The sequence below is a fragment of the Lysobacter sp. 5GHs7-4 genome (genome assembly GCF_021284765.1).
Lineage (GTDB): Bacteria > Pseudomonadota > Gammaproteobacteria > Xanthomonadales > Xanthomonadaceae > Lysobacter.
In genome coordinates this window covers 170,994-227,876 of sequence record NZ_CP089924.1, presented here as the reverse complement: position 1 = coordinate 227,876, position 56,883 = coordinate 170,994, and the positions used below count along the sequence as shown (strand labels likewise).

Sequence of the window (56,883 nt, the reverse complement as noted above, 5' to 3'; positions counted from 1 at the left end):
GCGGCGCGCGCCGGCCCGACGCGGTCTGCGCCGATGCGCGCGCGCTGCCGCTGCGCGATGCCAGCGTCGATGTGCTGTATTCCAACCTGTGCCTGCAATGGGTCGAGGATTTGCCGGCGGTGTTCGCCGGTTTCCGCCGCGTGCTGAAACCCGGCGGCCTGCTGCTGGTGTCGACCTTCGGCCCCGATACCTTGTTCGAACTGCGCGGCGCCTTCGCCGAAGCCGACAATACGCCGCACGTCAGCCTGTTTCCCTCGATCGCGCAATTCGGCGATGCGCTGATCGCGGCCGGCTTCAAGGATCCGGTGCTGGACCGCGACGAATTCACGCTGATGCACGAGGACCTGGGCAGCCTGATGCGCGAGCTGCGCACGCTGGGCGCGACCAATGCGATGAACGAGCGCCGCCGCAGCCTCACCGGCCGCGCCCGCTTCGCGCGCGCGGCGCAGGCGTACGAGGCCCTGCGCCATGCCGACGGCCGCCTGCCCGCGACCTGGGAAGTGGTGTATGCGCACGCCTGGGGCCCGCAGCCCGGCACGCCGATCCGCGTCGGCGGCGTCGACGAGGTGCAGGTACCCGTGTCCGGAATTCCGATCCGGAGACGCGACTGAGCATGCGTACGCTGCGCGCCGGTTGGCTGTCCCTGCTCAAGGAGATTCGTTTGGGCGACAAGCCCGAAGGCGGGCGCAAGACCGGTTTCATCGCGGTCGATCTGCACCCGTTCGCCCCCAACCTGACCGTTACCTGGTGGCGCACGCCGCGCGGCGAACGCAACGCCAAGCTGCTGGCGACCCACTATCTGGAACGCGCCGAACGCGGCCATCACGAACTGACGCATGTCGTAGAGCTGATCCACCGCACCCTGCAGGAGCGTTGCCTGGATCCGAACGTGTTCGACGGCGTGCCCGCCGCGCGCGAGGGCTCCCTGTTCGATCGCCTGGCCGTCGCCGAGACCGACGCCGTCGACCGGCTGCATGCGGCGATGGAAGCGCAGCTGCTGCGCGACAGCGGCCGCTGGATCGCCATCCATCCGCTGTACCGCATCGTCGGCGCGAGCGTCGACCTCGGCTTTCCCAACCTGCGTATCGTTCGGCCCGACGACGAGGCGTATTGGCGCGCCCTGGACGGCGGCCGCCTGCTTGCGGAATGGAATCCCCTGAGCGGCCACCTCACCGGCAGCACGATCGGCTTTCGTAGCGGACGGTTCCATGCCTGGCTGGTCGGCGACTACCAGGGCAGCAAGGAAGGCGTGCGTCAGCGCTACAAACGCGATGCGCAGCAGGCCATGGCTGCGGTGTACGCGTTCTGGAGCGAGGATCGTCGCCGCCATCGCGTCGCCCAGGAGGCGCAAGAGCACTGCCTGCTGCTGCAACACGGTCCGCTGCGCAGCGGCTACGAGCTGTCCGGACTGGGCCTGATCTATCCCTGCTACGGCGACGAGAACGAGGTCGCGTTGTTGGCGCCGCGCCTGCGCGCCTGGAACCTCGCGCGCGCGTCCTTGCCGGCGGACGCCGCGCAACGGCTGGGCAATGCGCTGTGCTTCGTCAATCTGGCCATGGGCTCGGACGACATCGCCTATTACCTGCATTACTTCATCGCCCTGGACGCGCTGTTCGGCGTGCGCGGCAAGGTCGAGGAGAGCATCGTCGACGGCGTGCGCCGGGTGTCCGCGCTAGCCAAGGCGGCCGACAAGGCGGCCTGGCTGTTCGAGCTGCGCAACGAGCTCGTGCACGGCGGTTCGCGCAACGTGCACGAATGGCCGCGCTATCCCGACTATCTGCGTCATTTCGATTCCGAACCCGAGCGCGACATCGAAGCGATCGCCCTCGACTGCCTGCGTCGCTACCCCGACGCGCACGCGCCTGGAGCGCTGCCATGACCCCACGCCGTCTCGCCCTGGCCGCGGTCGCGATCGCGCTCGCCTCGGCGTTCTTTTTCACCTGCACCTACGTGCTCAACCGTGCGGCCGCGGTCGGCGGCGGGCATTGGGCGTGGACGGCGTCGCTGCGCTATCTGATCACCTTGCCGCTGCTGTTGCTGGTGATGCCGGTGCAGGGCGGCGCGCGGCCGGTGTGGCGCGCGATCCGCGCGCACCCCTGGCCCTGGCTGCTGTGGAGCGGCATCGGCTTCGTGCTGTTCTACGTCTGCCTGAGCTGGGCGGCCGCGAGCGGACCGTCGTGGCTGGTCGCGGGCACGTTCCAGCTGACCGTGATCGCCGGCATGCTGTGCGCGCCGTTCCTGTACCGCGATCAGCGCGCGCGCATTCCGTTGCCGGCGCTGCTGGCCGGCGCGGTGGTGGTGGCCGGCGTGCTGCTGCTGCAGCTCGGCCACGGCGGCGGGCGTCTGGATCGCGAGGGCTGGATCGCGCTGGTCTGCGTGGCGGTGTCGGCGTTCGCCTATCCGCTGGGCAATCGCGGCCTGCTGCTGCATCTGGAGCGCAGCGGCATCGAATTGAACGCGACGCAGCGCGTGTTCGGCATGACCCTGGCCAGCCAGCCGCTGTGGCTGGCGGTGGCGGTATACGCCTTCGCCGAAGCCGGCGTGCCGTCCAGCGGGCAGGTGTGGCTGGCCGCGGGCGTGGCCCTGGGCGCGGGCGTGATCGCGACGGTGCTGTTCTTCCAGGCCACCGGCATGGTGCGCAACGATCCCACCGCGCTGGCTGCGGCCGAAGCGATGCAGGCCGCGGAAATCCTGTTCGCCACGCTGATCGGCGCGCTGTGGCTGGGCGAGGCCTGGCCGCAGGGGCGCAGCCTGTTGGGTGCGGCGATCGTGGTGGTCGGCATCGTCGCCTTCAGCCTGGTCGCCGCGCGCGCGGCGGCCGGCAACGAGCGGCGCACCCAGGAGCTGCGCAGCGACCGCGGCGGCTGAGTCAGCGCGCCGGCGGCTGCGCCAGCCGCCGTGCGAACTCGACGCGGAAGATCACCCGCCGTTCGTAAGGCGCGCCCAGCGCGATCGCGTGGTGGCCCAGCGCGGCGATGCGCGCCTGCAGCTGCGGCCACATCGCCTGCTTGCAGATCCAGATCGCGTCCGGCTCGTGTTCGGCCAGTTCCTGCGCCAGCGATTCGTCGAACTCGGGATTGAACGGCGGCGGATCGCGCGTCGGATCCAGCGAGATCTTTTCGATCTCCGCGTCCAGGTGCAGATGCAGGCCGTAACGCGCCATGTCCTCGACGAACACCACCTCCTGCACCGGCCCGGGCGCGCGGGCACGGATCGCATCGGCCCAGGCGGCGGCGTCCTTGTGCGTGGGCCAGTACACCGTGGCCAGCTTCAGCGCCATCAACAGCGCGGCGATCGCGGCCAGCGCCGGCCAGCGCGGCAGGACGCGCCCTTCGCGCTGCCGCTGCATCGCCGCGATCACCGCCAGCGGCAGGAACAGCGGCAGCAGGTACAAGGGCATGCGCGAGCGCGCCAGGCAGAACGCGAGCAGCGGCAGCAGCAGCCAGATCGCCACCAGCAAGGCCGGCGCTTCGTTCGCACGCTGCCCGCGCTCGCGCCAACCGCGCAGCGCCGCCGGTAAGGCGCGCAGCCAGCGCCACAAGGCCGGCGTCCACGGCAGCGTGCCCAATACCAGCGTCGGTACGTAGATCTCCAGCCAGCCGTACCACTCGCCGTGGCGGCCGAACTCGTTGGTGGTGACGCGGTTCACCACCTCGTCGCCGATGAAGTAACGCAGCAGCCCCGGATGGTTGGCGATCACCGCCGCGTACCAGGGCAGCGCCAGCAGCACGAACAGCGCCAGCCCAGACCACTGCAGCACGCGATAGCCGCCGCCCGGCGCGAGCAGATTGAAGGCCAGGACAGGCAGCAACAACAGCAGCGCCGGCGGGCCCTTGGCGAGGAAGCCCAGCGCGAAGCCGGCCCACATCACCGCGATCCACGCGCGTGCGCGCAGGCGTTCGCGTGCGGGCGCGGCCTGCGCGGGACCGAAGCGCGCTTCCACGTAGGCCCACATCGCCACACCGGTGCAGGCCGCGAGAACGTAGTCGGTGGTGACCAGTTGCGAGGCGCCGACGGTGAAGGCCATGGTGGCGTAGATCGCCGCCGCCTGATCCTGCGCGCCTGGCGCCAGACGCCGCGCGATGCGCCACGCCAGCCACACGCTGAGCAGGTAGGCCAGCGCCGCCGGAAGGCGCGCGGCCCAGGCGTGATGGCCGAACACGGCCACCGACGAGGCGATCGCCCAGTAGGTCAGCGGTGGCTTGGTCCAGTGCCCGACCTCGTGGCTGCGGCGCGGGTTGAGCCAATCGCCGGTGTCGAGCATGTTGAGGGCGACGTTGGTGTAGCGGCCCTCGTCGGGATCCCAGATACCGCGACTGCCGAGGAAGCACAGCGCCAGGACCAGCGCCAGCGCGGCGATCCAGAAGGCGGGCGTGCGGGCAAGTCGGAGCATGCGGGGCGGGCTTGGGCGGACGCCGTTACAGGCTAGCGGAGCGGGGTTACGGGCGCGCTCATGTCGCTGGGCGGTGCTTACGCGCAGGGTGCGCTTTCGGCGTCGCTCCCACGGCCGCGCATGTTGCGCTCTCGCCATCGCTCACACCGACGCACACGTTGCCCTCGCCGCCGCGCCCACCGCCTCGTCATTCCGGTGAAAGCCGGAACCGTTGTTGCGGTCGCTCATGATCCGATGCGTCATCGTTCCCGAAGCCCAAATCAAAATGGGTTCCGGCTTTCGCCGGAATGACGGGTTGGGAACAACGGGTTGGGAACGGGTCGGGATTGGCGGCCAGGCGTGACGGTTCGCGAGTCCTGGCTAAGCCCGACAGGACCCGCGCGCGAACTTGCGTCGCGCCGGTGCTGCTACCCTCCGCCTCAACTCACCTGCGCGATCCAATCCTGCAGGTTGTAGTAATTGGTCACGCGCTGGATGCGGCCGTCGCGCAGTTCGAAGAAGGCACCGCCGGGCAGCACATACTTCTGTCCGCGCGCCTCCGGCAGGCCGGCGTCGCTGGCCAGGTACTGGCCGTGCACCACGTACTCGGCGGCCGCGCGGCTGCCGTCGGGCGAAACCAGCACCACGATGTCGTGCAGCTGCTCGCGGTAGCTGGCCTGCATGCGCTGCAGGAACTGCGCGAACGCCGCGCGGCCGGTTTCGCGCGCGCCCTGGTTGAGGTCGTGGGCGACGTCGTCGGAGAGCAGGACCAGCATGCCCTCCCAGTCGCCGCGGTTGAAGGCGGCGTAGTAGGCCAGCACCACCTCGGTGGCGCGGTCGTGGCTGCGGGTACCGTCTATCTTCATCGGAGGCCTGGCTGCATCGGGGCGCGGGACGCGGCGATGATACCGGCGTGGCGCGCAGGCTGCGTGAGCGCGGTCGAAGAATGCGCACGGGCGCGGCGTCCGCGCGTCCGCGCCGCCGGCCCCAATAGCGAAGGGCCCGCGCAGGCGGGCCCTTCGGACGGACGCTGCGATCGCGTCGCGGTCAGATCTGCACCATCGCGCGCTGGCGCTGGCGCAGCATGCTCAGGATCAGCACCGTGGCCAGCAGCGCGGTGGTCACGGCGAAGATGCCCATGCCCAGGTTGGCGCCGCTGATGCCGCCGGCCAGCGCGGCCGCGCCGGCCTGGTTGGGCGTGAAACTGGCCGCGAGCATGCCGGTGTAGTGCATGCCGCACACCGCCACGCCCATCACCAGCGCGCTGCCCAGCATCTGCAGCCAGCCGCGCAGGTTGAAGGCCAGCCACAGGGCCACGATCGAGGCCACGATCGCGATCGCGCCCGACGCCAGTACCAGGGTGGTGTCGTAGTGGATGTCGGCCGGCATGCGCATCGCCGCCATGCCGCTGTAATGCATGCCGGTCACGCCCAGGCCCATGAAGATGCCCGCCACGATCAGCTTGCTCCAGCCGAACACGCCGGCGCTGGCGATGGCCAGGCCGGCCATGCACGAGACGATCGCGATCACCGCCGAGGCGATGGTGATGCTCAGGTCGTAGGTCACCGGAATCTGCATCTGGCAGGCCAGCATGGCGATGAAATGCATCGCCCAGATCGCGCCGCCGCCCATCGCCGCGCCCGCGGCGAAGATCGCGCGCCAGCGCTGCGCGCCGCGCGCGGCCGGGATCGCGATCGCCAGCTGCAGGGCGGTGAACGAGCCCAGCACCGAAACCAGATAAGAGAGCATGACCAGCAACGGGTCATGTATGCATTGAATGGCGTGATCGTGCGGCATGGTATGTCCCCCGTGGTGGTTGGCGTACTCAGGCGTGGAACTCGAAACAGCAAGTCTCCGCGCCGGTGTTGCGACAATGGCTTTCGACGACACGCATTCCTTCGGTGCCGTGGGGGCCGCCCAACAGGCCGCCGAGCATGCCGCGCAGGAAATGGCAGGACGCGCCATGTTCGCCGCGGTGGCAGAAGGGGCTGTTCTTGACCCTCAGGGTGTCTTCGTGGAGTTCGGCCTGGACCAGTTGGCGCATCGCCGGCAAGGCGATGTGGCGCACCGCGTCGGCCAGCGCGAGGTGGCCGCCGAGGGCGTAGTCGCGCTTGTAGACCCAGGTGCCCACGCGTTGGCCGACGTAGCGCAGGGTCGCCTCGCGTTGCGGCGGCGGCAGGTCGTGTTCCAGCGCGAGCAGCTGGATGAAGATGTTGGGATAGTCGCGCGCGAGCTGCGGCAACAGCGACTCGACCCGGCGCGTGTCCATCGCGGTGGCGGCGTCGTCGACGGACTTGGCCGGGCCGCCGTTGCCGGCCGCGCCGTTGGAGGCGACGGCGGGGCTTTTCGGCGCGGGCGCCGCCGGCGCGCTGACCGTGGCGGCCACGCTGGCATCGACCGGCGAGGCTTCGAAACTGTTGACCAGATGATGCGTGCCCAGCCGCTCCTCGAGCATGAGCAGCCCGTTCTCGGGGCCGCGCACGACCATGGTCAGGACCACGCCTTCCTCGCTGTTCACCATGCGCTGGCGCAGCAGAGTGAACCCCGCCGCGATCACGGTCTGGCCCAGGGCCAGCAACAGCCCGTCGCGGCGGTCAGAGACCACCCGAAACTCGACATCCACCATCAGCCACCCCTTCGGCTAAACGTTGTTCGTGCTTGAACGAAATGGTTGGATTTCGTCGCGCACCCGGTTTGCTATTCCACGCCGTGGGGTGCGCTTCGTACTTCAGCGTGACAGCCGCATACACAAAAAAATGATAGTGCTGTCACAAATAAAACACAGGACAAGGGGCGTGTCCCTGTCGTCGCGACGGCCGTACTGTTCAGTGCGCTAACAGCGTCGCGAGTGCATTGGGATCTACGTTGCCGCCGGACAGGATCACGCCGACTTTTTGTCCGGAAAAACGCGAACGGTTCGCGAATACCGCGGCCAGTGCGACCGCAGCGGAGGGCTCCAGCACTTGTTTTGCGCGCTGCAGGAACAAGCGCATCGCGGCCGCGGTATCGGCGTCGTCGACCACCAGGGCCTCGACAGCATAGCGCTGCAGCAACGCGAAATTCGGCGCGCCCAACGTGCCGCGCAAGCCGTCGCAAATCGTGTCCGGTACGAACGCCGTAATGCGTTTACCGGCCTGCAGCGAGGCGTGCGTCTCGGCGGCGCCGGACGGTTCGGCCACGTACAACCGCGTCGACGGCGATACCGCCGCGCTCGCGATCGCGGTGCCGCTGGCCAGGCCGCCGCCGCCGACCGGCGCGATCAGCGCATCCAGCGCGGGCGTCGCCGCCAGCAATTCCAATGCGGCCGTGCCCTGGCCGGCGATCACGCGCGCGTCGGTGTAGGGATGCACCAGCTCGGCGCCGGTGTCGGACTGCACCTGCGCGCACTCGGCTTCGCGCGCGTCGATGCCCGCCGCGCTGTAGTGCAGGGTGGCGCCGTAGGCGTCGATCGCGGCCAGCTTCGCCGCCACGGCGCCTTCGGGCACCACCACGTGGCAGGCGATGCCGCGCGTGCGCGCGGCCAGCGCCAGCGCGGCGCCGTGGTTGCCGGAGGAATGGGTGACCACGCCGCGCGCGGCCTCAGTGTCGGACAGCGACCACACCGCGTTGCAGGCGCCGCGAAACTTGAAGGCGCCGATGCGCTGCAGGTGTTCGGCCTTGAAGTACAGCTCGCAGCCGGCCAGCGCGTCGATCGAGCGCGAGCGCAGCACCGGCGTGGTGTGGGCGTGGGGCGCGATGCGCGCGGCCGCGGCCAGCACGTCGCGGAAGTCGGGTAGGAGCAGCTCGGATGGAGTAGGTGCGTTCATCCGCACGAGACTAGCGCACCCGCGCGACCGCGCCGCGGGTCGCGGCGCGATCGTTTCATGTACCGCCAGAATCCGCACGCCCGCTCGCCGCCGGCGGCGCGTCGGCACGCCGTCCCAGCAGGCTGACCGCGGCCGAACCGGCCACCACCAGCCCCGCGCCCACCCAGCCCAGCGTCGAGATCCGTTCCGGCGCCAGCATCTGCGGCCAGATCGCATGCACCACGGTGACCGCGACGATGCACAGCAAGGGCGTGGTGGCCAGGATCGCCGACACCCGCGAGGCCTCCCAATGCGCGAGCGCCTCGGCGAACGCGCCGTAGGCGCCGACGGTGTTGAGCGCGCAATAGGCCAGCATCGCCCAGTGGAAGCCGTCCAGTTGCAGCAGGGTCGCGGGCTGCGCGAACGGCAGCAGCACCAGGGTCGCGGCGGCGTAGATGAACAACAGGATCTGCATCGAGCCCAGCTTCATCAGCAACTGCTTCTGCAGCAGCGCGTACACCGCCCACACCACCGCGCCGGCGATCACGAACGCCGAGCCCAGCACGTAGCCGCCGCTGCGCGCGGCGCTCGCGGCGGCCGCCTCGCCGGCCCAGGCGTGCAGCAACTGATCGCGGAAGAACAGGCCCAGGCCAGCCAGCAGCAAGGCCAGGCCCAGCCATTGGGCGAGGCGGAAGCGCTCGCCGAACACCCAGATCCCGCCCAGCGTCATCAGCAGCGGCGCCAACTGGATCAGCAGCTGGGCATTGGCCGGCGAGGTGTACTGCACGCCCAGCAGGTACAGCACGTAGTTGCCGACCAGCATCAGCGCGGCGAACGCCAGCAGGGTCCAGCCGCGCCGTCCCAGGCCGCGGTAACCGCCCAGGCGGCCGCGCGCGGCCAGCCAGGCGCCGGTCAGCAGCGCGGCGATGAGGAAGCGGAACCAGGTCAGGGTCAGCGGGTCCAGGCGTTCCAGCACGATCTTGAGCGCGATCGGCAGGGTCGCCCAGCAGGCCGCGGTGATCAGGGTCAGCAGCAGGCCCAGCCGCCAGTGGCCGGAGGTGCGGTGCAAGGTCATGAGCGTGGGGCGCGGCGGGGGAGGACGGGCGGCGGCGCGCCCGCGGACCGGCATGCTGGCACCGACGCGCGCGCCCGGCAATGACGCGGACGGTCTGTTCCGCGGGGACACTGGTGGCGTGGAGCTGAACCGGTCAGGATGGGCCGTCCCGCAATCCGCCGAGTTAAGCCCGAGTTCAATGCCTCGGGACGAAGCTGGCGGCACACCCTGGGGGGTTCCAGCCATGATGCGTAAATTGATCCTGCCTGTCGTAGCCGCCGTCCTGCTGGCCGGTTGCTATCCCGACTACGTCTACCGCGACGGCGGTGCGCGCGGCGACTATTACTACGGTCAGCCGACCACCGAATACCGCTATTACGGTTCCTACGGCGGCTACTACCCGTACGGCGAGGCCTACCGCTTCGGTTACGGCTACGGCGGTTACCCGTACGGCTATGGCTACGGTTATCCGTCGCGCTACGGCTACGGTTACGGCTATCCGGGCTACTACCCGGGCTACGGCTATCCGGGCTATCACCGCCCGCATCGTCCGCGGCCGCCGGTGGTGGTCAATCCGGGCAACCCGAACAATCCGCCGCCGCCGGGCCGTCCGGACAACGACCGTTCGCCTTGGCGCAACCTGGACGGCATCCGCCGCCAGCACGCCGACGGCGGCCGTCCGCCGACCCACGTGCCCTCGCAGCCGATGCCGCGCATCAACAGCGCGCCGCCGCCGCGCCGCGACAGTGGCTCGCCCATTCAGCAGACCTTCCGCCGCGCAGTGGAGAGCCGGGGCAACCGCCCCGCCACGCACGAGCAGTGATCGCGATCGCAGGACCCGCTTTCACAAGCGGGCCTGCGGTCACAACCCGGGGTCTTGCATCGGGACCGGACTGACCGCAATCTACGGGTATTGACCGGCTACGTCGCATTTGGACGTAGTCGGTAATACAGCTCTCTATGTCGGCGCCCGGCGAGGAATCACGGATCCCCCCTGTTCCGTCCCCGTCGGGCGTCGGCGCCCAATTCGGGACCGGCGCGCAGGACTCGGCGCCCAGCGCGCAAAGCGCGCCAGATCAGCCTTCAGGCCTTGTCGTCCGGATAAGTCGCGCGAATCGCGCGCAAGAATCGCGAAAAAAATAAGGGGCCGAATGTCCCCCGACATTCGGCCCCCTGCTTCCCCCGCGAGCGCTTGGCCAGCCCCTGTTCCAATTCCGACCGGCGTCTAGCGCCTGCCCCGCTGGGTGCATGAGTTATGACGCAGGAACCGTGCCAAGTTTCCGTGCCCGGGCGCCGTGCGCCGGCATGGCCTAAAATTCGCCCGCCGCCCCGCGGCGCCGGACCCTGCGATGACCGATTCTTTCTACCAATACGATGTGATCGTGGTCGGCGGCGGCCACGCCGGCACCGAGGCCGCGCTGGCCTCGGCGCGCGCCGGTGCGCGCACCCTGCTGCTGACCCATTCGGTCGAGACGGTCGGCGCGATGAGCTGCAACCCGGCCATCGGCGGTATCGGCAAGGGCCACCTGGTCAAGGAGATCGACGCGCTGGGCGGGATCATGGCGCGCGCCGCCGACGCGGCCGGCATCCAGTGGCGCCGGCTCAACGCCAGCAAGGGACCGGCCGTGCGCGCCACGCGTTGTCAGGCCGACCGGTCGCTGTATCGCGGCTACATCCGCCGCGCGGTCGAAGCGCAGCCCAACCTGACCCTGTTCCAGTCGGCGGTCGACGACATCGAGTTCGACGACGGCCGCGTCAGCGGCGTGCTGACCCAGACCGGCCTGCGCTTCCGGGCGCGCGCGGTGGTGCTGACCGCCGGCACCTTCCTGGCCGGCAAGGTCCACGTCGGCCAGACCACCTACGCCGCCGGCCGCGCCGGCGATCCGCCCGCGACCGCCCTGGCCGCGCGCCTGCGCGAAGGCCCGTTCGTGGTCGACCGGCTCAAGACCGGCACGCCGCCGCGCATCGACGGGCGCACGCTGGACTATTCGGTGATGGAAGAGCAGCCCGGCGACGATCCGCGCCCGGTGATGTCCTTCCTCGGCCGCCGCGCCGACCATCCGCGCCAGGTTTCGTGCTGGATCACTCACACTTCCGAACAAACCCACGAGCTGATCCGCGGCGCGCTCGACCGTTCGCCGCTGTACACCGGACAGATCGAAGGCACCGGCCCGCGCTACTGCCCCTCGATCGAGGACAAGGTGGTGCGGTTCGCAGAGAAGGCCAGCCATCAGATCTTCGTCGAGCCCGAAGGCCTGGACGTGGCCGAGATCTATCCCAACGGCATCTCGACCTCGTTGCCGTTCGACGTGCAGCTGGCGCTGGTGCGGTCGATCCGCGGTTTCGAGCGCGCCCACATCACCCGCGCCGGCTACGCGATCGAGTACGACTATTTCGACCCGCGCGGCCTCAAGACCACGCTGGAAACCAAGGCCGTCGCCGGCCTGTACTTCGCCGGCCAGATCAACGGCACCACCGGCTACGAAGAAGCCGCCGCGCAGGGCCTGCTGGCCGGCGTCAACGCCGCCCGCCACGTGCGCGGCCTGGACGGCTGGAGCCCGCGCCGCGATCAGGCCTACCTGGGCGTGCTGGTCGACGACCTGATCACCCACGGCACCAGCGAGCCCTACCGCATGTTCACCTCGCGCGCCGAGTACCGGCTGCAACTGCGCGAGGACAACGCCGACCTGCGCCTGACCGAAACCGGCCGCGAGCTGGGCCTGGTCGACGACGCGCGCTGGGACGCGTTCGCGCGCAAGCGCGAGGCGATCGAGCGCGAAAGCGCGCGCCTGGCCGCGGTCTGGGCCGCGCCCAACAACGCGCTGGGCCGCGAAGTGGCGCAGACGCTGGGCATCGAGCTCACCCGCGAGACCAGCGCGCTGGATCTGATCAAGCGTCCCGAGCTGGACTACGCGCAAATCACCGCCGTGCCCTCGCTGGGACCGGCGGTGGACGATGCCGCGGTGGCCGAGCAGGTCGAGATCGGGGTGAAGTACGCCGGCTACCTGGAGCGTCAGCGCGAGGAGATCGCGCGCCAGCAGCGCAACGAGGGCACGCCGATTCCGGACGGCTTCGACTACGCCGGCGTGCACGGCCTGTCGGCGGAAGTGCAGCAGAAGCTCGAACGCGTGCGTCCGCAAACCGTTGGCCAGGCCCAGCGCATCCCCGGCATGACCCCGGCGGCGATCTCGCTGCTGCTGGTGCACCTGACCCGCGCGCGCCGCAGCCGCGTGGCTTGAACCCGTAGGATGCGGTGAGCCGAAGGCGAACCGCATCGTGCGCTGATTCCGCCGCTGATTCCGCGCCCGCGTCCTCGCCGATTTCGACCGCCGCCTGCGCACCGCCACCGGTCTGCATTACCCTGCCGGCATGAAACCCGCCGGCCCAAAACCGATCCCGATCGTGGGCCTCGTGCTCGCTCTGAGCATGGCCGCCTGCGAGCGCGCCGAGCCAACCAGCGCCGATGCGCCCGCCGTCGCGATCGCCGCGGCGGCGCCGCGCTTGAGCGCCAGCGCCTGGACCCTGCCGGCCCCGGACGCGGCCGCGCAGCCCGATCTGGTCGCAACCTCGGACGGACGCCTGCTGCTGTTATGGATCGAACCGCAAGGCGACGGGCACCGCCTGCTGCTGGCGCAATCGCGCGACGCCGCGCATGCGGACTGGTCGGCGCCGACGCAGGTCGCGGCGGGCGACGACTGGTTCGTCAACTGGGCCGATACGCCGCACGTGATGGCCACCGACGACGGCGCGTTATGGGCGCATTGGCTGCGCAAGTCGGCCAGCGCGCCTTACGCCTACGACGTCGCCCTGGCGCGCTCGGGCGACGACGGTGCGACCTGGTCGGCGCCGGTGCTGGTCAACGACGACGGCACCGCGACCGAACACGGCTTCGTGTCGTTGTGGCCGGCCGCGCGCGACCGCCTCGGCATCGCCTGGCTGGACGGTCGCCACAATGCCGCCGCGCCCGCCGCCGACGCGCATGCCGGCCACGACGCGCACGGCGGCGCGATGACCCTGCGCAGCGCCATCGTCGATGCCGCGCTGCGGCGCAGCGACGAGGTCGAACTGGACCGCATGACCTGCGACTGCTGCCAGACCGACGTCGCGCTCACCGAGCGCGGCGCGCTGCTGGTCTATCGCGACCGCAGCGCCGAGGAGATCCGCGACATCGCGGCGCTGCGGCGCGGCGACGGCGGCTGGGGCGCGGCGCGCAACGTGCATCCGGACCGTTGGACCATGCCGGCCTGCCCGGTCAACGGCCCGGCGGTGGCCGCGCGCGGCGCGCGGGCGGTGGTCGCCTGGTATACCGCGGCCGGCGACGAGCCCGTGCTCAAACTCGCGCGCAGCGACGACGCCGGCGATTCCTACGCCGCGCCGAAAGTGCTCGATCGCGGCGCACACCTGCAGGGGCGCGTCGATACGGCGATGGATCGGGACGCGGTATGGGTGCTATGGCTGCGCGAGGATGCGCAGGGCCAATCGCTGCAGCTGGCGCGTTATGCCGCCGATCTGTCCGGCGAACCGCAGCAGTTGGAGGTCGCACGCCTGCAAGGCCGCGGCCGCGCCACCGGCTTCCCGCAATTGGCCTTGACCGACGGCGTGGCGCACGTGGCCTGGACCGATGTGGTCGACGGCCGTCCACTGGTGCGCGGCGCGCGCATCGTCGCGCGCTGAGCGCTCAGGCCTCAGTGGAGTACAGCAGCAGTTCCTCCGCGTCCTCGCTCAGCCGCACACGACGCTGATAGCGAAGACCGATCTTTTCCAGCACGCGCGTGGACGCCTCGTTGCCCGGCGACACGATCGCCAGCACGCGCGGCAGATCCAGCGGCTGGCGCGCATGCGCGATCACCGCCTGGCAGGCCTCCACGGCATAGCCCTGGCCGCGATACCGCGGCAGGAAGGCGTAGCCGATGTCGGCATCGGGCAGGGTGTCGCGACGCAGCAGCCCGCTCAGCCCCAGGCGTTCGCCGCTGGCCTTGTCGCGCACCAGCCACAGGCCGTAGCCGTGCTTGGCGTAGCTCGCGGCCGGGCCGTTGGCGATGTAGCGCAGCGCGTCGTCATGATCGCGCACGCCGCGGTCGCCGATGTTGGCCAGGAAGGCCGGGTCGTTGAGCAACTCGACGATGAAGGGTGCGTCCGGCGGCGTCAGTTCGTCCAGCGTCAGGCGCTGCGTTTCGATCACGGTGGTCACGCGTTACGGTCCTAATGTGCGGGGCACCGACAGTGTCGCCGCTACGCTAAGCTGGATGCCAGTGCTGGCGACCTGCAATCCGATGACGAACGTCCCCGATTCCGATATCCATCCCATCGCGCCGGAACAGCGCGCGGCAGTGCTCGCGGCCTTGGACGGCATCGAGCGCGACCACGACGTGCGGATCGTGTTCGCCTGTGAGTCGGGCAGCCGCGGCTGGGGCTTCTCGTCGCCGGACAGCGACTACGACGCACGCTTCGTCTACATGCACAAGCGCGACTGGTACCTCAGCGTCAACGAGCGCACCGGCCCGGGCGAGCCGCAGCGCGACGTGATCGAGTTGCCGATCGACGACGAGCTCGATGTCAGCGGCTGGGATCTGCGCAAGGCGCTGCGGTTGGTGTCGAAGTCGAATCCCACGCTGTCGGAATGGCTGCGGTCGCCGATCGTGTATCGGCAGGACGAGCCCCTGGTCGCCGCCCTGCGCGAACTGGTGGACCAGCACTATTCGCCAGTGGCCAGCTGGCACCACTACCACCGCATGGCGCGAAGCAACTTCCGAGGGTACCTGCGCGGCGAGCGCGTGCGCACCAAGAAGTATCTGTATGTGCTCCGGCCGGTTTTGGCCTGCCTGTGGATCGAGCAATCCACGCAGCCGCCGCCGATGGCCTTCGAGGATTTGCTGGAGCGCTTGTTGCCGGGCGGCCCGCTGCGTGTCGCCATCGAGGCGCTGTTGACGAAGAAGCGCGTCAGCAAGGAGGTCGAGGACGGGCCGCGTATCCCGGAGATCAGCGACTTCCTGGAAGGCCAGTTGCAGCGTATGGAAGCCGTGGCGCCCGTGCTGGCGCCGGGGCGTGGCGACAGCGCGCGCCTGGATGCGTTCTTCCGCAGCGCCATCGCCGCGGACTGAGGCCGGGCTCAGCTGGGGCGCGACGGCGCGCCCGATCCTGATCCGTTGAGCGCAGAGCGTGCGCGCACAGAAGTCGCGCATGCCCGCGCTTTGTCATCTATCGGCTCGCAGACGCCGCGCCGTGCGGATCAGCGCCGCAGCATGCGGGGCACGACCTCGCGCATATCGAATCGAACCGGCTGCGGCGGCTGCGCCCCTTCCGTCTGCGCGCCCGCGCACTGCGGCGCCGGCCATGCCGAGCGCGGCGCGGCGATCGTCGCCAGTTCGACGCATGCGCCTTCAGCAACGCGCGCGTTCGCGGCTTGCGCACGCATCGCGACGGGCACCCCCGGCGCGGTCGGCACGCCGTTCGTGGCGTGCGGTGTGTCGCCCAGCTCGATGTTCTCGCGGGTGGCAAGCACCGCCGGGTTGGCCGGCAGGCCTTCCCAGGCGCGCGGCGTGTCGAGCAGTTCGATCTTGCGCAGCATCGTCTCGCCCGGAACGTTGATCACCCAGGTGCGGAAGCTGTCGTCGTCCTTGGGATCGCTGGCGCTCGCCGGCGGCGCGGTCGTCGGGCCCCACCAGGAGCGGAAGCCGCCTTGCAGCAAGACGTGGCGCACGCTGCCGTCGACGTAGGTCAGGCGCAGGCTGTAGTCGCAGCCGCTGGCGTGGCAGTACCAGGGTATCGGCCCGGTGTTGGGCACGATGCTGGCGCGTTGCGCGGCATCGGTGGGATCGATGGTGCGCAGCAGGTTGCCGCGATAGCTCAGCATCGGATAGATCTGCGAGACCTGGGGCGTGCCGGCCAGGCTGTAGGTGATCGCGATGGCGTGCACCGGCACGTCGCGCCGCAGCGGCAGCCCGCCGTCCAGGCCGTACAGGCCCTTGTCGGTGGTCGTGCGCTCGACGTTGACCCAGCGCCGGTCCAGGCTGTCCCAACGCTTGTAACCGCCGGGGAAGGCGGCATCGGCGACGATGCTGCCGCCGTCGTATACGCGCCGGCCCTGGTCGTCGTTGCGGGCGACGCCCTCGAAATGCCGCTGCATCATGGCGGTGCTGTAGTCGGAGAAGGTCGCGAAGCGATAGCCCGCCGCCTCGTCTCCGGAGCCGCTCTGCATCGGGTCTTGCTTGATGCAGCGCCCCTGCGCGTCGAGCTGGCGCGGCGTACCGGCGAACGTGTCGCCGCGGCAGTTCGTATAACGAGATGCGGTGGCCGGCACGAACGGCGCCAGCATCTGCTTGCGCACGCTGTCGTAGCCCCAGACCGAACCGTTGAGGCTGCCGGCCAGATACGGATAGCGGCCGCCCTTGTAGCCGTCGTCCTGATGCGGCAGGCCCATCGCATGGCCCTGCTCGTGGACGAAGATCCCGCGGTAGTGGTGATCGCCGACGCCGGTGTCGCCGCCGACCGTGCCCAGGCCGCCGCCGGGGCTGCGATACACGCGGTTGGCGTCGAACATGATCAAGGGGGCGTAGTACTGCACCGGGCCATCGGATTCGCCGTTGGCGCGGAGCAGGCCGCCCAGCATGCCGAGCGCCGCGCCCATCAATTCGAAGCCGGCTTGTTCTTCGTTGGTGTTGTGGGCGACGTACGCCGGGCGGCCGCTGGAGGGGCCGACCACCAGGATCGGCCATTGCGCGAGCCGCGCGGGATGGTTCTGCGCGACCACGCTGGCGACCGGCCATTTGGCGTAGAGCTCGTCGACCGTGGCCGCATCGGGCACCGCGGTGGTGGCCAGCGGGATCGAATTGAGTTCGTTGGCGCCGAACAGGTAGAAGGGCAGCACGCGCAGGATGACCGGGCTGTCGGCGCCGATTGACGGCGTGCGGAACGCGCCGGCGGTGTAGTTGTCGGCGCTGGCGCGCAGTTGCAGGCCAGGCGCCAACCACGACGCCGGCAGCGTGGCGCTAAGGCCGCCATAGGGATGGGCCGGGCCGGAGGCTTCGGTCGGCGGCAGCACGCCGGTCAGCGCGACCGCGCCCAGGCGCTGGCCGTCGCGCCAGGCCTCGATCTGTGGATTGATGGCGTTGTCCGCCGCCAGCTTGACCAGCATCAGCGCCTCGCGGTTGCCGATCGCATGCAGTTCTTCCTTGGCGTTGGCCAGGGTCCATTGCAGGCCTGCTTCGGGCATGACGTGAGTCTGCGCCAGGTGCAGCTGCGCGATCTCCAGGGGTGCGGCGAAGGCTACCGCTTGCGGCGCGTTGGGCGTCGCCATCGACGCGCCGCTGGCCGCGCCGGCGGCGGCAGCGTCTTCTTGGCCTGGAACCGCGCTCTCTTGAGCTCCGGGCGTGCAGGCGATCAGGCAGAGCGTGGCCGTCAGAGCGGCGGCGAGTCGATGAGTGCGCATGGCGTCCCGGAACGGCTGAAAGGCGGCCATTGCGCCGCGCGCAAATCTTGGGCCCTACGGACCTGCAAAAGCGATGGCGGCGGCGGTCGCGGCCACGGTTGCGCTGTGATGCGGTTCGCGAATCGAGCGCAAACCCGCCTGTCGTGGCATCCGCTGCGCAGTGCGCGCAGGCGCGGCATCGCAGAAAACGAAAGCCGCCTGGCGCGTAACTTACTTTTCCTTGCGCCAGTTGATCGACGCGCGGTTCTCGATCGTGCTCGATTCGATTTCGATGTCGAAGCCCTTGCGCAGCAGATACTTCAGCGTCAGCACCTGACCGGTGCCGAGCAGGGACACGCCGTAGCCCACGTACAGGCGCGGCGACAGGTACTTGCCCACGCCCAGCACCGAGCCGCCTAGCGCGCGGCTTTCCATCACACCCGCGTCGTCCAGGCCGATCTTGGCGCCCAGCTGCGAGGCCAGCAGGCTGCCGCCGGCCGACAGCGCGGCGCTGGCGGCGTTGAGCTGGCGGCTTTCGTCGCCGCTGGCGCTGGACAGCGGACGGCCCAGCGCGAGGTAGGCCAGCGCTTCGGATTGCGAGCTGGCCGGGTTCGACCACACGTTGACCTGCGGTGCGCTGGCGCGGCCGCTGATGTCGACGCCGGCGGTGACTTCGCCGACTTCGCGTTCGGCGCGCACGTCCAGGATGGGATCGGACACCGGACCGTTCGACCACGCCAGATGGCCGCGGGTGATCTGCAGTTTCTGACCGTAGGCGCGGTAGCGGCCGTCGACGTCGAGGCGGCCGCTGGCGGTCATCTCGCGGCCCGGCCGCGCGCGCACGCGCATCTGGCCTTCCAGGCTGCCGTCCAGGCCGAAGCCGTTGAGCTTGACGTCCTTGCCCAGCGCCAGCACCAGATCCAGGTCCAGCGGCGAATCGCCGGTGTCTTCCGGGTCCGCCGGGTCCAGCACGACCACGTCCGGCGAGGCCGACACGCCCTGGTCCAATCGCTCCAGGTCGATGCGCGCCGACGGTATCGCGACGGTGCCGGTGACCTGCAGCGGTTGCCGGGCGGCGTAGCGCACGGTCAGGTCGGGATCGGCGACCGCACGCAGGTCGCGGGTGTCCGACATCAGCACGTTCTTGCCGCGCAGAGTCAGCACCAGCGGCGTGTCGTCGCCCTGCCAGTCGAGGCTGCCGTCGATGTTGAGCGTGCCTTCGCCCGAACGCACGCTGCCGACGATGCGCGCGCTGCCGTCGGGCTGCGCGTCCAGGCGCACGTCGCCGTTCTGCAGCGCGATCGCCAGCGCCGGCAGTTCGGTGCTGAATTCGCTCAGGTGCGCCTGTCCGCTCAGGCGCGGCGCGTCGCGCGTGCCGCTCAGGCCGATGCGGCCGTCGAGCTTGCCCTTGGGTTCGACGATGTCGGGCGAGAACAATTCGACCCAGGTCAGCTCGTCGGTGTTGAGCGCGATATTGCCTTCCAGCGGCGAGTACGCGTCCCAGCCGGTGGCGATGCGCGCGTCCAGGCGACCGTCGTCGTTGACCACCGCGTCCAGGTCGGCCTCGATGCGGCGCGGATCGAAATTCGCGCGCAGGCTGAGGTTGCTGTAGCGCACCGGTTCGCGGCGCGCCCGCTCGCTGAACTTCATGCCGCCGCCGGCCGACGTCACCGTGGCCTGGCCGCGCCAGGCGTTGCCGACCGGGCGCAGTTCGCCGTCGATCGCGATTTCGCCGCGCAGCACCCACGGACGCTTGTCGGCACGCTCGGGCAGATAGGGTTGGGCCAGCGTCAGCGGCAGGCCCTGGCCTTTCACGTCCAGTCCGCGCCGCGGCCAGTCGGCGTTCGCGCACAGCGAACCGCCGCCGCTGGAAGCCAGGCAAGCGTTGCTGAGCGCGCCGTTACGGCCATCCCAGCGGAACTGCGCGGCCTGCTGCAGACGCCACGTAGCGCCCTTGTTCGGCGCCAGTTGCAAGGTCGCCAGCGCGCCCTGCCAGGTCGTGCCGCGCTTGTCGGCGTGGCCGGACAATTCCAGCGTGCCGATCTCGCCGCGCGCGTTGCCCTGCAGTTGCAGCGACTCGACCGCGCCGCGCGCGTCGATCGCGACGGTGTCCATCGGCAGGCCGACGTCCAGGCCGCTGGCGCGCACTTCGATCGCGCCGCCGCGGCCGGTCCACGGCAGCCGGCCCTTGGCCAGCAGCGTCTCGGCGCGGTAATCGCCGTACTTCAGGCCGCTGCCGCTGAGGTCGGCGTCGATGTTGGGCGCGGTGCGCGCGCCGCTGAGCTTGAGCGTGCCGCGCAGGCTGCCGGCGGTATCGGGCAGCAGGTCGTTGAGCTGCAGCGGCGCGAACTTGGCGTCCACGTCCAGGGTCTGGGCGAGCTTGCCCTTCGCATCGATGCGGCTGCCGCCCAGCGACAGCGCGACCTCGCCCTCGTAGGCGTCGTCGCTCTTGCCGGTCGCCGCGCCGTGCATCAGGAAACGGCCGCGGCCTTGCAGCGGGCGATCGCGCAGGCGGCCGCCGAGTTGGCTGGCGTCGACCGCGATCTCCAGACCGCCATCGGCGCGGGTGTCGCCGCGCGTGACCAGTTTGCCGTTGACCGCGCCCTTCCAGTCGGGCGCGAAGTAGCCCGGGTCGAAGCCGGCCAGCGTGGCGTCGAAGTTCCAGCGCAGTGCCGGCGCCCAGGCCACATCGCCCTTGCCGTCGAGACGGCCGGTGGGCATCTGCGCCTGCAGCGTCTTGAGGTTCATGCCGCTGTCGTTGCCGCGGCCGTCGAAGCGCACGGTCGCGACCTGCCGGTCGCGCTCGATGCGCGCGTTGCCGATCGCTGCCCAGGCCTGCACGGTGCCGGCGAATCCCAGGTCGGCATCGGCGACGATCGCCGGCGTGGTCGCGGCGGCCGGCGCCACCGGCGTCTTCGCGCTGGGCGCCGGTGCGTTGCCACCCCAGCGCAGGCCGCGCGCATTGACCGCGAACTTGAAGCGGCCGTTGCGCGCATCGGTGAAATCGGCATGGCCGCGCAGGGTGGCGGTGCCGTCGAAGATGCGCAGCGCCAACGGCTGCACGTCCAGCACCTGTTCTTCCAGGCGGATCTTGGACGGCAGGATCTGCGCGCGCAGCTCGCCTTGCTCGAAACGGCCGCTGAGTTCGGCCGCGCCGCCGACGCCGTGCATGTCGAACTGCGCCGCCAGCGGCGTCGCGCTGGGCGTGGCGTCGGCCGACAGCAGCAGGCCGATGTCCAGCGCGTCGGCCTGGCCGCGCAGCTGCCAGCGCGGATCGTCCTTGCCGCGCAGGGTGGCGGTGGCGCGCAGGCGGCCGGGCGCGTAGCCCGACACCGCCACGTTCATGCGCGACAGATCGCCTTGCGCGACCAGGCCCAGGCGCGGCGGCGTACGGCCGGCCTGCGCGGGCAGCACGGCGGTGGCGACCAGGTCGGTGCGGTAGTCGTTGCGCGGCGCGTATTCGCCGTGCAGGGTGATGCGCGCGCGGTCGCTGTCGATCGCCAGCTTCTCGAGCTTGAGCCGGCCGGTCTGCGCGTCCAGGCCGCCACGCAGGCGGCGGATGTCGATGATGTGCTCGCCGGCCTGGCTGACCTTCATGCGGTCCACGCGCACGTCGTCGGCCTGCAGCGACAGCGGCGGCGCGATGTCGGGCAGCACCTCGGGCCAGCTGGGGAGCTTGAAGGGCTCCTTGCTCTTGGGCACGTCCAGGCTGGCGTCCTCGACCTGCAGCGCGTCCAGGCGCAGCTTGCGGCCCAGCAAGGGCCGGATCGCGGTGTCGACGTAGACGCGCTCGGCGCGGAAGTCGATGCCTTCGTAGTTGAAATGCACGCCATGCAAGGTCAGCGGACCGGAGGCGGGGCCGTCGGCGTCGCGCCAGGTGAAGGTCGCATTCGCGGGCAGGCGCGCCTTGATCTGATTCAACAGCACGTTGCGGCCGCCGACCGTGGTCAGCAGCCAATACACGCCGAACGCGATCAACAAGGTCAACGCGCCCGCGACCAGGCTGCTGCGCCAGGCCCAGCGCCGCGCGGCGGCGCGGCGGCGTTGGCGGCGCTCGGCGAGCAGTTCTGCGGCGGTCTTAGGCGTGTCGCTCATGTCCGTGTGCGTTGTGTCCTGGGGCGTGCTGGGTGGAAGCGGTGCAGTTGGAGCCGTGTATCGCGCGGAACCTTAGAGATCGGCGCCGATGTTCAGATACAGCTGGAAACCGGAATCCGGATCGTTGAGCCCGCGCGCGATGTCCACGCGCAGCGGTCCCACCGGCGAACGCCAGCGCAGGCCGACGCCGACGCCGGTATGCCAGTCGGGCGTGCCGTCGAAGGCGCTGCCGCTGTCGACGAACACCGCCGCGCCCCAACTGTCGTTGAAGTACTGCTCGAACTCGAGGCTGCCGGTGGCGACGTTCTTGGCGCCCAGCGCGTACTGCTTGCCGTCGTTGCCGGGAATGCGCGGACCGACCTCGCGCCAGGCGTAGCCGCGGATGCTGCGGTCGCCGCCGGCGAAGAAGCGCAGGCTGGGCGGCATGTCGATCAGGGCGTCGGTGAAAGTGTGGCCCAGCTCGCCGCGCGCGATCAGGCGGCTGCGCGCGCCCATGCCGCGGTACCAGCGCGCGCTGGCGTGGGCCTGGGCGAAGTTGGCGTCCGAGCCGGCGCCGTCGATGCCGCCGCGCAGCATCACGGTGGCGCCGAAGGCGTTGCGCGGATAGATGCGGTCGTCGGCGTTGACGTATTCGGCGCGCAGCGAGGGATAGGTGAAGGTGGCGCTGCGGTAATCGACCGGCGTGGTCTCGTCGTCGTCGTCGTCGATCGCGTAGGCCCAACGCTCGCGCAGCACGTGCAGCGACGCGGTGGCGTTCCAGTGGCGGTCGATCTGGCCGCTGCGGCTGGCGACGATCTCGACGCGGCGCGAGTCGATGTAGTCGGTCTGTTCGTCGGCGAGCTGGGCGCTGAAGGTGTACCAGCCGTCGAGCCAGGTGAAGGCGGGGATGCGGTACTGCAGCGTCGCGGTCTTGCGCTTCTCGGCCCAGTCGACCTGGGCCAGCGCCTTGTGGCCGCGGTCGTTGACGTAGCGGCGTTCCACGCCCATGCGCACACCGGCGCCGCTGTCGGTGCCGAAGCTCAGGCCGGCGGTGTAGATGCTGCGCTTGGCCGGCGTCAGGGTGACCTTGACCGGCACTTCGCCGTCGACGGCTTTTTCCGGCTGCGGTTCGATGTCGATGCTGGCGAAATAGTCCAGCCGCGCCAGCGATTCGCGGAAGCGGTCCAGCTTGCCCTGGTGGTAGTAGCTGCCCTGGTCCCAGTAGACCAACTTGTCGAGCAGACTGTCGCGGATGATGCGCTTGGGCGTCTGCTCGAAGCTGATCGGGCCCATGTCGTAGCGCTCGCCGCTGGTCCAGACCAGGTCGATGTCGGCCGCATGCTCGGCGCGCGTGACCTCGACGCGGCGCGAGTTGAAGTCGGCGTCGAAGTAGCCGCGCTCGGCCAGGCGGCGGGTGATCTTGGTCTTGGCCGCTTCGTAGACCGCGTGATTGAACACGTCGTCCACGTCGGGCTTGAAGGCGGCCAGGTCTTCCTTGAGGTAACGGTCCTGGCTGCCGGCGCCGAGGATGGCCACGTCGGAGCGGCGCACCTTGACCGGCTCGCCCTTGTCGACGGTGATCACCACCGCGACCTTGGCGTTGGAGCGCGGTGTGGGCGCGTTGGGATCGCCCGCGGCGGGCGCGTCGGCGGCGGCCGCGTTGGCGCGTTCGGCGCGGTTTAGCGCTGCGCTGGGCGTGTCCACCGCGGAGGCGGTGTCGGCGGGATCGTTGGCGGCGGCTTCGCTGTCCGCCGTCGCGGCGGCCGCGGACGGCGGCGTCGCTGCAGGCGTATTTCTTGTGCCATTGCCGCCGGTGCGCGTGTCCTCGACCTTGATGGTCGGCGAGTAATAGCCGAACGGCTCCAGCGCCTCGCGGGTCTCGTTCTCGGCCTCGCGCAGCAGGTAGCCCAGGCGCCGGCCCGATACGTCCTTGCCGATCGCATCCACCAGCGACAGCGAGGTGCGCACGTTGATCGTCATCGGCTCGTCCAGCCCGCGGATCTCCACCGTGGTCACGGTGGCGGCCTGGGCCGCGCCGGCGGCTCCAAGGGTCAGGGCGGCGGCGAGGGCGAGGCGGGGGAACGGGGGCATGCGGGCAGGATAACCAAGGCAGGCGGGCATTGCTTGCGCGCACGTGGCGATCGGGCGCGACGTTAAGCGCGCGTGATGCAATGTGCAGGCCGCACCGAACATTCGCGCGCGTCGCTTTTGCATTTGCTTCCCCCTTTGGCAAAGGGGGGCTAGGAGGGATTTGCTCTTAGGCGTTAGAGCAACAGCAAAAGCAAAGCCCCCGCGTGCGCTGCGCGCCCGCCGCCCCCTTGGTCAAAGGGGCAAGCAAGGGCGCGAGATACAGGAGACTGCGAATCAGATCGACAGATGCTCGATCGCCGCAACGCTGCCGAGGCGATCCGACAGGCGCTTGAGCAGGGCCAGGCGGTTGTTGCGCACGGCCGCATCGTCGACGTTGACCATCACGCCGTCGAAGAACGCGTCTACCTGCGGGCGCAGGCGCGCCAGGCGGCCCAGCACCGCGACGTAGTCGCGCTGGGCCAGCAGCGGATCGGTGTCGGCGATGGCGGCATCCACCGCCGATGCCAGCTCGCGTTCGGCATTCTCGGCGAACAGCGCCGGATCGATCGCGGTCGGCAGCTCGCCTTCGACCTTCTTGAGGATGTTGCGGATGCGCTTGTTGGCTGCGGCCAGCGCCTGCGCTTCGGGCAGTTGCGCGAACTGCGCGATCGCGCGCAGGCGACGGTCGAAGTCCAGCAGCGAAGCCGGACGCAACGCGGCCACGGCCTCGAACTGCTGCACCGGCACGTTCTGCTCGAGGCTGTAGCTGCGCAGGCGGTCGAGCACGAAGCCGACCAATTCCTGCACGTCCTCGGCCGACACTTGGCGCTGGTGGGTCTCGCCGAACGCCAGCAGACGGCCGCGCTCGTCGCGCTTGATGTCTTCGTAAGCCGGGCCGGCCACGCGTTGGCCGCCCTTCTTGTTCGCTTCCTCGATGGTGGCCACGGCATTGATCTGCCATTGCGCATCGTGCAGCGCGGTTTCGATCAGCGCCGGCAGGTCCAGTTCGAGTTCGCCGCCGATGATGGTGCGCACCAAGCCCAGTGCGTTGCGGCGCAGGGCGAAGGGGTCCTTGTTGCCGCTGGGCTTCAGGCCGGCGGCGAAGGCGCCGGCCAGCGTGTCCAGGCGTTCGGCGATGGCCACGCTGCGGCCCAGCGGCGAGGGCGCGATGTCGTCGCCGGCGTTGCGCGGCATGTAGGCCTCGTCGATCGCGGCGGCCACCTCCAGCGGCTCGCCTTCGACCGCGGCGTAATAGCGGCCGGCGATGCCCTGCAGTTCCGGGAACTCGTTGACCAGGCGCGATTGCAGATCGTTCTTGGACAGCGCGGCGGCGCGACGCGCCAACGCCGGGTCCACGCCGATGCGCTGGGCCACGTCCTGCGCCAACGCGGTGACGCGCGCGACCTTGTCGGCCACGCTACCCAGCTTGTCCTGGTACTTCACCGTCTTCAGGCCCTCGCCCATCGAGGCCAGGCCCTGCTTCATGTCCTCGACGAAGAAGAACTTGGCGTCGGCGAAGCGCGGGCGGATCACGCGCTCGTAGCCCTTGCGCACTTCCGATTCGTCGCGGCTTTCGATGTTGGCGATGCCGACGAAGCGCTCGCTGAGCTTGCCGGCCGCGTCCAGCACCGGGAAGAACTTCTGGTTGGCTTCCATGGTCGCGATCAGCGCTTCCTGCGGCACGGCCAGGAACCCCGCTTCGAAGCTGCAGGCGACCGCCTTGGGCCATTCGGTGAGGCCGTTGACCTCTTCCAGGATGCCCGCGTCGATGCGCGCGCTGCCGCCGTCGGCGCTGGCGGCGTTGCGCACTTCCTGCACGATGCGCTCGCGGCGCTCGTCGGGATCCACCAGCACCTTGGCGCTGCGCAGGAACTCGACATAGTCGGCCGGCGTGCTGAACCACACCGGCTTGTCGTGCATGAAGCGATGGCCGCGGCTCATGCGGTCGCTGCGCACGCCCAGCACCTGCGCCTCGATCACGTCCTTGCCCAGCAGCACCACCAGCCAATGCGCGGGCCGCGCGAAGCCGTACTCGTGGGCGCCCCAGCGCATCGGCTTGGGGATCGGCATGTTCGCCAGCGCGTCGGCGATCACGTCCTGCAGCAGCTCGCGGGTCTGCGCGCCGGGCTTGACCGCGCGATGCGCGAAACGTTCGCCCTTGGCGTCGCTGGTTTTTTCCAGCTGCGTCCAGTCGATGCCGGCCTTGGCGGCGAAGCCCTGCAGGGCCTTGGTCGGCTGGCCGTCGGCGTCGAGGGCGATGTTGAGATACGGGCCCAGCACTTCGGACTTCTGTTCCGGCTGCTCGACGGCCACGCCGGGCAGCAGCACGGCCAGACGGCGCGGCGTGTACAGCGGCTTGGCGCCATCGCGGTCGAAGGCGATGCCGCGCTTGCTCAGGCCCTCGATCACGCCGTCGAAGAAGGCCTGGGCCAGGCCGGGCAGGGCCTTGACCGGCAGTTCCTCGGTGCCCAGTTCGATCAGCAGCGGTTGCATGGTCACGTCCGACATCACGCGGCCTCCTGCGCATCGCCGCGCTTGAGCCCGGGGAACCCCAGCTTCTCGCGTTGCGCGTGATAGGCCTCGGCCACGCCCTGGGCGATGCGGCGCACGCGCAGGATGTAACGCTGGCGTTCGGTCACGCTGATCGCGCGGCGCGCATCGAGCAAGTTGAAGGAATGGCTGGCCTTGCAGACCTGGTCGTAGGCCGGCAGCGGCAGGCCCAGTTCGATCAGCTTCAGGGCCTCGCGCTCGCAGGCGTCGAAGCGGTGGAACAGTTCGGCCACGTCGGCGTGCTCGAAGTTGTAGGCGCTCTGCTCGACTTCGTTCTGGTGGTAGACGTCGCGGTAGGTCACCGGCGTGCCGTCCGGGCCGTAGGTCCAGACCAGGTCGAACACGTTGTCGACGTTCTGCAGATACATGCACAGGCGCTCGAGACCGTAGGTGATCTCGCCCAGCACCGGCTTGCACTCCAGGCCGCCGGCCTGCTGGAAATAAGTGAACTGCGTCACTTCCATGCCGTTGAGCCAGACTTCCCAGCCCAGGCCCCAGGCGCCCAGCGTCGGCGATTCCCAGTTGTCCTCGACCAGGCGCAGGTCGTGCACCAGCGGATCCACGCCCAGCGCCTTGAGCGACTCGAAGTACAGCTCGACGATGTTGTCGGGGCTGGGCTTTATCGCCACCTGGTACTGGTAGTAGCGCTGCAGGCGGTTGGGGTTTTCGCCGTAGCGGCCGTCGGTGGGGCGGCGGCAGGGCTGCACGTAGGCCGCGTTCCACGGCTCCGGACCCAGCGCGCGCAGGAACGTGGCCGGATGGAAGGTACCGGCGCCGACTTCCAGATCCAGCGGCTGGATCAACACGCAGCCTTGCTCCGCCCAATAGGCGTTCAAGCGCTGGATCAGCTGCTGGAAGGTGGGCGCGTCGTTCCCGTTCGCTCGCGAATTCGCAGACATGTTCAAAGAGTGTCGTGGACGGGGCGCGCTAGTATAGCGGCCGCCCCCACGGTGTCTGAGCAGGCAGGAGCGGTACTGGTGGAACAGCGGCAACGAATGCACCCCGCGTCGGCGAGCGGACGCGGCACTTCGCGCCTGCCGCCCGGTCGCCTGAGCCTGGAACGCGTGGCCGCTGCCCTGGCCGAGGACGGCCTGATCGGCCCCGAGGACGCCAAGCGCGTGCAGCTGCCGTCCGGCGCGCGCCATGCCAGCGAGGTCCATCCGCTGGTACTGATCGCCAACCTCAAGCTGGCCTCCGGCCAGACCCCGGGCACCGACCTGGGCCTGGAGCGCCTGAGCGAGTGGCTGGCCCAGGTCAGCGGCCTGCGCTATCTGCGCATCGATCCCACCCGCGTCGACGTGCCCGCCGCCACCGCGGTGGTCTCGCATGCCTACGCGCGCCGGCACCGGATCCTGCCGCTGGCGGTCAACGCCGACCGCGTACTGATCGCGACCAGCGAGCCCAACGACCTGGACTGGCTGCCCGACGTGCGCCACCTGACCCGGCGCGAGATCGAACTGGCGGTGGTCAATCCGCTGGATCTGCACCGCTACACCATGGAGTTCTTCGGGGTGACGCGCTCGGTGCGCGGCGCCCGCGACGGCAATCGCGAACAAAACGCCGGCATGCCCAGCTTCGAGCAGTTGGTCGAGCTGGGCCGGGTCGGCGAGGTCGGCGCAGACGACCACCACATCGTCCACATCGTCGACTGGCTGCTGCAGTACGCCAACGAGCAGCGCGCCTCCGACATCCACCTGGAGCCGCGCCGCGACATCGGCCGGGTGCGCTTCCGCATCGACGGCGTGATGCACAAGGTGTTCGAGATGCCGCCGCCGGTGATGGGCGCGGTGGTCAGCCGCATCAAGGTGCTGGGCCGCATGGACCTGGCCGAGCGCCGGCGCCCGCAGGACGGGCGCATCAAGACGCGTTCGCCGGGTGGGCGCGAGGTCGAGATGCGCTTGTCGACCATGCCGACCGCGTTCGGCGAAAAGTGCGTGGCGCGTTTGTTCGATCCGGACACGGCGCTGAAGTCGATCGACCAGCTGGGTTTCAGCGCCCAGGAATCGGCCGGCTGGAACGACCTGGTGCAGCGCCCGCACGGCATCGTGCTGGTGACCGGCCCGACCGGTTCGGGCAAGACCACCACCCTGTATTCCACGCTCAAGCAACTGGCCACGCCGGACGTGAACGTCTGCAGCGTGGAGGACCCGATCGAAATGATCGCGCCCGAGTTCAACCAGATGCAGGTGCAGCCCTCGATCGATCTGGACTTCGCCAGCGGCGTGCGCACCCTGCTGCGCCAGGATCCCGACATCATCATGATCGGCGAGATCCGCGACCTGGAAACCGCGCAGATGGCGGTGCAGGCCGCGCTGACCGGCCATCTGGTGCTGTCGACCCTGCACACCAACGACGCCGCCTCGGCGATCACCCGCCTGCTCGATCTGGGCGTGCCGCATTACCTGGTCGCCTCCACGCTCAACGGCGTGCTTGCCCAGCGCCTGGTGCGTACCCTGTGCCCGCACTGCAAACGCCCGGCGCCGCTGGCCGAAGGCGAATGGCAGACCCTGCTGGGCGCCGGCCAGACCCCGCCGGCGGGCGCGAACGCCCACGCGCCGGTCGGCTGCCTGGAATGCCGCCGCACCGGCTACCTGGGCCGGGTCGGCCTGTACGAATTGCTGCCGATCACCCCCGGCCTGCGTCGGCTGATCCGGCCGGACCTGGACCTGGCCAGCTTCAACCGCGCCGCCGCGGCCGAGGGCGTGCGCTCGCTGCGGGTGGCGGCGGCCGAAAAGGTGGCCCTGGGATTGACTACAATTCCCGAGGTCGTATCGGTATTGCCCCCGCAGGAATGAACAGCGCGCCCTTTTTGATCATCGAGACCGGCCAACCGGTCGCCACGATGCGCCGCCACCGCGGCTTTCCGCATTGGATCCGCGTCGCCGCCGGTCTGGAGCGCGACGAGGCGATCGCGATCAACGTCGAGGCCGGCGAACCGCTGCCGAGCACGCGCGAGGGCTTCGCCGGCACCATCGTCACCGGCTCCGGCGCCATGGTCACCGACCGCGCCGAATGGAGCGAGCGCAGCGCGCAGTGGTTGCGCGAAGCCGCGCACGCCGGCATGCCGCTGCTGGGCATCTGCTACGGCCACCAGTTGCTCGCGCATGCGCTGGGCGGCGAGGTCGGCGATCACCCGCAGGGCCGCGAGATGGGCACGATCGCGCTGGAGCTGCATGGGCCGGCCGGCGACGATCCGCTGTTCGGCGGCCTGCCGGCACGGTTCGAGGCCCAGGCCACGCACCTGCAGACCGTGCTGCGCGCGCCCGACGGCGCGACCGTGCTGGCGCGCTCGGTGCACGACGCCTGCCATGCCTTCCGCTGGGGCGATCGCGCCTGGGGGGTGCAGTTCCACCCCGAATTCAGCGCCACGCACATGCGCGGCTACGTGCAGGCGCGCAAGGTCGCGTTGCAGCGCGAAGGTCATTGCCCCAAGACCATCGCCGGCAACATCGCCGCCACGCCGCACGCGCGGCGCGTGCTGCGCCGCTTCGTGCATCACGCGCGCGGCCTGCACGGCCGCTGAGGCGGCGGCACGCGGCGGATCGCCCTCGCAACACCCGCGGTAACCACAGGCCCACCGGGGCCGGAGTAGAGATCGGAATGACCCAGATTCGCAAAGTGCCGCTAGGACAGGGCGTGCAGTGGCTGACCCAGGCCGTGAACATCGGCGCGCGCAATCCGCGCGCGGTGTTCGGCGCGGCGCTGCTGATGATGGCCACGCTGTACACGCTGACGATCGTGTTCGCGCTGCCGTTCGTGGCCGGCATGCGCGACGCCGCCGCGACCGCCAAGGATCCGACGCGGGTGCTGACGGCGATGGTGCCGCTGTTCCTGATGCTGGTGTTCGCGCTGCCGATTCTGCTCGGCGGCCTGATGCACGTGATCCGCGAGGCCGAGGCCGGCCGTCCGGTGCGCGCGCGCGACCTGTTCGCGCCGTTCCGCCTGCGCAAGGCCGGCCCGCTGGCGTTGCTGGGCGTGATCCAGATCGTGCTGGCCGCTGCGAGCATGCTGTTCGTGGTGCTGCTGGCCGGCGACGATTACTGGGCCAACTACATGACCGCGATGCGCACCGCCATGAGCGGCGGCACGCCGGTGATGCCGGAGCCCAATCATCCGGGCCTGATGATGGCGGTGCAGTTGCTGTTCAACTACTTCACCTACACCTTGCTGCTGCTGTGCATTCCCTTGATCCTGTTCTCGGGCAACAACGTGGTCGAGGCGGTCAAGGGCGCGCTGCGCGCCTCGCTGTCCAACGTCGGCGCCAACCTGCTCGCCGGCGCCTTGTTCATGATGGGCGCGCTGGTCGCTGCGTTGATCATCGGCGTGATGGGCCTGCTGGCCGCGCTGATCGGCAGCCTGATCCATCCCATCGTCGGCGCCGTGCTGTCGCTGCTGCTGTACGCCGGTTTCGGCGCTGCCCTGTTGGTGGTGCTGGTCGGTGGCAGTTATCTGGCGTGGCGCGACACCTTCGGCGACGACACCGCGGGAAACGCGCCGCCGCCGTCCAACCACGGTCATTTCGAAGCCTGATCGATCGACGGCGCGCGCGTCGCGCCTGCGGCAGCCCTCAGGCCGGCGACTGCAGCGGCGCCGAGCGACGCAGGTCGCGTCGCGCCCACAGGTAGATCAGCAAGCCAGCCACCGCGGTGGCCGCGCCGATGTAGCCGGTCGAGGTCCAGCCGTAGCCGGCGCTGATCGCCATGCCGCCCAGCCAGGGGCCGAGCGCATTGGCGGCGTTGAACGCGGAGTGGTTGGACGCCGCGGCCAGCGTCTGCGCGTCGGCGGCCACGTCCATCAGATGCGCCTGCAGCACCGGCGCCAGCGCGCCCATGGTGCCGACCGCGATCACCGCCGGCAGCACCGCCCACACCGAATGCGCGGCGATCGGGAACAGCAGCAGCAACAGCGTCGACCACAGCAGCACCGCCGCCGCGGCGCGGAACTGCAGGCGGTCGAACAGCCAGCCGCCGGCCAAATTGCCCAGGATGCCGCCGATGCCGAATGCGATCAGCGCGAACGGCGTCCACGACTCGGGCACGCCGGTGACGTGGATCAGGGTTGGCGCCAGATAGCCGAACACGCAGAACATGCCGGCGAAACCGATCGCGCCGATGCCCAGGGTCAGCCAGACCGGCGCGCGGTTGAAGTCGCGCAGTTCGCGGATCGGATCCTGGCGCGGTTCGTTCGGGTCGGCCGGCAGGGTGCGCGCCACCAGCCCCACCGTCAGCACCGCGATCGCGGTGACCAGACCGAAGGCGTAACGCCAGTCCAGCACCTGGCCCAGCCAGGTCGCGAACGGGTTGCCGATCAGCAGCGCGATCGCCAGGCCCAGCAGCGGCCGGCTGACCGCCACGCCGCGCTGCTCGGGCGGACTGATCGCCGCCGCCACCAGCGCCGCGACGCCGAAGTAGGCGCCGTGCGGCAGGCCGGCGATGAAACGGAACAGCAGCATGGTTTCGTAGTTCGGCGCCAACGCGCTGGCGACATTGCCCAGCGCGTAGAACGCCATCAGCGCCAGCAGCAGCGCGCGCCGGCGCAAGCGCGCGCCGAGGATCGCCAGCAGCGGCGCGCCCACCACCACGCCCAGCGCATAGGCGCTGATCACATGGCCGACCTGCGGTTCGGTCACCGCCAGCCCGCGCGCGATGTCGGGCATCAGGCCCATCACCACGAACTCGCTGGTGCCGATGGCGAAACCGCCCATCGCCAGCGCGAACAGGATCAGGCCGATCTGGCGGGAAGACAGCGGCGACGCGGTGCCGGAATCGGCCATGGCGGTGTCCGAGGCGGGGGATTCGACATTATTGTGCATCGCAGCAAATACGTCAGCCGCGTGAGTGCGCCGCTGCGTCCTGCGGGTGGTACGGGTGCAGTTTGGGCGTATGGCTGGGCACCCGATCACGTTCAGCGCAGCAGCTAATCCCCCGTCGCCCGCTACGTGGCCGCCCGCCCCATTTTTTCAAAGGCAGCCAGGCAGAGCCCCGCGACCTTCGTCTGGCTTGTTTTCCTCCTTTGAAAAAGGGGGATTGAGGGGGATTTGCTTTGGCCGTCGCTCGGCTTGAGCAAGGGCACCGAATGCATCAGCAACCGCATCCGCGAATGCTTACCCATGCGCGGCTTTGCCGAATCTGGCGATTGCCCTGCGACTCACCGCGGCAGCGACGAAAGTCGTACTGACCGATCTTCGGGCGCCAACGAATCGCGACTCACGTCGCTCCCACAGAAAGCGTCCGCACTAGAGATGTAGGAGCCTCGCAGGCTCCCCACGCACCGCCGCGCCGCGCTCAGCTTTCCGCTGTTTCGCGCGGCTTCACCCAACCCGCCGCGATGATCCCCAACTCGTACAGCACGCACATCGGGATCGCCAGCATCAGCTGCGACACCACGTCCGGCGGCGTGATCACCGCGGCGATCACGAAGATGCCGACGATCGCATAGCCGCGGCCTTCCTTGAGCTGCTGCGGCGTGACCCAGCCCAGCAGCACCAGGATGACCAGCGCCACCGGCAGCTCGAAGCTGGCGCCGAAGGCCAGGAAGATCACCAGCACGAAGTCCAGGTACTTGCCGATGTCGGGCGTCATCGCCACCACCGACGGGGTGAACTTGACCAGGAAGCCGAACACCGCCGGCAGCACCAGGAAATAAGCGAACGCGCAGCCGGCGTAGAACAGCGTCACCGCCGAGGCCAGCAGCGGCAGGGCCAGGCGCTTCTCGCGCTTGTACAGGCCGGGCGCGACGAAGGCCCAGGCCTGATACAGCAGCCAGGGCACGGTCGCGAACAGCGCGGCGAAGAACGCCAGCTTGACCGGCACGAAGAAACCGCCGGCCGGGTCGGCGGCGATCAGCTTGCCCGACTCGGGCAGCTTGCCCAACAGCGGGCCGGCCAGCAGCGAGAAGATCTCCGAGGCGAACGGCATCAGCGCCAGGAACACGATCAGCAGGCCGACCACCGCGCGCAGCAGGCGCGCGCGCAGTTCGATCAGATGGTCGAGCAGACGCGGCTCGGCCGCGGTCTCGTCGTCGGCCGACGTCGCGGCGCGGGGATCAGCGTCGCTCATCGTCGTGGGCCGGTGCGGTGGGGGCGGGCAGCGCGGTGGGCTCGGCGGTCGCCGCGTCGGCGGGCTTGCCGTCCAGCGCCTCGACGCTGCGTTCGGCCTCGCGCAGCTCGCGCTGGAGGCTGTCGCGGCTGTCGTGGATCTGATTGCGTAGGCTTTCCTGCGCCTCGCGCAGATCGGCCTGGGTCTGGCGCAGACTGCGGCGCAGCTCCTCGTCGGCCAGCTCGTTTTCCAGCTCCGACTTCACCGAATACCACTGCGCGCGCGCGCGCCGTACCCACAGGCCGGCGAAGCGCGCGGCCTTGGGCAGGCGTTCGGGGCCCAGCACCAGCAGGGCCACGACCGCGATGACGAAGATTTCGGAGAAGCCGATGTCGAACATGACCGCGCGCCGGAAACGCCGTGGGGAACGCTAAGGCGTGTCAGCGCGGGGTGTGTTCGTCGTTGCGCGTCTGCGCGTTGGCGTCGTCGCGCCGGGTTTCGTCGGAGAGCTGCGCGGCCGGCTTGTCCTCGTCCTGCACGCCCTTCTTGAAGCCCTTCACCGCTTCGCCGAGGTCCTGGCCCACGTTCTTCAGGCGCTTGGTGCCGAACACCAGCACCACGATCACCAGCACGATCAGCCAGTGCCAAAGACTCAAACCGCCCATGTGTGATTCCGCCGGAGTTGGGACGCTGAGGATACCGCAAGCCGTGTTACGCGACCCGTGACCGCAGGCATGGTGCGGCCTGAATGGGCCGCCGCCGCGCTTACGGCAGCGGCTCGACCTTGGTCTGGTTCTGTTCCTCGACCGGTGCGGTCGGCTGGGCCGGCTGAGCGACGGGCGCGGCCGGCGCCGTATTGGCCGGGGTCGAGGGGTAGACGGTGGCGCCGGTGGCCGGCTGCGGCGCTTCCTGGCGGTTCGCGCGCGCGGTCGCGCTGGCTTCCTCCAGGCGGTCGCGGAAGTCGACCACGGCCTCCGACGGCATCTGCGCGGCGCGGCCCTCGAAGATCATGCGCGGGGTGGTGCCGTCGCCGTAGACGACTTGGTTGGCCTGGTCGTCGATCTGCAGCACCGCGCCATCCAGGGCCACGCCCGCGAACAGGCCGCGCGCACGCGACCAGGACCAGATTTCGGCCTTGAGCTGGCCGTCGGTGGCGGCCGCGGCGCTGCGCCCGACCGGGCCGGCGGCGACGCCGGCGTCGGCGCCCAGGGTGACCTTGCCGTTGACGATCGAATCCAGACCGCGCTCGCCACGGAACACCAGCACGATGTCGGAGGACTGCACGCCGGCCTGGAAGCCCACGCTGCCGCCGGTGAGCTTGACGAAGCTGGGGTTGGACCAGGTGCCGTCGGGATTCTTGACCGAGACCAGGCCGTGGCCGCGGCGGCCGCCCAGCACCAGGCCGACCTTGAGCGTGTCGGGCACCACGACTATCGCGCGCGCCTCGTCGAACAGCTTGTCCGGGATCGCCGACTCGGGAATCTGCTGGATGTCGCCGAGCACGCGCACCGCGTTGCGCGCACGGGCGTCCTCATCGGGGCCGGCGACGGCGGATGCGGCGAAGCTCAGGCTGAGCACGAGGACGGCGAGGCGCGACGGACGGGACATGGGGGACTCCGGCGAAGACGGGGGGCGGCGCACGCGTTCGACCGCGGGCGCGCGCCAGGGTTCAAGCTGGGGTTCAGACTAGTAACGCGGCGATGAATCGCCATGGAATCGTCGCCGACGAGCGCGCCGCGACCCGCGCATGCTGCCCGGCCCGGCGGGTGCTGTCATCCTATAGGCATGCACGCCGACGCCAGCATCGCCCAATCCCCGTCCCTTTCCGAGTCCGCCGGCGTGAGCGCCGACACCGCCGTACTGCTGGTCAATCTGGGCACGCCGCAGGCCCCGACCGCGGCGGCGGTACGCCGTTATCTGGCCGAGTTCCTGCACGACCGGCGCGTGGTCAGCCTGACCCGCTGGCTGTGGTGCCCGCTGCTGCATTTCGCGATCCTGCCGCTGCGTTCGTCGCGGGTGGCGCACAAGTACGCCAGCATCTGGATCGACGGCGAGGACGGCGGTTCGCCGCTGGCCGTGTACACCCGCCGCCTGGCGCGCGCGCTGCAGCGCGAGCTGCCGCAGGTGCGCGTGCTGGACGCGATGCGCTACGGCGAGCCCTCGCTGCGCGCCGCGCTGCAGCGCCTGCGCGCCGACGGCGTGCGCCGTCTGCTGGTGCTGCCGTTGTATCCGCAGTATTCGACCTCGACCTCGGCTTCGGTGGCCGACGTGATCGCGCGCGGCGAAGGCCCGACCACGCGCATGGTCGAGGACTACTACCGCAATCCCCACTGGGTCGCGGCGGTGGCCGATTCGGTGCGCGCCTATCGCCAGAGCCACGGCGCGGGCGACCACCTGCTGTTCTCCTTCCACGGCCTGCCGCAGCGCCTGGCCGACGACGGCGATCCTTATCCGCAGCAATGCGAGGCCAGCGCGCGCGCGATCGCGCGCGCGCTGGGCCTGGCCGACGACGCCTGGACCCTGAGCTACCAATCGCGCTTCGGCCGCGAGCGCTGGCTGGAGCCGGCCACGGCGAACACGCTGGAGGCGCTGAGCGCGCGCGGCCTGCGCCGCATCGACGTGGTCGCGCCCGGCTTCGCGGTGGACTGCCTGGAAACGCTGGAAGAAGTGGCGATGATGCTGGCCGAGGAGGTCGCCGGCCGCGGCGGCGAGCTGCGCTACATCCCCTGTCTCAACGACAGCCCCGCGCACGCGGCGGCGCTGGCCGGCGTCGCGCGCGAGCAGCTGGAGCGCTGGACGTGAGCGCCGACGGCAGCCGCGCCGCGCCGGCGCTGCGCGAGTTCGTGGTCGACACGCCGTTCGGCCGCATCGGCGGCCTGCGCAACAACGTCCACGGCGCGCCGCGCCTGCTGGCGCTGCACGGCTGGCTCGACAACGCCGCCAGCTTCGTGCCGCTGGCGCCGCATCTGGCCGGCTTCGACCTGGTCGCGCCGGACCTGCCCGGACACGGCGTCAGCGCGCACCTGCCGCCGTCCGCCGAATACAACCTGATCGCTGCCGCGCGCGCCGCGTTCTCGGTCGCCGATGCGCTGGGCTGGGACCGCTTCATCCTGCTGGGCCACTCGATGGGCGGCGCCACCGCCAGCCTGATGGCCGCCGCCGCGCCGCAACGGATCGAACGCCTGCAGCTGATCGAGGCCCTGGGCGGCCTGCCCGAGGTCGAGGAGCGCACCGCGGCGCGTCTGCGCGAAGCGTTCGCCGACCAGGCCGCGCTGGCCGGCAAGCGGCTGCGCGTGTTCGGCGACATCGCCACCGCGGTGCGCGCGCGCATGCAGGCCAACGGTTTGAGCGAGCCGGTCGCGCGTCTGCTGGTCGAGCGCGGCATCGCGCCGGTGCCCGCGGGCCACTACGCCGACGACTCGGCCGGCGGCTATGTCTGGCGCAGCGATCCGCGCCTGACCCTGGCCACCGCGGTGCGCATGACCGAGGCGCAGGTGCGCGACGTGGTCGCGGCGATCGAATGCCCCACGCGCGTGGTCTACGTCGAGCCCGCGTTCCAGTATTTCCCGGCCGGGCTGCGCGACGCGCGCATCGCTGTGCTGCGCCGGGGCGAAAGCGCGGCGGTGCCCGGCGGGCATCACTTGCATATGGAAGATCCCGAAGCGGTGATGGCCGCGATCGGAGACTTTCTGACGCGGCCGCTGTAGCCGTGGCCCTTCGAGTCTTCCAAGCGGCAACCGCCTTGGGGTAGGAGCGGCGTAAGCCGCGACCGCAAACTCACGCACGCGATGCACCTCGCATCGCGCGCGACGCTGGAAGTGACATGAGGCGCGATCCCCGCCAACTGCATCGCGACCTGCATGGTGATTGAAGTGACGCGATCGCGGCTTGCGCCGCTCCTACCCCAGGGCCGAGGCTCTAGGCGTTCTTACCGCACAGCGCATTCAGCGCCGCCTTCAGCGGCCGGCCCTGCGCGCGGAAATACTCGCGCTGATCGCGCCAGCGCGGGCAGCGCGCCTCGACCTCGCGCCAGAACGCGCGCGAGTGGTCGGCGTGGATCAGGTGGCAGAGCTCGTGCACCAGCACGTATTCGAACGCGGCCGGCGGCGCCAGCACCAACGCCAGATCCAGCGACAAGGCGCCGTCCGGCGACAACGAGCCCCATTGCGAGGACATCACGCGCAGGCGGATGCGCGCCGGCGCGCGCGGCAGGCCCTGCAGGTATTTGGGCAGCCAGCGGCCGATGTCGGCGCGGGCCTGGCCTTCGTAGAAATCGCGCAGCGCGCGGCGCAAGGCGGCCGGGGCGACGGATTCCGGGGCGACGATGGCGATCGCGCCGTCCTCGTCCTCGGCGATGCGCAGGTAGCGGCCGACGCTCCAGCGCAGCGGCCGCGATTGTCCGCGCAGGGGCAGCTGCCCGTCCACATGCGGTTGCAGCGCGGCGTGCTCGCTGCGGGTGCTGTCCAGCTGCGCGGCCAACCAGGCGCCGTGCTCGCGCACGAAGCGTTCGCCGGCGCGCTCGCTGGCCCGCATCGGCAAGGTCAGGCGCGCGCCGCGCTCGTCGACGCTGAGCTTGAGCCGGCGCGCGCGCGGATCGCGCACGCGCAACACCTCGACGCTGCGGCCGTCGTCCAGCACCACCGTGATCGTCTCGCGCTCGACCCCGCGCGCGACCGGCCGCGACTGGCCGGTCAGCAGGCGCAGCAGGCTGCTCATGGGTGGGGATCCGCCATGCAGGAAGGATAGCGCGTGGGGATGACGGTTGCGGGGCAGGGGGGGCGGTAACGGCAACGACAACAGTAAGAGCAACAGCAAATCCCCCCTGGCCCCCCTTTTTCAAAGGGGGGAACTCAACCGCTTGGGTGGCGAGCGTTGGCTGTTGCTTGCACTTCCCCCTTTTAAAAAGGGGGATTGAGGGGGATTTGCTCTTGCTGCGGAGCCGCCGAGACAGCCTGTTACCTCAAGCCTCGGCCTTGCTCAACTTCAATGCCGGCTCCAGCACGTTGAACAGGCGCTTCACCTCGGCGCTCATCAATGCGAAGCGCGCGTCGAGCTCGGCGCGCAGGTCGTCGCGCTCGGTGTTCTCCAGGCTGTCGACGGCGCCGTCAAGCAGTTTGAACTTGCGGATCACCAGGTCTTCGCCGAGCACGAAGGACACGTGGTCGTCCAGGTTCAGCGCCAGGCGCGTGACCTGCTTGCCGGTCTCCAGGTGCTTGTCGATCTCGTCGCCTTGCAGCTCCATGCGCTGGCACTTGACCACCGCGCCCTGTTCCATCGGATCGCGCAGTTCGCATTCCTCGCCCAGGCTCAGGCCTTCGGGCAGCGGCTCGCCGGCCAGCCAGCCGGTCAGGATCGAACGCGGCGCGACTTCGGCGTTCAGCGGCAGCGCCGGGAAGCTGCCCAGCGCGCGGCGGATCTCGCTGACCACGTTCTCGCCGCTCTTGCGGCTGGAGGTGTCGACCACGACGATGCCGTGCTCCAGGTCCAGCAGCGCGTCGGTGCGGCTGGGCTTGATGAAGGCGCGCGGCAGCAGGTCGACGATCAGCTCGTCCTTGAGCCGCTTGCGGGTGCGGCTACCGGGTTTGCGCCCTTCCTTCTGCTCGATTTCGGCCAGCTTCTTGGCCAGCATGTCGTTGACCACCGAACCCGGCAGCAGCCGGTCCTCGCCGCCGACGCTGAGCCAGATCGCGTCCTGGATACGATTGGACATGGCCTCGGCGTCGCGGCCGAAGGGCGAGATGAAGCCGCGCGAAGACAACTCCAGCGGGCCGACCGGCTTGAGTTTGCACTCCTCCAGGCCTGCTTCGAGTTCGTCGAGTTTGGTGGTGGTCGGAAAGCGGAACAGCGTCAGATTGCGAAAGAACATCGAAGTCCCGAAAAGTAAGGAAGGGAAACGGGCGGAACCGCGGCCGGGTCTTACATGGCCGCAGGCTCGGTGCCTGTTTCCTGTTCGTGCGGTTCGCCGGCCAGCCACGCATGCGCGTCCGGCAGCGGCGACTGGCCGAGACGGCCCAGGGCGAGGAAATCGAACAACTTGGGATCGGACAGCTGCGAAGGGCGGATATCGCCCAAGGCGCGGGAGATGGTCTCGATCCGGCCCGGGGTGTCGCGTTCCCAGGCGTCCATCATCTTCTTGACCTGCTTGCGCTGCAGGTTTTCCTGAGAGCCGCACAGGTTGCAGGGGATGATCGGAAATTCGCGCAGCTGCGCGTATTGCGCGATGTCGTCCTCGCGCACGTAGGCCAGCGGCCGGATCACCACGTGTTTGCCGTCGTCGGACAGCAGCTTGGGCGGCATGCCGCTGAGCTTGGCGTGGAAGAACAGGTTGAGGAAGAAGGTCGCGACCAGGTCGTCGCGGTGGTGGCCCAGCGCGATCTTGGTGAAACCTTCCTGCTCGGCGTAGGTGTACAACGCGCCGCGCCGCAGCCGCGAGCACAGCGAGCACATGGTCTTGCCCTCGGGCACGACCCGGGTGACCACCGAGTAGGTGTCCTGCTCGAGGATCTTGTACGGCACGCCCACCGATTCCAGGTAGGCCGGCAGCACGTGCTCGGGGAAGTCGGGCTGCTTCTGATCCAGGTTGACCGCGACCAGTTCGAACTTGACCGGCGCCTTCTTCTGCAGCTGCAGCAGGATGTCCAGCAGGGTGTAGCTGTCCTTGCCGCCGGACAGGCAGACCATGACCTTGTCGCCGTCCTCGATCATGCCGAAATCGGCGATCGCGCGGCCGACCTGGTGACGCAGGCGTTTGGCCAGGCGCTGGTGTTCGTGGCCGCGACGCTGGTCGGCGCGGACGTGACGTACGGGTTCGGCTAGGGGCAGGACGGTACTCATCAGACCGTCCATTCTACGGGCAGCAAAGGAGCGGCTGCGATCCGGCTCACGAGGATCCGGCTTACGAGCGCGGTGGGGCGGACAAAGCGACGGCGCGGAAACCGCGCCGTCGTGGCGGCGAAACCGTTCGCCGTCGCCTAAGTGCAGCAAGCCGCCGCCCCGTCCGATGGGGCGGTCGGCGACACGCTCATTTCCCGGAGGCGGGGCGGACGACCGGCTGTGCGGCCGGCATCAGGCGCGGATCTTCCGCCTGCGGTTTCAGCGCGGCGCGCCCGCGGTCGCTCATCGCCGGCGTGATGCCCTCATCCACCACCAGCGCCGAAGCGAAATTGCAGGCGGCGCCCACCGGCAGGGTGGATACGCCCTGCTCGCACTTGGGGCCCTTCTTGCCGTCGGGACAGCACCACTTGGTGCCGTTTTCGCCTTGCACGACGATGCCGGACTGGGTCGGCTTGGTGCCGGCGCCCTGCGAGGTGGCGGCCAGCAGCGGCGAACAGGCGGCGATCAGTGCGAGCGCAGATAGCGGGATCCAGCGATTCATCAGACCTCTCCTTGGTGGGCGGGTAATCCGCGGCTGCAGGATAGGCAAACGATCTTCTAACTAAATATGAACGAAATTTTTACTATTCAGGGGGCGGACAGTTGGCCGTCTCGGCCGCTTGCCCGCGCGGTCGTTCGCTGTGAGGCGTTGACGCTTGTGGCCAAGGCGGACGGCGGGCCGGCGCCGGCCTGCGTTCGCCACGCAGGGATATGGCGCCGCCACACTCGCGCGTTAAGCTCAGCGCATGATCGAAAGCGATGATCCCGCCGAAGTAGCACGCAAGCTTGCCGAACTGCGGCTGGAACATCGCGACCTGGACGCGGCCATCGACCGTCTGGCCCAGGACAGCGATGCCGACGAGCTCACCGTCAAGCGATTGAAGAAGCGCAAGCTGTGGTTGAAGGACTGCATCGCGCGGCTGGAAAGCGCGCTGATTCCCGACGAGCCGGCGTAGGTCGGAACGACCGCGCGGCGGTGGCCCGAGCGGTTGGCGGATGCGCGAAGCCGGCGGTTTTTTCCAAGAGGCCATGGTCGCCGCATACGCACGCGAATGTCGAACGCGTCCGCTGCGGCGCTGCCGTTCGGCGCGCCGGGTTCGCATGTCGGTATTCCGTATCGATGTGACGGCGACCCGGGTCGGAAGCGCACCGGAAGACTAGAATCGCCGCGCGAATCCTTCTGCCGGACACCCCCATGACCCGATTGAAAGCCGCCCTCGGCGGCCTGGCCCTGTGCCTTGCGGCCGCCTCCGCCGGCGCGCACGTGCCGTTCCTCAAGCCCAACCAGTTCAACGTGCTCAACGCGCGCTTGCAGGTCGAATCCGCTTTCACGGAACTCCCGTTCCAGGCCGACTTCGCGATGGACTCGCCGAACTTCTCGATCACCGCACCGGACGGCACGCAGCAGCCGATCCGCGCCACCGCCAAGACCCGCGCCGCGGTGTATCTGGAGCCGGTGCTGGCGGGCGACGGTACTTATCGGATCAGCACGGGCGTGCGCCCGGGCCCCACCTACAAGGCCATCGAAACGGCGGAGGGCAAGCTGTATTTCTCCGACGACATCGCGCGCAAGCAGGGCCGTCCCTCTTCGCTGAAGTATTTCAGCCGCGCCGACGCCTATCTGGCCAAGGGCGAACCCGGCTATGTCGCGCGGCCGATGAACAGCGGCGTGGAGATCATCCCCTTGTCCTCGCCCAACCGCCTGGATCTGGGCGGCGAACTGCGCCTGCGCGTGCTGCGCGACGGCAAGCCGGTGCCGAACGCGCGCATGGTGGTGGTGGCCGACAACGAGCACTACCTCGCGCATCGGGCCGAGGATCTGTACGACGTGGAGAACGCGCGCGACAGCAACCTGCATGCGGACGGCGCGGGCGAAGTCGCGTTCCGGCCGACCCGCGCCGGCCTGTACTTCCTGTTCGTGACGGTGCACGAGAAGATCGACGCCGACCATTGGGAAAGCCATAACGCGTCGTTGGCGCTGGAAGTCGGCTTGCCGGCGACGGCGTCGGCCAAGCCCTGAGATCAAGTCGCGCGGCGGCGATCGGAGCGCTGAGCCGATCGCCGCTTGGCGACGGGCATGGCATCGTCCGGGCGTTCAGAAATAAAGGCGCCGCCTGCTCGCCGTGCATAGCCTCTGTCATGCGCAATCGGTGACGGCCGTGACTGCTGCCGGTCGCGACGCCTGTGCTACGGTGCCCGCACTCGCAATGGGCCCAGGCATGGCGGACAAGGACGAACTCATAGGCGCGGCGCGCAATCCGTGGTGGCAGGCCGCCGCCGCGGTGGCCGCCGTGGCACTGGTCGCGACATTCGCGTTGGGCGGCTTCAAGCAGGCCAAGAGCCAGACCAAGCCGTTGCCGCAATACTCGGCGGGCCAGCGCGTGCTCAGCGGCGCGATGGCGGTCACGCCATTGCGCGCCTGGGTGGCGCGCTATCGCCCGGGCGGCCAGATCGAACCCGATCAGCTCTACCTGGTGCTGCAAGCCGATATCGAGAACCTCACCGAGCGCAGCTTCGGCGGCTTCGGCTATCCGCTCAAGGATCTGATCCTGGTCTCGGCCACGCGCGAGCCGGTGCGGGCCGACAGCCTGCAGATGGCCGACGACCATGGCGTGATCGGCGATCTGCACCCGCGCATGGTCCAACGCGTGGACCTGGTCTGGAAATTGCCGCCGGCCTACGTCTACGCGCCGCGCCAGACCTTCGGCCTGTTCGCGCGCGACTACAAGGCCAAAGCCTATCTCAACGACGAGAGCGGTTGGATGCAGGGCGATCCCATGGCCAAACTCGAACTGCCCGTGCAGGATCTGCGCGACCGGTTGGTGGCGCCGTGAGCGCGCCGTCGCCCGCCGCAGCGCCGCACGGGCGCCTGCCGCGTTGGCGTTGGCGCGACGCGCTGTGGATCGTACTCGCGCTGATCGCCGTGGTCGCGCTGCGCAAGGGCCAGTCCGATTACGAACAGCGCGACGCGCCCCAACTGCAGTCGGCCCCGGCTGCGCGCGCGGTCGGACGCAACTTCGCGGTCGAGGTCGGCCGGCGCAAGGTCGCCCATGCCTATCTGCTTAAGGGCGACTACGGCCAGGAGGACCGCACCCTGCGCAGCCCGGGCGTGTGGCTGTCGGTGCTGGCCAAGGTCGAGGCGCTGCAGCGCCCGGGCTATCTGACCGCGCAGCTCCGCACGCGCGACGGCGTGGTCTATGTCGCCTCCAGCAAAGAACGGCCCAATCTGCGCGGCTTCAACCTCAGCGAGCGCGAGCTGGCGCCGGGCCTGCCCGAGGAAGGGGCGTGGTTCTTCGAGCTGCCGCCGGAGCAGATCGAGGGCGCGCATCTGCAGTTGTATTGGGGCCTCACCTTGCCGGCGGGCGGCGACAGCCTGGTCGATGTCGACCTGGGTCTGGACAAGGCCACCGCCCGCAAGCTGCTCGCCGATGCCAAACCGGTACTGGATCTGCGCCTGTGAGTGCCGCACCGATGACGACGAACGACGACTCCGGCGCTGCCGCACCGCCCGCCGGCTGGTGGCGGCGCAACGCCGGCTGGCTGGTCGGCACGGCCGTGCTAGGCGCGCTGGCGCTGTGGCTGCCCTACCGCGATGCCTTGCAACAGTACCGCCAGCGCAATCCCGATACGGCGGTGATCGCGGCCAAGGGCGACTGGACCGCCTTCGCCGGCGCGCGCTGGAAGCTGATCTCGGCCGAGACCTTGCTCGCCGGCGATCCGCGTTTGCGCGGCTCGCTGCGCAAAGATGCCGAAGTGCTGCAGCTGCGTTACGAAGTGATCGCCGACGAGGGCACCAAGGCCGCCGACCTGGACCGCTGCAGCGGCGCGATCGTCGACGCCCAGGGCCGGCGTTGGGAAACCGGCGGCGCCGCCTTGCCGCGCTTGTCCACCCCGCGCCTGCCGGACACCTGCGGCAGCGGCTACGACGCCGACTTCAAACAAGTGATGGCGCTGCCGACGCGGCCGTTCGCGTTCGAGCACCTCTATGTACTGCCGCGCGGAAGGCGCCCGGACGAGCTGCGCGCGCGCATCGAACTGAAGAACACGGATAAGGCCCAAGGGCGCTATCTCGAATTCGCGCTGTAACGGTTCTTGCTCGTCATTCCCGAGCGCGCGGCAAGCGTCGCCGCCGCTTGGCCTTCGCTCGTCATCCCTGCGAACGCGGGCATCCAGGGCTCCACCGCGACCGAACTCCGGGCGCCGCGCTCACCGGTTCACTGCGCCCGCGGCAAACGCGCGATCGCCCGGTCGAACGTCGCCGCCAGCAACACCACGCGCAGCACATCGGTCAGCAGCGAGGTACGGAACGACAGTGGCGTGTTGAGGAACACCGCATAGATCTGTCCTTCCACCCGTTGCCAGTCCGGATCCTTGGGCCCGACCAGCTGCTGCATCCAGTGCCACGACCACGAGTCCAGATACGCCAGCAGCTGCCAGCACACGCACAGCGTCAGCAGCGCCGGCAGGCCCGCGCGCAACACCAGGCGCAGGCTGTTGACCACGGGCACGCCCTTGCTGGTCCAGCCCGCGCTGGCCTTGTCGGCGAGCATGCGCAGGGTGAAGTGCATGGCCTTGAAGCGCGCGACCGCGCGCTCCAGCGGCGCGTCGGCCTGATCGATGCGCTGGGCCTTGCGCAGATCGATGCCGTAGATGATCGCGGTGATCGCCAGCCAGATCAGCGGCAGCGCGACCGCGCCGGCCGCGGTGGTCAGGAAATCCCACAGCGGCGCCAGCGCGCGCTTGATCGGCGCCAACAACGCGAACAGCGCGGTCGGGCTTTCCCACCAGTCGGTGACGGCGACGTACACCGCGCGTTCGTGCCACCAGTCCTTGCCGCCCTGCATGATCTGGCCGATCGCGGCGACGCCGACGAACACCCAGTAGGCCTCGCAGATCGTCGCCAGCACGTTCCACGACGCGTGCCCGGTGGCCGCCGCGCGGCGCTTGCTGAACCAGCGCACCGCCCAGGCCACCGCGAGCGCGATCCACAGGCCCTGTAGGGTCAGCACGTGGCGCAGATCCTCGCGCTCCCACACGCTGAATATGTAGGCGGTGGTGAAGTAGCGGCGCAGGCTTTCCAGCAGGCCCCAACCGACGTAGTAGGCGAAGAACGGCAGCAGCGCGATCGCCAGCGCGGTGATCCATTGCTTGCGCACCGCCTGCGTGTTCGGCGTGACCGCGCCGTAGGCCAGCATCGGCAGCGACGGGCGCAGCGATTGGAACATGAAGATGGTGCCGACCAGCTGGGTCACGATCAGCACCGACAGCGCGGCGAAGGACAGCAGCACCGAGCGCTCGCCCAACTTCACCGCCAGGTTCATCAGCAGGTCGTAGCAAACGCGCTGGGCGAAGAACCAGAACGCCAATGCCGGCCAGTGCCGCCACAGCAGGCGCGCGGACAGCAGCGGGATTTCGAGCCAGGCGCCGCGCGTCGGGCGGTCGTCGCGCGCGGCGGGATCAGACGGGATCGCGGAGGTCGAAGCGTGTGCGGACATCGGCGGGACCGGTGCGGAGTCTGGCGATGGTAACCGGGTCGCGGGGCTGCCGGCAGTGACGGTTATCAGATCGACGGCTGTTGATGGGGTGCGTGCGCGAACGGGCTTGTCTAGTCGCCCCTAACTTGTCATTCCGGCGAAAGCCGGAACCCATTTTGCTTTGCGGGGCGCAACGGGCGCGAAAGCTTGGCCTGCGCGAAGATCGAAATGGGTTCCGGCTTTCGCCGGAATGACGGGATGGAGAGGTCGGGCGAGCTCAGGCCTGTTGAGTGCTGCAACGCCGGACTAAGTCCGGCGACCTCGTTCACTCAGTCGCCGTTTCAACCACCACCGGCTTGGCCATCTCCGGACTGATCTTCTCGATCGTATGACGCAGCTCGCGGCCCAGGATCACCTTGGCGTCCTTGGCCCAGGCATCCAGGCGCGCGTCGAAGGCGAGCTTGCCGTTGCTGTCGGGCCAGACCAGCTTGAGTTCGCGCAGCTTCTGGATGAAACCGCGGAACAGGGTCTTGTCGAAGAACTCCGGCGCCGCCGGCGCGTACAGCAGCGACAGGCGCTGCGCGGCGAGCTGGCATTGGCTTTCCAGTTCGCCGGCCGACATCGTGCCCGGGCCGTTCTTCACCAGCACCGAAATGGCGATGTAGTAGCGCTCGAAGGCCTGTTGCAGCGAATGGCCGATCGCGCGCAGGCGGAACACCTCGTCGGTCTGGCCGGCGTTGCGCGCCAGGATGCCGCCGTCGTCCTCGCTCACGCGTTCCAGCAGGCCCTCGCGGATGAACACCTCGACCGTGCGCGCCAGGCGTTGCGCGAACTCTTCTTCGCTCCAGGGCAGGAACAGCTCGGCTTGCAGGAACGGATAGACGTTGCGGCCCAGGCGCAGCACGCCGGTCATGCTCATGCGGCGGTTGTGCTGGAAGCAGCAGGCGATCCAGGAGGCGGCGGTGAACAGGTGCAGCACGTTGTTGCGGAAGTAGCTCAGCAACACCGCCTTGTCCTCGCCGTCCACGCCGAGCACGTCGCCCAGCGGATGCGAGATGCGTTCCAGCACGTTGATCTCTTCGCCGTGGGCGACGATTTCCTGCGGCGTGTGCGGGGTGACGGTGACGCGGTCGGAGTAGGGCAGTTCCGCGAGCAGAGTTTTGGACAACGCGATCTGCGCCAGCAGGTCGGCCTCGCCCATGGCGTGCTTGGGCGTGGACAGCAATGCCAGCGCCAGCAGGTTGATCGGGTTGACGTCGGCGGCGCGGTTGACGTTGACCTGAATGCGTTCGGCCAGCGCGGCGACAGTGTCGGACAGCCACTGCGGCTTGTCGTCCTCGCCCACCGGGCGGCCGTCCCATTCCGGCGCGTGTTCGGCGAGCACGTCGTTGAGCCGGATCGGCTCGCCGAAGTTCACCACCACCTGGCCGTAGTTGGAGCGCAGCACCTTGGGGATGCCCCACAGCAGCTGCCAGATCGATTCCTTTTCCTTGGGCTTGCCCGACAGCTCGTCGAGGTAGCTGTTGCCTTCCATCAGCTTCTCGTAGCCGATGTAGACCGGCTGGAACAGCACCGGGCGCGTGGGCTGGCGCAGGAAGCCGCGCACCGTCATCACGATCATGCCGCCCTTGGGCGGCAGCAGCCGGCCGGTGCGCGAGCGCCCGCCTTCGATGAAGTACTCGATCGAATAGCCGCCCGCGACCAACTGCGCCACGTACTCGGAAAACACCGCCGAGTACAGCGCGCTGCCGCGGATGCTGCGACGCAGGAAGAACGCGCCGCCCTTGCGCAGGATGGTGCCGACCACGGGCAGGTTGAGATTGGCGCCGGCGGCGATGTGCGGCGGCACGATGCCCTTGGTGTAGAGCAGATAGCTCAGCAGCAGGTAGTCCATGTGGCTGCGATGGCAGGGCACGTAGACCACTTCGAAGCCGGGCGCTTCCTGCTTGAGCTTGTCCAGGTGATGGACCAGCACGCCGCGGTAGATGCGGTTCCACACCGGCGTGAGCAGGAAGCTGGCCGAGCGCACCACCGGGTGCGAATAGTCGGCCGCGATCTCGTAGGCGATCGCATGCGCTTTCTTCCACGCGTCGATCGGCGAGCTGTTGTCGCGCCGCGCCTGGTCGGCGATGGCGTCCTTGACCGATTCGGAGGCCAGCACCTGATCGACCAGCAAACGACGCGTCGACAGATCGGGGCCGATGACCGCGGCGCGGATGCGGCGGAAGTGGGTGCGCAGCACGCGCGAGAGCTTGCGCACCGTGCGCTCGGCCGGCAGGCCTTCGGCGACAATGCCGCGCAGCGACACCGGTGGCGAGAACCGCACCAGGGTGTGGCGGCCGTTGAGCAGGATCGCGAGCAGGCGGCGGAAGCGGCCGACCAGGGTCCAGTTTTCTGAGAACAGCACCGAGAACCAGCCCGTGCTGCGGTCCGGCGCGCGGCCGACGAAGATCGACACCGGCACCAGCTGCACGTCCAGTTGCGGATCGTCGCGGTGCGCGTCGAGCAGGCGCGCGAGCGAGCCGGAATGGGTCTTGGCCGGCGGCGGCTGCGGCGTGGCGGCGCCCAAGGATTCGCCCAGCGCCTGCAACGGCACCAGGGTGCCGCCGGCGTTGCGGCGCGACAGCGCGACATAGGCGCGCTTGCGGCCCAGCGGATCGCCGGGCAGCGGCTGCAGCGGCGAGGGCAGGCCGCTCTCGCGGCAGGCGCGCTCCAGGATCAGCGCGTTGGACAGGCCGTAGTCCTCCAGTACGTAGCAGACCGGGCGGCCGTTCCATTCCTCGGCGACGTGCTCGGACGGCGACTTGGGTTCGATGGTGAGCTGCACCCACGGTGCCATCAGGCGGCCGAGCAGCTTGGCCCACCAGGGGCGGCGCGCGGGCGGCAGGGCGCGCGTTTCCGAGGCGGCCGCGGGCGGCGGCGGCATCGGCAGTTCGGGCTGGTCGGGGTCGTGTGCGTCCGCGATGGTGGCGGTGTCCGGTGAGAGGGGTGGGTCGGTCGCAACGTCCGTCATTTCGCGCGCTTCGGCGGCGAACGTGTCGGCTTCGTGATCGATGCGGGGCGCGGTGGGCGTGTCGCCGGGCGACGCGGCGTCGGCCTCGGGGGCGTCGCCGCTGGGGCCGGCGTCAGGCGTGGCGCCGTCCGGGCGGGCCGGTGCGGCGTCGGGGAAAGGCAGGGGCGTTTGTTTCGGCATCGTCGCCATTATGCCCATTCGGCTTGGGGCTGCTTGCGTGTCGGCGGCCGGCTTGGGCCGTCGTTCAAGCCGGTCCCGGAGGGTGCGCGGCGTCGGTCCGCGCCGCGCGTGCGGTGGACGCGATTAGGGCGCGGTGGCCGCTGCGGGCGCGGTGGGGTGTGCGCTGCCCGCGTCCAGCGGTCGCGTCGCCTCGGCTTCGGCATGGCGCAGCACATCGCTCAGGTACCAGCGGCCGTCGAGGCGCTCCACGCGCACGTAGGCGTCGATCGGCTGGCCGGCGATGGTGTAGCGCAGGCGCACGCGCGCGCTGTCGCCGGTCTGCTCGGCCAGCGTCGCCTCGACCCGGTCCAGGCCGGCATCGACGTCCAGTCCGTAGCTCACCAGCACCTGCTTGAAGCGGCCGAAAAACGGGCCCAGCCGCTCCAGGCTGCGGGCCATGCCGGTCAGGCGCAGGGCGTCGGCGCCGGTCAGGCCGGTCTGGCGTGCTGCCGCGGCCAACTGCGGGATCGCGATCCGCGCGCGTTTGGGGTCGCCCAGCGGCGCGCGCTGGCCCCAGGCGCTGATCGCGCCGATGAGCTGGGCGTAGTGGTCGCGTTCTTCGTCGCTGTAGTCGCCTTCGCTGCGCACGTACTGGGTGGCGAACAGGCCCAGGGTGGCGGCGGCCGAGCGCAGCTCGGTGTGGGCGCCGGCGAACTGACGCTGGTAAACGGCCTGCAGTTTCTTCTCCGCGCCGGGTGCGGCCAGGGCCTGCAGGAAGCCCGGCAGACGGTCTTCCAGCGGCAATTCGGTCAGCGGCCAGGTGGTGCGGCCCTCGCGCCAGGCGATTTCGAGGCGGTCGTGCAGGGCCGGCGGCACGGCGTGGCGGGCGTAGCCGGCCAGGTCGTTACGGCGCAGGTCGTGCACCAGTTGCTGCACCGCCTCGGCGGGCAACTTGGGCGGCGCGTCGCGGTCGGTCGATGGCGTGCGGTCGCAGCCGCCGCAGGCGACGACGATCAGCAGCAACGCGGCCAAGGCGCGTCGAATCGGTGGCATGAGGCGGCTCCCCAGTCGCAAGCGGCATCTTGGCCGGGGCCGGGGTCGGCGACAAGCCAAGTCGGTTCCGGATCCTGGCCGGCGCGGGTGGCGGGCGCGTTGCAGACGGATTGCGCAAGGTGGCTGCGTCAGGTGCGCCAATTGGCGGCATCGAGCAGCTAAAAGACGCGAATTCTCTCTATCGTCGGTCTTCGTGACATTTGAGTTCGACCCCGTCGTGTGCCGGCAAGGCCTATGGCGGCCGCTGCGCGCATAAAAAAAGGAGGCGCTGGGCCTCCTTATAAACCGGCCGAAGCCGGGATTTCGAGTTGTGGCATGGCTCCGGCCGAGGCCGGACGCGAGCAGACTACGTCGCCCGCGAACCTAATGCAATACCTGAAATTAAGTCAGATAAGATATTGATTTTAAATGCCGAGACGATGCTGCGTCGCGGCATGCGCCCGGATCGGCCTCAAGGCGCGACGTTCAGCGCCTCGCGCTTGGCGGCGCGACGCGCTTCGCGCGGCTGGTCCCAGGCGTTGTTGAACACGGCCGGCTCCCAGGAGCCGTAGGTCGGGTTGGGCAGCATCCACCAGCGCTCGCCGAACCAGTCGTGGTGCTGCTGCAGCAGCTGGCTGCGGCCGTCGCGGGTGTTGGCCACCACCTGGGCGAAGTCGCCCAGCTGATCGCCAAACTGCATCAGCACGCGGTACTTCTGGCCGGCCAGCTTGCGGCGGCAATTCTTCTCGCTGCCGTTCTGTTCGCAGCCCTCGACGAAGGTGCCCAGGCCCAGGAACACGCTGTCGTCCTTCACCGGCATGCCGACCGCGCGCAGGTTGGCGATGGTGGCGGCCTGCAGGTGCTCGGCGCGGTTGGACAGGTACAGCACGGTCACGCCCTTGGCGTTGGCGGCCTTGGCGAAGTCGACCACGCCGGCCAGCGGCTGCGCCTTCTTTTCGGCGACCCAGGCGTCCCAGGTGACTTCGTCGTATTCCTTGCCGTCGCGGACCAGGCGCGCCTGATAGGGCGAGTTGTCCAGCACGGTCTCGTCCACGTCCATGATCACCGCCGGCGCCAGGCCGGTGGCGGCGTTGCCGCGTTCGTCGGGCACCAGCGCGTCCCAGTTCTTTTGCTTCAGCGCCAGGTCCAGCTTGTCGGCGGCCGCGCGGTAGACGGTTTCGGTGGCGGCGCGGTACTCGGCCGAGGTCTGCACCCACAGCACGGCGTTGAGGTTGTCGTCCGCGCCGGGTGCGGACGGGGCGGCGGGCGTGGCGCCGGTCGCCGGGACGGCTGCGGTCGCGGGCGTTGCGGCTGGGGCCGGTGCGGCCGCCGGCTCGGTGCGCTTGCAGGCGCCCAGCGCGAGCGCGCAGGCGAGGACGGACAGGGTAAGGGCGCGGGTGTGCATGCGCGATCCAGTGCGTGGAAAGGGCTGAAGTGTAGCCGAGCGCGATGGCGCGGCCGTTTCGCAATCGGTTGGGTTCGGGGTCTGCCGGCCGGCGGCCCTAGATCAGGTGCAGGTCATGCGGGTGCACGATCGGCAGCGCGTACCAACGCCGGTTGGGCCGCAACTGCGGAATGAACTCGCCCAGCGCGAACACCCGCAGGCCGGCCGGCAGCGTCTGCGTCAGCGCGGCCAGGCGCGTTTGCAATGCGGCGCCGGCGCGCCCTTGGCTGAAGCTCGCGCTCTGTACCCAGACGGTGAGGTCGTCGCCGTTGGCGTTCTTCTCCAACAGGGTCAGCACGTAGCCGCTCTTGCCCGCCAGCACCGAGGCCAGCACGCCGCCGAAGATGCGCTCGCCCACGACGGTCACATCGGTGCCGGGGTGATAACCGATCGAATGCACCGCCGAGTGATAGGTGCCGCCGGGGTTCCATGGCGCGATCAGCGGCGTTGCGCGTTGCGCGGCCGCGTTCATCGCCAGCCACTCGTCGGCGAAGCGCTCGATCAGGCCCGATTGTGGCTGGCTGCTGCCCGAGCCCTGACTCAAGCGGGCCGACCCGCCTGCCGAGGCAGCGCCGCCGCTATGGGGCGCGGCAGCGGTGGCCGGCGAAGGCGGTGCCGCGCGCGCGACCCACACCGTCGGTATCGGGCCGCGATTCGGGCTGGCCGGTATCACGGCGGCGGCCGGCGCGGGCACGGTTGCTGTCGGCACCGGCGCGCGCGTGCAGCCGGCCTTATGGCGACCGCGGAAGTAGGCCGCCGGGCTGGTCTTGCGGTTGGACGTCGATCCCGCCGGGATCACGCAGCGCACGCTGACGTTGCAGTGCTGATCGGCGCAGCGGAACTGCGCGGCGGCGTTGGCCGAAGCCGAGTTGGCGTAATGCTGCTCGACCGTGGCTATGGTCACCGGCGTACCGGCCGCGCCGAGCAAGGGATGGTTCGCCGTCAGGACCGCTTGTTCGTGCATCGCCGATATCCGTATCGCCTACGCCCGATTCTGGCATGCCGCCTGACCGTAGGATGCGGCGAGCCGCATCGCCTGCCGCCGCGCGCCTTATCGATTGCTCACCTGCGCGATGCACTCCACTTCCACCCGCGCATTCATCGCCAAACCCGAAGCCGCCATCGCGCTGCGCGCCGGATACGGCGCCTTGAAATGGCGCCGATAGACCTCGTTGAACGCCGGCCATTCCTTGATGTCGGCCAGGAACACCGTGCACTTGATCACCTCGCTCATCGTCGCGCCGTGGCGTTTGAGCACGCGCTCGATATTGTCCAGCGTCTGCTCGGATTCGCCGGCGATCCCGCCCGGCGCCAGCTCCAGCTTGCCGGGCACAGTGCCGATCTGGCCGGACAGGAACAGCAGATCGCCGCTGCGCACCGCCTCGGAGAACGGCAGCGTGGCCGCGCCCGCATCGGGCGATTGCAGGAACTGCGGCGGTTCGCCGGCCTGCGCGGCGGCGGCGGCGAACAGGGCGGCGACGAAGGCGCTACGCGACAAGGCGATGGAGGCAGGCATGCTCGTGTCCGAACCGGGCTGGGATTCGCACCATCCCGCAACCGGCGCGGCCGTGCAATCCCGCCGCGCCGCTCAGGGCGCGGCGATCTGCAGCGACACCTGTTTGCGGCCTTCGGCGACCCACTGCGTGCCCACTTCGCCGAAACCGAACTTGGCGTGGAAACGGCTGGAGCCTTCGTTCAAAGGCTGGCTGTAGAACTCGCAGGCGATCGCGCCGATGCCGTCGGCGCGTGCGAAATCGAACAGGTCGCGATAGAACACCGCGCCCAGTCCGCGGCCCTGCTGCGATGCCGCCACCGCGATCCGGTCGATGTAGAGAAAGCGCGGGTAATGCGCCTGAAACCAGCGGTAGTTCGGGCTGTCGTAGGTGCAGCCTTCGCGGAACGCGAGCAGGAAGCCCAACACCTGTTCGCCCTCGACCAGCACGCGCGCATACGCCGTCTCGTCCAGCAGGGCGCGCAGCCGCGGCGCGTCCATCGGGCTGAGCAGGGCCTCGGATTCCAGGTTCAACGCCAGCACCGCCGCATGATCGCCGTCGGCGATGTCGCGGATGTGCAGGCGGCTGTGGTCGCGTTCGCTCATGGCATTCCTCCGTCGGGCGCGCGCTCAGCCTTCCAGCAAGGCCTTGATCGCGGCGAAACCGGCGCTGGCGCGTTCCTGCTTGCGCGCGGCATCGGCGACCGGATCGGCGCCGTCGCGTTGCAGTTCGGCCGCCGGCAACTCGTCGATGAAACGGCTGGGTTGCAGGCGGATGCGATCGCCCCAGCGCTGGGTTTCGCGCGCATGCGACAGGTACAGCGCTTCCTTGGCGCGGGTGATGCCCACGTACATCAGGCGGCGTTCCTCATCGAGGCGGCCTTCGTCGATGCTGGCCTCGTGCGGCAGGTTGCCGTCCTCGACGCCGACGATGAATACATAACGGAACTCCAGGCCCTTGGCGCCGTGCAAGCTCATCAGGCGCACTTGGTTGCCGGCCTCGCCCTTGTCGGCGTGCGACAGCAGCGCCAGCTGCGCGGCCAGTTCTCCCGGACCTGCGCCCTTGCCGCCGTCGAACCAGTCCGACAGTTCCTCCAGATTCTGCTTGCGGCGCTGGAAGCCGGCTTCGTCCTTGCACTGGGCGCGGATCGAAGCGAGCAGGCCGCTGCGTTCGCCCAGCACGCGCACCAGTTCGGCCGGGCTGATGCGCTGCGCTTCGCCGCGCAGCGAACGCACGATGCTGGTGAACCCGTCCAGCGCGTTGGCCGCGCGCGGCGCCAGCTGTTTGAGCGCGCCCACCGATTCGGCCGCTCGCGACATCGGCATGTGCGCCTGCTGCGCCAGCTCGGCCAGCTTGGCCAGCGTGGTCGCGCCGACCTCGCGCTTGGGCGAAGTGACCGCGCGCAGGAAGGCCGCGTCGTCGTCGGGATTGGCGATCAGGCGCAGCCACGACAGCGCATCCTTGACCTCGTGACGCTCCAGGAACGCGGTGCCGCCGCTGAGGTGGTACGGCACGCGCAATAGCTGCAGCGCCTTTTCCAGCGCACGGCTTTGATGATTTCCGCGGAACAGGATGCAGAAATCGCTCCAGGGCGCGCTGTGCTTCTGCGACAGGAAATGGATCTCGCTGGCGACCTTCTCGGCCTCGTGCGCGCTATCGCGGCACTCCCAGACGCGGATGCGTTCGCCGTCGGCCTGATCGCTCCACAGCGTCTTGGGGTGCTCGTGCGGATTGTTGGCGATCAGCGTGTTGGCCGCGCGCAGCACGCGGTTGCTGCAGCGGTAGTTCTGCTCCAGCTTGATGATCTCCAGCGCCGGATAATCCTTGCCCAGCTCCAGCAGATTGTCGGGATTGGCGCCGCGCCAGGCGTAGATCGACTGGTCGTCGTCGCCCACGCAGGTGAACAGACCGCGCGCGCCGGCCAGGCACTTGAGCAGCCGATACTGCGCATCGTTGGTGTCCTGGCACTCGTCCACCAGCAGATAGCCGATGCGCTCGCGCCAGGCCAGCTGTAGCTCTTCGTCGGCTTCCAGCATCTGCACGGGCAGGCGGATCAGGTCGTCGAAATCGACCGCGTTGAACGTGGTCAGGCGCTGCTGGTAGCGCTGGTATAGCAATGCGGCTTCCATCTCGCGCGGGCTGGCGGCCAGCTCCAGCGCTTGCTCGGGCGAGAGGCCGGCGTTCTTGGCGCGCGAGATCAGGTTGCGCATGTTGTCCAGCACGTCGGGCTTGCTGCCGGGCGGTAGCAGGTCCTTGATCTGCGCCGACGAATCGTCGCTGTCGAACACGCTGAAGCCGCGGCGCAGGCCAGCCTTGGCATGGTCGATTTGCAGGAAGCGCAGGCCCAAGGCGTGGAAGGTGCAGATGGTCAGCCCTTCGGCGGCGTCGCCCTTGATGCGCTTGGCGACGCGCTCCTTCATTTCCTTGGCGGACTTGTTGGTGAAGGTGATCGCGGCGATGCGCTTGGCCGGCATGCGGCCGGACGCGATCAGGTGGGCGATCTTCTCGACGATCACGCGCGTCTTGCCGCTGCCCGCGCCGGCGAGCACCAGCAGGGGGCCCTCGGTGTGCAGTACGGCGGCGCGCTGGGGGGGATTGAGGCCGTGCATCGTTGTCATCTTTCGGCGGCTGCGCCGGTCTATCTGAGGGAAGTTCCAACCGATCCGTCCTGGACCGGTTCGAACATCGCGACGTCGGGCCAGCCCGATGCCGCACACGCTGGATCAAGCACTTGCGTGTTTGGCCGGCGCGCGCCATCCCGGCGCGTAGCCCATGAGTTTACCTGCTCGGGTGGCCCAGACCGGCTACCCTGGTTCCCTGGACCTGAGAACGTGAGAAGGACGACGTGATGCGTAAGACGATCCTGCTGTTGGCCCTGTTGCCGCTGTCGCTGGGGGCCATCGCGGCCGAGAAGAAGGCCGTGCCGCCGCCGGATCCGGTCGAGGACCCGCTGCTGATCACCGCCGGCTTCCTGACCCACCACCCCGATCTGAAGTACCGCATGCTGGGCATGGACGCGTACAAGGAGAAGCGCTTCGACGATGCGCTGCGTTTCTTCCGTCGCGCCAGCTTTTTCGCCGACAAGCCCTCGCAGGGCATGGTCGCGGAGATGTATTGGAACGGCGAGGGCGCGCCGCAGGACCGCGCCATGGCTTACGCCTGGATGGATCTGGCGGCCGAGCGCGGCTATGCCGGGTTTCTGGGGCTGCGCGAACGGTACTGGAACGCACTGAGCGCGGCCGAGCGCGAGCGCGCCACGGCCGAGGGGCAGGAGGTCTATGCGCGCTTCGGCGACGAGGCCGCCAAGCCGCGTTACGAGTTCCAACTGCGCACCGGCCGCCGCAATACCACCGGCAGCCGTACCGGCTTTACCGGCAATCTGCAGATCCTGGTGCCCGGCCCGGCCGGCGAGCAGTCGATTCCGGGCTCGAAGTTCTACGACGAGCGTTTTTGGGACGCCAAGAAGTACTGGGCCTGGCAGGACAACATCTGGATGAAGCCGGCGATCGGTCGCGTCGACGTCGGCGACGTCGAGGTGGTGCGCGAAGGCGACGCGCCCAAGGTCGAATCGCGCATTCCGGAAACCCGCCCGCAAGTGGACGCGCCGGTGCCCGAAGTTCCTGAAGAGCCGACGCCCAAGCCCGCGCCGTAACCACCGCTCCGGTGGTCGCCGGACCGCGCCGCCGCAACGACCGTAGGTCGGCGGCGGCGCGAAAAGCCGGCAATAGCCATTGTTCCCACCCGGTCCGGGTGCTACACCGGCCAACACGAACGCACCCGCGTCCGTGTTGGCCGTGGCGTTTCAGGGGCCGTTGCGATAAGAACTCGCGTCAGCCCTACGAAAAGATCGCAGGCCACACGAGGTACGGGGCATTCGCCATGCCGCCATCCACGAGGAGCCGTCGATGAACGCCCGCCCCTGCCTGCTGCTGTGCCTGCTGCTGCCCCTGGCCGCCTGGGCCGCCCCCGCCGCGCAGCAGCGTGAACGCGCGACCAACCTGGACATCTACCAGTCCGCGATCCTGCAATCGGCCGGCCACCCGAAC

47 protein-coding genes and 1 pseudogene (2 of these 48 running past the window's edge) are annotated in these 56,883 nt (G+C 69.6%); 19 read left to right on the top strand and 29 right to left on the bottom strand.

The window, feature by feature from the left end; genetic code table 11:
• The 3 genes in view from bioC to LVB77_RS00890 are tightly spaced (at most 2 nt apart) and all read left to right on the top strand, a layout consistent with a single transcriptional unit that may run on beyond the window.
• Positions 1-611, top strand: the 3' portion of a protein-coding gene (gene bioC / locus LVB77_RS00900; protein ID WP_232908349.1) for a malonyl-ACP O-methyltransferase BioC. The gene continues 295 nt to the left of window position 1, outside the view; 611 of the gene's 906 nt are visible here — the last part of the coding sequence; the start codon falls outside the window, past its left edge; the stop codon is at positions 609-611.
• Positions 612-613: 2 nt separating this feature from the next.
• Positions 614-1,879: a hypothetical protein gene (locus tag LVB77_RS00895; RefSeq protein WP_232908348.1), complete on the top strand. Its 1,266-nt coding sequence runs from the start codon at positions 614-616 to the stop codon at positions 1,877-1,879.
• Positions 1,876-2,868, top strand: a complete 993-nt coding sequence (locus LVB77_RS00890) for a multidrug resistance efflux transporter family protein (protein ID WP_232908347.1) — start codon at positions 1,876-1,878, stop codon at positions 2,866-2,868. Before LVB77_RS00895 ends, LVB77_RS00890 begins: the two co-directional genes overlap by 4 nt.
• A gap of 1 nt (position 2,869) precedes the next feature.
• On the opposite strand, the gene LVB77_RS00885 is transcribed toward LVB77_RS00890, so the two are convergent.
• From LVB77_RS00885 to LVB77_RS00860, 6 genes are all read right to left on the bottom strand, one after another.
• Positions 2,870-4,393, bottom strand: a complete 1,524-nt coding sequence (locus LVB77_RS00885; RefSeq protein WP_232908346.1) for a glycosyltransferase family 39 protein — start codon at positions 4,391-4,393, stop codon at positions 2,870-2,872.
• Positions 4,394-4,812: 419 nt separating this feature from the next.
• Positions 4,813-5,238 carry a ketosteroid isomerase-related protein gene (locus tag LVB77_RS00880; RefSeq protein WP_232908345.1) on the bottom strand — a complete coding sequence of 142 codons (426 nt, stop codon included), beginning with the start codon at positions 5,236-5,238 and terminating at the stop codon, positions 4,813-4,815.
• A gap of 181 nt (positions 5,239-5,419) precedes the next feature.
• Positions 5,420-6,121, bottom strand: coding sequence for an MHYT domain-containing protein (locus tag LVB77_RS00875; RefSeq protein ID WP_232908344.1), 702 nt, complete (start codon positions 6,119-6,121; stop codon positions 5,420-5,422).
• A gap of 76 nt (positions 6,122-6,197) precedes the next feature.
• Positions 6,198-6,998, bottom strand: a complete 801-nt coding sequence (locus tag LVB77_RS00870; protein WP_232908343.1) for a hypothetical protein — start codon at positions 6,996-6,998, stop codon at positions 6,198-6,200.
• A 199-nt stretch (positions 6,999-7,197) separates the two neighbouring features.
• A complete protein-coding gene (locus LVB77_RS00865; RefSeq protein ID WP_232908342.1) occupies positions 7,198-8,178 on the bottom strand; it encodes a threonine/serine dehydratase in 981 nt (326 codons plus the stop codon).
• Positions 8,179-8,233: 55 nt separating this feature from the next.
• On the bottom strand, positions 8,234-9,232 hold the full coding sequence (locus LVB77_RS00860) for a DMT family transporter (RefSeq protein WP_232908341.1): 999 nt from the start codon (positions 9,230-9,232) through the stop codon (positions 8,234-8,236).
• Positions 9,233-9,455: 223 nt separating this feature from the next.
• On the opposite strand from LVB77_RS00860, the gene LVB77_RS00855 reads away from it, so the two are divergent.
• The 3 genes from LVB77_RS00855 to LVB77_RS00845 all read left to right on the top strand — a co-directional run bounded on the left by LVB77_RS00855 (position 9,456) and on the right by LVB77_RS00845 (position 13,885).
• A complete protein-coding gene (locus tag LVB77_RS00855; RefSeq protein WP_232908340.1) occupies positions 9,456-10,034 on the top strand; it encodes a hypothetical protein in 579 nt (192 codons plus the stop codon).
• Positions 10,035-10,560: 526 nt separating this feature from the next.
• The gene (mnmG, locus tag LVB77_RS00850; protein WP_232908339.1) at positions 10,561-12,450 is read left to right on the top strand and encodes a tRNA uridine-5-carboxymethylaminomethyl(34) synthesis enzyme MnmG; all 1,890 of its coding nucleotides are present in this window, start codon (positions 10,561-10,563) and stop codon (positions 12,448-12,450) included.
• Positions 12,451-12,613: 163 nt separating this feature from the next.
• On the top strand, positions 12,614-13,885 hold the full coding sequence (locus LVB77_RS00845; protein WP_232908338.1) for a sialidase family protein: 1,272 nt from the start codon (positions 12,614-12,616) through the stop codon (positions 13,883-13,885).
• A 4-nt stretch (positions 13,886-13,889) separates the two neighbouring features.
• Here LVB77_RS00845 and LVB77_RS00840 read toward each other — a convergent pair whose 3' ends face one another.
• Complete coding sequence (locus tag LVB77_RS00840; RefSeq protein WP_232908337.1) at positions 13,890-14,402, bottom strand: GNAT family N-acetyltransferase; 513 nt, start codon at positions 14,400-14,402, stop codon at positions 13,890-13,892.
• Positions 14,403-14,484: 82 nt separating this feature from the next.
• Here LVB77_RS00840 and LVB77_RS00835 point away from each other — a divergent pair, with 82 nt between their 5' ends.
• A complete protein-coding gene (locus LVB77_RS00835) occupies positions 14,485-15,312 on the top strand; it encodes a nucleotidyltransferase domain-containing protein (RefSeq protein ID WP_232908336.1) in 828 nt (275 codons plus the stop codon).
• 128 nt (positions 15,313-15,440) lie between these two features.
• On the opposite strand, the gene LVB77_RS00830 is transcribed toward LVB77_RS00835, so the two are convergent.
• The 5 genes from LVB77_RS00830 to glyQ all read right to left on the bottom strand — a co-directional run bounded on the left by LVB77_RS00830 (position 15,441) and on the right by glyQ (position 27,211).
• Positions 15,441-17,639 (bottom strand): M66 family metalloprotease, encoded by a 2,199-nt coding sequence (locus LVB77_RS00830; RefSeq protein ID WP_232908335.1) that lies wholly within the window; start codon positions 17,637-17,639, stop codon positions 15,441-15,443.
• 210 nt (positions 17,640-17,849) lie between these two features.
• A complete protein-coding gene (locus LVB77_RS00825; RefSeq protein ID WP_232908334.1) occupies positions 17,850-21,713 on the bottom strand; it encodes a translocation/assembly module TamB domain-containing protein in 3,864 nt (1,287 codons plus the stop codon).
• 72 nt (positions 21,714-21,785) lie between these two features.
• Positions 21,786-23,783 (bottom strand): outer membrane protein assembly factor, encoded by a 1,998-nt coding sequence (locus LVB77_RS00820; protein WP_232908333.1) that lies wholly within the window; start codon positions 23,781-23,783, stop codon positions 21,786-21,788.
• A gap of 273 nt (positions 23,784-24,056) precedes the next feature.
• The gene (glyS, locus tag LVB77_RS00815; protein WP_232908332.1) at positions 24,057-26,270 is read right to left on the bottom strand and encodes a glycine--tRNA ligase subunit beta; all 2,214 of its coding nucleotides are present in this window, start codon (positions 26,268-26,270) and stop codon (positions 24,057-24,059) included.
• Positions 26,270-27,211, bottom strand: coding sequence for a glycine--tRNA ligase subunit alpha (glyQ, locus tag LVB77_RS00810; RefSeq protein ID WP_232908331.1), 942 nt, complete (start codon positions 27,209-27,211; stop codon positions 26,270-26,272). The genes glyS and glyQ overlap by 1 nt, the downstream gene beginning before the upstream one ends.
• A gap of 78 nt (positions 27,212-27,289) precedes the next feature.
• Here glyQ and LVB77_RS00805 point away from each other — a divergent pair, with 78 nt between their 5' ends.
• The 3 genes from LVB77_RS00805 (at position 27,290) to LVB77_RS00795 (ending at position 30,842) form a co-directional block, all read left to right on the top strand.
• The gene (locus LVB77_RS00805; RefSeq protein WP_232908330.1) at positions 27,290-29,107 is read left to right on the top strand and encodes a GspE/PulE family protein; all 1,818 of its coding nucleotides are present in this window, start codon (positions 27,290-27,292) and stop codon (positions 29,105-29,107) included.
• Positions 29,104-29,835: a glutamine amidotransferase gene (locus tag LVB77_RS00800; protein WP_232908329.1), complete on the top strand. Its 732-nt coding sequence runs from the start codon at positions 29,104-29,106 to the stop codon at positions 29,833-29,835. The genes LVB77_RS00805 and LVB77_RS00800 overlap by 4 nt, the downstream gene beginning before the upstream one ends.
• 77 nt (positions 29,836-29,912) lie before the next feature.
• Positions 29,913-30,842: a hypothetical protein gene (locus tag LVB77_RS00795; RefSeq protein WP_232908328.1), complete on the top strand. Its 930-nt coding sequence runs from the start codon at positions 29,913-29,915 to the stop codon at positions 30,840-30,842.
• Positions 30,843-30,879: 37 nt separating this feature from the next.
• On the opposite strand, the gene LVB77_RS00790 is transcribed toward LVB77_RS00795, so the two are convergent.
• From LVB77_RS00790 to LVB77_RS00770, 5 genes and pseudogenes are all read right to left on the bottom strand, one after another.
• A complete protein-coding gene (locus LVB77_RS00790; RefSeq protein WP_232908327.1) occupies positions 30,880-32,085 on the bottom strand; it encodes an MFS transporter in 1,206 nt (401 codons plus the stop codon).
• Positions 32,086-32,596: 511 nt separating this feature from the next.
• On the bottom strand, positions 32,597-33,370 hold the full coding sequence (tatC, locus tag LVB77_RS00785) for a twin-arginine translocase subunit TatC (protein WP_232908326.1): 774 nt from the start codon (positions 33,368-33,370) through the stop codon (positions 32,597-32,599).
• Entirely contained in the window at positions 33,357-33,749 is a 393-nt protein-coding gene (gene tatB, locus LVB77_RS00780; protein WP_232908325.1) for a Sec-independent protein translocase protein TatB, read from the bottom strand. The genes tatC and tatB overlap by 14 nt, the downstream gene beginning before the upstream one ends.
• Before the next feature lie 40 nt (positions 33,750-33,789).
• Positions 33,790-34,014, bottom strand: coding sequence for a Sec-independent protein translocase subunit TatA (tatA, locus tag LVB77_RS00775; RefSeq protein ID WP_232908324.1), 225 nt, complete (start codon positions 34,012-34,014; stop codon positions 33,790-33,792).
• Positions 34,015-34,261: 247 nt separating this feature from the next.
• Positions 34,262-34,957, bottom strand: a pseudogene (locus tag LVB77_RS00770) (lipid-binding SYLF domain-containing protein); the annotation flags it as partial.
• Positions 34,958-35,188: 231 nt separating this feature from the next.
• Here LVB77_RS00770 and hemH point away from each other — a divergent pair.
• The gene (gene hemH / locus LVB77_RS00765; RefSeq protein WP_343226215.1) at positions 35,189-36,151 is read left to right on the top strand and encodes a ferrochelatase; all 963 of its coding nucleotides are present in this window, start codon (positions 35,189-35,191) and stop codon (positions 36,149-36,151) included.
• A gap of 29 nt (positions 36,152-36,180) precedes the next feature.
• Positions 36,181-37,056: an alpha/beta hydrolase gene (locus LVB77_RS00760; protein ID WP_232910410.1), complete on the top strand. Its 876-nt coding sequence runs from the start codon at positions 36,181-36,183 to the stop codon at positions 37,054-37,056.
• 211 nt (positions 37,057-37,267) lie between these two features.
• Here LVB77_RS00760 and LVB77_RS00755 read toward each other — a convergent pair whose 3' ends face one another.
• The 4 genes from LVB77_RS00755 to LVB77_RS00740 form a co-directional block, all read right to left on the bottom strand.
• A complete protein-coding gene (locus LVB77_RS00755; RefSeq protein ID WP_232908322.1) occupies positions 37,268-38,065 on the bottom strand; it encodes a SprT family zinc-dependent metalloprotease in 798 nt (265 codons plus the stop codon).
• 244 nt (positions 38,066-38,309) lie between these two features.
• Positions 38,310-39,215: a recombination-associated protein RdgC gene (locus tag LVB77_RS00750; RefSeq protein ID WP_232908321.1), complete on the bottom strand. Its 906-nt coding sequence runs from the start codon at positions 39,213-39,215 to the stop codon at positions 38,310-38,312.
• Between the two features lie 50 nt (positions 39,216-39,265).
• Positions 39,266-40,195, bottom strand: coding sequence for a tRNA 2-thiocytidine(32) synthetase TtcA (gene ttcA / locus LVB77_RS00745; protein WP_232908320.1), 930 nt, complete (start codon positions 40,193-40,195; stop codon positions 39,266-39,268).
• A gap of 175 nt (positions 40,196-40,370) precedes the next feature.
• Positions 40,371-40,724: a hypothetical protein gene (locus LVB77_RS00740; RefSeq protein WP_232908319.1), complete on the bottom strand. Its 354-nt coding sequence runs from the start codon at positions 40,722-40,724 to the stop codon at positions 40,371-40,373.
• A 247-nt stretch (positions 40,725-40,971) separates the two neighbouring features.
• Between LVB77_RS00740 and LVB77_RS00735 the strand changes: the two genes are divergently transcribed.
• The 5 genes from LVB77_RS00735 to LVB77_RS00715 all read left to right on the top strand — a co-directional run bounded on the left by LVB77_RS00735 (position 40,972) and on the right by LVB77_RS00715 (position 44,308).
• Entirely contained in the window at positions 40,972-41,178 is a 207-nt protein-coding gene (locus LVB77_RS00735) for a YdcH family protein (RefSeq protein WP_232910408.1), read from the top strand.
• 239 nt (positions 41,179-41,417) lie between these two features.
• Positions 41,418-42,242 carry a DUF4198 domain-containing protein gene (locus tag LVB77_RS00730; RefSeq protein ID WP_232908318.1) on the top strand — a complete coding sequence of 275 codons (825 nt, stop codon included), beginning with the start codon at positions 41,418-41,420 and terminating at the stop codon, positions 42,240-42,242.
• A gap of 199 nt (positions 42,243-42,441) precedes the next feature.
• Entirely contained in the window at positions 42,442-43,056 is a 615-nt protein-coding gene (locus LVB77_RS00725) for a hypothetical protein (protein WP_232908317.1), read from the top strand.
• Positions 43,053-43,682: a hypothetical protein gene (locus LVB77_RS00720; RefSeq protein ID WP_232908316.1), complete on the top strand. Its 630-nt coding sequence runs from the start codon at positions 43,053-43,055 to the stop codon at positions 43,680-43,682. The genes LVB77_RS00725 and LVB77_RS00720 overlap by 4 nt, the downstream gene beginning before the upstream one ends.
• A gap of 11 nt (positions 43,683-43,693) precedes the next feature.
• Positions 43,694-44,308 carry a hypothetical protein gene (locus tag LVB77_RS00715; RefSeq protein WP_232908315.1) on the top strand — a complete coding sequence of 205 codons (615 nt, stop codon included), beginning with the start codon at positions 43,694-43,696 and terminating at the stop codon, positions 44,306-44,308.
• Positions 44,309-44,436: 128 nt separating this feature from the next.
• Here LVB77_RS00715 and LVB77_RS00710 read toward each other — a convergent pair whose 3' ends face one another.
• The 8 genes from LVB77_RS00710 to LVB77_RS00675 all read right to left on the bottom strand — a co-directional run bounded on the left by LVB77_RS00710 (position 44,437) and on the right by LVB77_RS00675 (position 55,446).
• Positions 44,437-45,717, bottom strand: coding sequence for a hypothetical protein (locus tag LVB77_RS00710; protein ID WP_232908314.1), 1,281 nt, complete (start codon positions 45,715-45,717; stop codon positions 44,437-44,439).
• 304 nt (positions 45,718-46,021) lie between these two features.
• Positions 46,022-48,898, bottom strand: a complete 2,877-nt coding sequence (plsB, locus tag LVB77_RS00705; RefSeq protein ID WP_232908313.1) for a glycerol-3-phosphate 1-O-acyltransferase PlsB — start codon at positions 48,896-48,898, stop codon at positions 46,022-46,024.
• A gap of 114 nt (positions 48,899-49,012) precedes the next feature.
• Positions 49,013-49,921 (bottom strand): hypothetical protein, encoded by a 909-nt coding sequence (locus LVB77_RS00700; RefSeq protein WP_232908312.1) that lies wholly within the window; start codon positions 49,919-49,921, stop codon positions 49,013-49,015.
• Positions 49,922-50,372: 451 nt separating this feature from the next.
• The gene (locus tag LVB77_RS00695) at positions 50,373-51,305 is read right to left on the bottom strand and encodes a 5'-nucleotidase, lipoprotein e(P4) family (RefSeq protein ID WP_232908311.1); all 933 of its coding nucleotides are present in this window, start codon (positions 51,303-51,305) and stop codon (positions 50,373-50,375) included.
• 97 nt (positions 51,306-51,402) lie between these two features.
• Positions 51,403-52,308 carry a hypothetical protein gene (locus LVB77_RS00690; protein WP_232908310.1) on the bottom strand — a complete coding sequence of 302 codons (906 nt, stop codon included), beginning with the start codon at positions 52,306-52,308 and terminating at the stop codon, positions 51,403-51,405.
• An 87-nt stretch (positions 52,309-52,395) separates the two neighbouring features.
• On the bottom strand, positions 52,396-52,860 hold the full coding sequence (locus LVB77_RS00685; protein ID WP_232908309.1) for a RidA family protein: 465 nt from the start codon (positions 52,858-52,860) through the stop codon (positions 52,396-52,398).
• Between the two features lie 72 nt (positions 52,861-52,932).
• Entirely contained in the window at positions 52,933-53,442 is a 510-nt protein-coding gene (locus LVB77_RS00680) for a GNAT family N-acetyltransferase (RefSeq protein ID WP_232908308.1), read from the bottom strand.
• A gap of 24 nt (positions 53,443-53,466) precedes the next feature.
• Positions 53,467-55,446 carry a UvrD-helicase domain-containing protein gene (locus tag LVB77_RS00675; protein WP_232908307.1) on the bottom strand — a complete coding sequence of 660 codons (1,980 nt, stop codon included), beginning with the start codon at positions 55,444-55,446 and terminating at the stop codon, positions 53,467-53,469.
• A gap of 239 nt (positions 55,447-55,685) precedes the next feature.
• Between LVB77_RS00675 and LVB77_RS00670 the strand changes: the two genes are divergently transcribed.
• Both LVB77_RS00670 and LVB77_RS00665 read left to right on the top strand, forming a co-directional pair.
• The gene (locus LVB77_RS00670) at positions 55,686-56,489 is read left to right on the top strand and encodes a sel1 repeat family protein (RefSeq protein ID WP_232908306.1); all 804 of its coding nucleotides are present in this window, start codon (positions 55,686-55,688) and stop codon (positions 56,487-56,489) included.
• A gap of 253 nt (positions 56,490-56,742) precedes the next feature.
• Positions 56,743-56,883: the 5' end (the start) of an SEL1-like repeat protein gene (locus LVB77_RS00665; protein ID WP_232908305.1), read on the top strand. Its footprint extends 612 nt past the window's final position; only the first 141 of its 753 coding nucleotides appear in the window; it begins with the start codon at positions 56,743-56,745; its stop codon lies beyond the right edge, outside the window.

Bases quoted from the DNA above. Each gene is read 5' to 3' on its own strand.
- LVB77_RS00690 (WP_232908310.1), bottom strand. From the start codon at position 52,308: ATGCACGAACAAGCGGTCCTGACGGCGAACCATCCCTTGCTCGGCGCG.
- LVB77_RS00740 (WP_232908319.1), bottom strand. From the start codon at position 40,724: ATGAATCGCTGGATCCCGCTATCTGCGCTCGCACTGATCGCCGCCTGT.
- LVB77_RS00865 (WP_232908342.1), bottom strand. From the start codon at position 8,178: ATGAACGCACCTACTCCATCCGAGCTGCTCCTACCCGACTTCCGCGAC.
- LVB77_RS00710 (WP_232908314.1), bottom strand. From the start codon at position 45,717: ATGTCCGCACACGCTTCGACCTCCGCGATCCCGTCTGATCCCGCCGCG.
- LVB77_RS00730 (WP_232908318.1), top strand. From the start codon at position 41,418: ATGACCCGATTGAAAGCCGCCCTCGGCGGCCTGGCCCTGTGCCTTGCG.
- ttcA (WP_232908320.1), bottom strand. From the start codon at position 40,195: ATGGACGGTCTGATGAGTACCGTCCTGCCCCTAGCCGAACCCGTACGT.
- tatA (WP_232908324.1), bottom strand. From the start codon at position 34,014: ATGGGCGGTTTGAGTCTTTGGCACTGGCTGATCGTGCTGGTGATCGTG.
- LVB77_RS00675 (WP_232908307.1), bottom strand. From the start codon at position 55,446: ATGCACGGCCTCAATCCCCCCCAGCGCGCCGCCGTACTGCACACCGAG.
- glyQ (WP_232908331.1), bottom strand. From the start codon at position 27,211: ATGTCTGCGAATTCGCGAGCGAACGGGAACGACGCGCCCACCTTCCAG.
- LVB77_RS00895 (WP_232908348.1), top strand. From the start codon at position 614: ATGCGTACGCTGCGCGCCGGTTGGCTGTCCCTGCTCAAGGAGATTCGT.
- LVB77_RS00880 (WP_232908345.1), bottom strand. From the start codon at position 5,238: ATGAAGATAGACGGTACCCGCAGCCACGACCGCGCCACCGAGGTGGTG.
- LVB77_RS00835 (WP_232908336.1), top strand. From the start codon at position 14,485: ATGACGAACGTCCCCGATTCCGATATCCATCCCATCGCGCCGGAACAG.
- LVB77_RS00825 (WP_232908334.1), bottom strand. From the start codon at position 21,713: ATGAGCGACACGCCTAAGACCGCCGCAGAACTGCTCGCCGAGCGCCGC.
- LVB77_RS00860 (WP_232908341.1), bottom strand. From the start codon at position 9,232: ATGACCTTGCACCGCACCTCCGGCCACTGGCGGCTGGGCCTGCTGCTG.
- LVB77_RS00725 (WP_232908317.1), top strand. From the start codon at position 42,442: ATGGCGGACAAGGACGAACTCATAGGCGCGGCGCGCAATCCGTGGTGG.
- LVB77_RS00830 (WP_232908335.1), bottom strand. From the start codon at position 17,639: ATGCGCACTCATCGACTCGCCGCCGCTCTGACGGCCACGCTCTGCCTG.
- LVB77_RS00680 (WP_232908308.1), bottom strand. From the start codon at position 53,442: ATGAGCGAACGCGACCACAGCCGCCTGCACATCCGCGACATCGCCGAC.
- LVB77_RS00695 (WP_232908311.1), bottom strand. From the start codon at position 51,305: ATGCACACCCGCGCCCTTACCCTGTCCGTCCTCGCCTGCGCGCTCGCG.
- LVB77_RS00820 (WP_232908333.1), bottom strand. From the start codon at position 23,783: ATGCCCCCGTTCCCCCGCCTCGCCCTCGCCGCCGCCCTGACCCTTGGA.
- LVB77_RS00795 (WP_232908328.1), top strand. From the start codon at position 29,913: ATGACCCAGATTCGCAAAGTGCCGCTAGGACAGGGCGTGCAGTGGCTG.
- glyS (WP_232908332.1), bottom strand. From the start codon at position 26,270: ATGTCGGACGTGACCATGCAACCGCTGCTGATCGAACTGGGCACCGAG.
- LVB77_RS00670 (WP_232908306.1), top strand. From the start codon at position 55,686: ATGCGTAAGACGATCCTGCTGTTGGCCCTGTTGCCGCTGTCGCTGGGG.
- tatC (WP_232908326.1), bottom strand. From the start codon at position 33,370: ATGAGCGACGCTGATCCCCGCGCCGCGACGTCGGCCGACGACGAGACC.
- LVB77_RS00750 (WP_232908321.1), bottom strand. From the start codon at position 39,215: ATGTTCTTTCGCAATCTGACGCTGTTCCGCTTTCCGACCACCACCAAA.
- LVB77_RS00700 (WP_232908312.1), bottom strand. From the start codon at position 49,921: ATGCCACCGATTCGACGCGCCTTGGCCGCGTTGCTGCTGATCGTCGTC.
- LVB77_RS00800 (WP_232908329.1), top strand. From the start codon at position 29,104: ATGAACAGCGCGCCCTTTTTGATCATCGAGACCGGCCAACCGGTCGCC.
- LVB77_RS00755 (WP_232908322.1), bottom strand. From the start codon at position 38,065: ATGAGCAGCCTGCTGCGCCTGCTGACCGGCCAGTCGCGGCCGGTCGCG.
- LVB77_RS00855 (WP_232908340.1), top strand. From the start codon at position 9,456: ATGATGCGTAAATTGATCCTGCCTGTCGTAGCCGCCGTCCTGCTGGCC.
- LVB77_RS00685 (WP_232908309.1), bottom strand. From the start codon at position 52,860: ATGCCTGCCTCCATCGCCTTGTCGCGTAGCGCCTTCGTCGCCGCCCTG.
- LVB77_RS00715 (WP_232908315.1), top strand. From the start codon at position 43,694: ATGACGACGAACGACGACTCCGGCGCTGCCGCACCGCCCGCCGGCTGG.
- LVB77_RS00885 (WP_232908346.1), bottom strand. From the start codon at position 4,393: ATGCTCCGACTTGCCCGCACGCCCGCCTTCTGGATCGCCGCGCTGGCG.
- LVB77_RS00870 (WP_232908343.1), bottom strand. From the start codon at position 6,998: ATGGTGGATGTCGAGTTTCGGGTGGTCTCTGACCGCCGCGACGGGCTG.
- LVB77_RS00890 (WP_232908347.1), top strand. From the start codon at position 1,876: ATGACCCCACGCCGTCTCGCCCTGGCCGCGGTCGCGATCGCGCTCGCC.
- LVB77_RS00790 (WP_232908327.1), bottom strand. From the start codon at position 32,085: ATGGCCGATTCCGGCACCGCGTCGCCGCTGTCTTCCCGCCAGATCGGC.
- mnmG (WP_232908339.1), top strand. From the start codon at position 10,561: ATGACCGATTCTTTCTACCAATACGATGTGATCGTGGTCGGCGGCGGC.
- LVB77_RS00875 (WP_232908344.1), bottom strand. From the start codon at position 6,121: ATGCTCTCTTATCTGGTTTCGGTGCTGGGCTCGTTCACCGCCCTGCAG.
- tatB (WP_232908325.1), bottom strand. From the start codon at position 33,749: ATGTTCGACATCGGCTTCTCCGAAATCTTCGTCATCGCGGTCGTGGCC.
- plsB (WP_232908313.1), bottom strand. From the start codon at position 48,898: ATGGCGACGATGCCGAAACAAACGCCCCTGCCTTTCCCCGACGCCGCA.